Genomic DNA, 56,756 nt, shown 5'->3' on the forward strand with positions numbered 1-56,756 from the left:
ACCAGAGTGTCCTCGGCGGCGATGTAGTCCTCCGCCGCGAGCCAATCCGGGACCGCGGCCAAACCCTCGGTGATCACCGAGACATGCTGCGCAGACACCTCACCCGCAGCCGCAGCCTTACGGGTCAACGAGAGATCCGCGGTCGCCTGCGCGACCCGGGAACGGGCTTCACGCGGGGTCACGTGCAAAGCAGTCGCGAGGAACACTGCCGTCGACGGGTGACCCTCCGGCACGACACCGCGGTCGGTCATCTCCCGGATCAACTCCAGATGCCGGGCGTAGACAATGTTGCGGTCTCGATCAGTGGACACGCAGGAAAGGGTGACGGTCGCCCACGAGAGAGCAGACTTCGCCGTGGATGATCTTGTGCAGGAAGGGGATCGACACACGGGGTGCGCGTCGTGTAGGCGGCGAACTTCAGCTCGGCCATGGGTTCCGCCCCCGCGAACCGGACCCGGCTCAGCCGGATCTCCGATCATCGTTTTCCACACCGAAACCCGCCATCAGGTGAGCGCTAACCCGTCGATCATCGGCAGGACACCGTGGAGCCGAGAAAGCGGGCCAGGTTGCCCCCGTCGATCGCCCGCACCGCGTCCTCCGGATGCCCGGCCGCCAGCAGCGCATCGACGACCAGCGGCAGACCCGACGGGCCCGCCAAGCCCGGCACCAGAACCTCCGCATCGGTACCCTCGAACAACACCGGCCGGTCACAAACCGGGACCTTCTCCGCAAGCAGTTCCGCGATGAAATCCGAGCCGATTCCCACCGCGGCCGGTCCGGCGAGGTCGGCGAAGCGGTCGACATGGGCGACAACGTGCTGCAGTGTCGGGGATTCCGCCGTCAGATACCCGGCGTACAGGTTCACGCACACGATCCCGCCGGTGGTGGCGATGCCGCGGACGTGGGCGTCGGTGAGGTTGCGGTGGTGGTCGAACACGCTGCGGGCGGCGGAATGCGTCGCGATGACCGGGCGGGTCGCCAGTTCCAGGACATGCTCGACGCCGGCCGCGCCGAGGTGCGACACGTCCAGGTGCACGCCGAGTGACTCCAGCAGTCCCACCGCCGCCACCCCGGCTCGCGTCAGGCGGCTGCCTGCGGCGTCCTCCCCCGAGCCGTCGGCCAGTGCGGACCGGCCGAAGTGCGTGAACGACACGATCCGCACGCCGAGCCGGGCGAACGTCCCCAGCAGTTCGAGGTCGGTGTCGATCTGCGGACAACCCTCCAGCGCAAGCACCAAAGCGATCCGCCCGGACGCGACGGCCGCGTCGATTTCCGCGCCGGTGCGGCACAACGCGACCACGTCGGCGTTCCCTTCCGCGATCCGGTGCGCGGCCTCGACCATCCGCAGGCTCTCCCGCAGCGCCCCTTCCGGCCGGAACTCGTGGTCGACGAACACCGGCAGCACCTGCAAGTCGACGCCACCGGCGCGCAGTTGCGGGTACCAGTTCTCGCGGAAGTAGGCCGCCCATCGCTCCGGCGGACGGCGGGCGACGAGCATCAGCAGGTCGTTGTGCGCGTCAGCTCGCACGGTCCAGCACCCGCAACGCCAGGTGGACCCGGCTCGCCCGGCCGTCGGTGACGTCCAGGAAGTTCACCTCGGTCTCCAGCTCGCCGAAATCGGCCCAGAAATCGTCGCCCGCCTGATGGTGCAGGTCGGTTTCCCGGCCGGTGAGCGGATTCGTGACCCGCAACCGGCCGTCCCCGCCGATCCGCACGGCGATCCCGAAGGTGCGGGACGCGTACTCGCCGACGTACCGCGCGGGGTCCTCGGGCCGGACCCCGGACGCGTACGCGGGCTTCCGGAGCCCCAGCGCCCGGTACAGGACGTCCTTCCCGAACGCCCAGCCCTCCGGGAAGTTGGTCAGCACGGCCAGCGCGACGCCGCGGTCGGGCTCGACGTGCACGAACGCGCTGGTCCCGCCCGTGTGCTGGACGGCCCGCTGCCGCACCCCGGCGGGCAGCGCCCAGCCAAGGCCCCAGCCGCGGAAGTGCAGCGGCGACCCGGGCAGCCGGGTCTGCACGCGGAGCATTTCGTCGACGACCCGCTCCGGCAGCAGCTCGTACCCGTCGTGCGTGCGGCCGGTCGCGCAGGCGAGGACCAGCCGCGCGGCGTCCTCCGCGGTGGTGTGCAAAGTGGCCCCGGCCGGGCCGAAAAGCGGGCTCACCGACGGCCAGAACTCCCCCGGTTCGAGGCCGTCGCCGGTGGCGAGGTGGCCGCTCGCCGCACCCGCCGGGGTACCGGAGAAATCGGCCGACGTGATCCCCGCCGGGTCCAGGATTTCCCGCCGCAGAGCCGATTCCCAGCTCGTGCCGGTGATGTTCTCGATGAGCCGGCCCAGCACGACGTACCCGGTATTGCTGTAGGAGAACAACTTTCCCGGCTCGGCCACGCCGCCGGAGAGGAGTTCCGGGAGTGTGTCGGCGCCGCCCCAGGCATCGGCGAGACCGGACGTGTGGGACAGCAGCATGCGGGCGGTGATCGCGGCGCCGCGCGGGCCGAGGTCGTGCAGTTCCGGGACGAGGGCGGCGACGGGCGCGTCGAGGTCCGTGACCAGGCGGCAGACCAGCGTCGCCACCGCGGTCTTCGTGACCGAGCCGAGCGGGTACAGCGTGTCCGGGCCCGCCTTGACCGCGTCGCCGATCCGCTCTACCCCGATCGACGCCAGGCGCGGTGCACCGTAGAGCAAGCACACCGACGCACCGGCCACCGCGCGGCCTGCCGCTGCCTGTTCGAGGATCGCATCCAGGTCGATCATACCGTTTCTCCAATCGGGGCAAGGGAATTCTGCACGCGCGGCAGCCGCGCGGGCAGGGCCGCGCTGAGCAGGACTGCGGCAACGCTGACGATCGCGGCGAGCAGGAACGCCGAGCGGAATCCGGACCACGACGGCAGTTCCGCGCCGGGCGCCGCCGATCCGGCCAGCAGCACCGCACCCAGCTGCGCACCGAGCGCGCCGCCGACGCTCTTGGCCACGAACGCAAGCCCGCTGACGCTCGCCGTCCGGTCCTCCGGCACCGTCGCGACCACGATGTTCATCACGCCGGTCAGCGCGAGACCGACGGTGAGCCCGGTCAGCGCCGTGGAAACCACGATCAGCCACGGCCGTCCGGGAGCGGCGAGCAGCACGGCCGACGCGGCGACCATCACGGTGGTACCGGTCAGCATCACGCCGCGGGCGCCGATCAGCCGCTCGAGCCGACCGGTCAGCGGCGCGACGGCGGTCCCCACAATGCCCAGCGGGACCAGGTAAAGCCCGGTCGCGAGCGCCGAACCACCCAGCCCGTACCCGGTTTCCGGCGGCAGCTGCACCATCATCGGCACCAGCACGAACACCACGAAGGTGCCGAACCCGACCACGAACGAGACCACGCAGGCCAGCAGCACCGTGCGGGTGCCCAGCAACCGCAGGTCGACGAGCGGGTCGGTGGTGCGCAGTTCGACGACGGCGAAAACGGCCAGAATCACTGCCCCGGCAGCGAAAAGCGTCAGAACGAGGGGTGAGCCCCAGCCGTCGCGCGAGGAACGTGAGATCGCAATCAGCAATGCGGCGAGCCCCGCGGCCAGCAGAACCGCACCGGGCAGGTCGACGCGGCCGCGATGGGCGGGCGGGCAGGACGGGACGACCGCCACCGCGACCACGAGCGCCGCGACGATCACCGCAAGCGGAATCCAGTACAGCCATTGGTACGGCAGCACCTCCAGGATCGGGCCCGCGACGACGAGCCCGACCGCGGTGCTGGACGCCGCCGTCCCCACGATCAGGCCGTTGCCCGAGGCCACGCGCTTGGCCGGCTGGGTGTCGCGGATGATGCCGACCGCCAGCGCGACCAGGCTCAGCCCCACCCCCTGCAGCACCTGGCCGACAGTCAGCAGCGCGACGTTCGAGGCGACCGCAGCGAGCAGCGTCCCCACCGTGACCACGGCGAGCACGCCGAGCAGGACGGTCCGCTTGTCCCGGACGTCGGCGAGCCGCCCGACCAGCGGCGTCGACACCGCCCCGGCCAGCAGCAGGCCGGTGAACATCCAGGCGATCGCCGGGGTCGAGGCGCCGACGGCCGCCTGGATCTCGGGCAGGGCGGGCGAAAGCATCGTTTCGAGCGTGGAGTACGCGAACAGCGCCGCGGTGACGACGCACAACGTCAAGGCGGCAATCCGGGGTGGAATCGGGGCGGTGCGGGGCGACGGGGAAGACATCGGGACCTCCGTACGACGACTCTGGGTACGGTGTGTATTTCAAATACAGGTCGTATCTGTGGTACGAAGGGTATATGAACACGCGGAGCCGTCAAGCCCCGGAATCGAGCCGTGACCGCCGGCGCCGCGAAACGCGGGCTGCGTTGCTGGAGTCGGCGTACACCACGTTCTGCGAGGTGGGCTACGCGGCCGCGTCGCTGGAAACCATCGCCGCCGACGCAGGGTTCACCCGGGGCGCGCTGTACGCGAACTTCAGCAGCAAGGAGGACCTTTTCCTCACGCTCGCCGAAGACCGGGCGGAGTCATTGTTCGCCGAGCTGCACACGATCGGCTCGGCCGAGATCGCGGCGGAGAAGGCGGGCTGGGTGATCGGCACGTGGGTGGCCGAATCGTTCGAAGAGCGCCGCGGCTGGCTGCTGGCGAACAACGAGTTCTCCCTCATCGCCGCCCGCGACCCGGCGCTGGCCACCCGCCGCCTGGCGACGATCCGCCACGGCCACGCGGCTCTCGGCGAAACACTGGCCCGCCTGTGCGGCCCGGGCGTGCGGGAACGCGGCATGCTCGCGATGACCCTCGTCGACGGGGTGATCATGCACGCCTCGCTGGACCCGGAAATCGACATGCGCGCCCTGATCGCGACAGGATTGCAGCGCATCCTCGCCGACTGACCAGCGGATGCCCGTACCAACCGGCAAGGTGCTCACGCCATCAGGCGACGCAGCCGGTCGGCCATCTCTTCGGCCTCGAGCGCGTCCGTGAAGTGCTCGACGTAGTCACCGCACGGAAGTGATCGCCGTGTCCGCCGCGCAGAGGTCCGGGTCGTCCTGATTGCGGACGAAGACGGCCCTGGCGCCGTCGATCCGGGCGGTGCGGCCGGTGAACCGCGGGTAGTCCTCGGTCAGGAAGTCGCGCATGACCTCGGCGGTGTCGCCGAGCCGGTCGAGCGCGTCCGACAGCCGGAACTCCGCGCGGACAAGCGAATCAGGCATGCGCGTGCGCTCCCGTCGCGAGCCGGAACGTGCCCTTCGCGCCAGGGTTCGTTGTACAGCCGCCACAATCCGTCCGGCGGGTTGAGCCGGGCGCAGGTGAACTGGACGTTGCCGGTGAACGGGCCCAGCCGCCGGTCCCCCATTTCCGACGCCCACGCCGCCACCCAGCCCGGCTCAGCGACATCCGCTCAATTCTCCGGGGTACCGGCCGGACCGCGATCGTGCCGTCGGGAAGCTCGTCGAGGTGGTCGCGGACCAGCGCCGGGTACTCCGCCGATTCGGAGCCCACCTGGCTGCTCCCCGGAATGCACGGCGGAAGGCAGGGCAGGCTCGCGCGGGTCTCCCGGGAGACCGCGCGCATCGAGGCCACCTCGCTCGGCGCCTTTACCGAGGACGAGGTTCAGCTGCTCGTGACCATCATCGGAGACGGCGAAGACAAAGGGTCGTGCTTCTGACGCCCGTCAGTCCTGTTTCCCCACCCGGTCCCCGATCCACCGGCCGACCTCGATCAGCACGATGCCCACGGCGGCACAGGCCAGCGCGGTGAGCGTGTACTGGGTGTTGCTCGGGTCGAGCTGGAACAGGCGGCGGGTGAGCGGGACGAGGAACATCAGCGCGGACAGCACTGTCATCCCGCCGACCAGGATCGCCTTCCACCACGTGTACGGACGCGCCACGATGCCCAGCACCCACAACGCCAGGATCATCAGCGTGATCAGCGCGGTGGTACTCGCCTGCACCTGCAGGGCCTCGCTCGTCGCGCCGCCGGGGTGGACCAGGATGTAGGACACGAACGACGCCGCGCCGATCACGATCCCGGCCGGGATCGCCGTGCGCAGGACCCGGCCGACGAAGCCGCCGCGGGCGCGGTCGTTGTTGGGGGCCAGGGAAAGCACGAACGCGGGCAGGCCGATGGTGAACCAGCCGACGATCGTCACGTGCCGCGGCAGGAACGGGTACGGCATCGCGGCCAGCCCGATCAGCCCTGGCACGCCGACGATCAGCGCCAGCAGCACCGAGTACACCGTCTTGGTGAGGAAGAGGTTCGCGACCCGCTCGATGTTGCCGATCACCCGCCTGCCCTCGCCGACGACGTGCGGCAGGGTCGCGAAAGCGTTGTCCAGCAACACGATCTGCGCGACCGACCGGGTGGCCGGGCTGCCCGCGCCCATCGCCACGCCGACGTCGGCGTCCTTGAGCGCGAGGACGTCGTTGACGCCGTCGCCGGTCATCGCGACCGTGTGCCCGCGTGACTGCAGCGCAGCGACCATCGCGCGTTTCTGCGCCGGGGTCGCGCGGCCGAACACTGCCGAGCCTTCGAGCTCTTCGGCCAGCTTCGCGGGTTCCTCCGACAGCGTCCGCGCGTCGACCGGCGCTTCGCCGCCGGGCAGGGCCAGCGCCCGGGCCACGCCGCCGACGGACACGGCGTTGTCCCCCGAGATGAGCTTGACCGCAACGCCTTGTGCGGCAAAGTAATCGAGCGTCTCGCGGGCGTCGCCGCGGATCTTCTGCTCCAGCACGACCAACGCCACCGGCGTGATCTCACCGGGCCCACCAGGTGCGTCGACGGCGTTGGCCGCCTTTCCGAGCAGCAGCACCCGCAGCCCCTGCGCGCCGATCCGCTCCGCCTCGGCCCGGTCCTCGGACACGGCGGGCAGAAGCACGTCGGGGGCGCCGAGCACCCAGTCGCCGTGCTCGCCGAAGCCCGCGCCACTCCACTTCCGCGCCGACGAGAACGGCACGACCGACGTCGCCGTCCAGCCCGGCCCGGCCGGAACACCCTCGGCGATGGCGGCCAGGCTGGCGTTGGGCCGCGGGTCGGCCGCAGCGAGGGCGGCCAGCACGGTCTCGGGCTCGACCGCGTCGTGCAGGCGCCGGATTTCGGCCAGCCGCATGGTGTTTTCGGTGAGCGTGCCGGTCTTGTCCGCGCAGACGACGTCCACCCGCGCGAGCCCCTCGATCGCAGGCAGCTCGTTGACCAGGCACTGCCGCCGCCCGAGCCGGACCACGCCGACCGCGAACGCGACGGAGGTGAGCAGGATCAGGCCTTCCGGCACCATCGGGACCAGCGCCGCGACCATCCCGCGCAGGGCGGCGGGCAGCTCCTGCGACCCGGACAGCTGGTTGTAGATCGACAGCGCCCCGGCCGGGATGAGCAGGTACGTGATGACCTTGAGGATCTTGTTGATCCCGTTCCGCAGCTCGGAGTCGACGAGGGTGAAGCGGCCTGCTTCTTCGGCCAGCCGGGCGGCGTACGAATCGCTGCCGACCTTCGTCGCGCGGTACGCGCCGTTGCCGGCCACCACGAAACTGCCGGACATGATCTGCTCACCCGGATGCTTGACGACCGGGTCGGACTCGCCGGTGAGCAGCGATTCGTCGACCTCGAGCGCGTCCGCGGCGAGCACCTCGCCGTCGACCACCACCTGGTCCCCCGCGCCGACCTCGATGACGTCGTCGGCCACGACCTCCTCCGGCGCGAGCTCCCGGCCGACCCCGTCGCGGCGCACCCGGGGCCGCACCTGCCCGACGATCGCGAGCCGGTCCAGCGTCCGCTTTGCCCGCAGCTCCTGCACGATGCCGACGACGCTGTTCGCGACGATCACCCCGGCGAACAACCCGTCCAGCAGGTAGCCGGTGGAGAAGATGATGACGGCGAGCACGGCGAAGATCGCGTTGATCCGCGTGAACACATTGGACCGGACGATCTCCCACGCGCTGCGGCTCGTGCGCGCGGGTACGTCGTTGGTCCGGCCCGCGGCAACCCGCTCCGCCACCTCGGCCGCGGTGAGCCCGCGCGTGCTGTCCTGCGTGAGCAGGCCCTCTTCCCCTGGCATGAAGCCGACCTTACGCAGGTTTCGGGCACCGCTGTGGCCAGGACACCGCGCACCCCCGGCTCGGGCTTGCGTCCCACCCGATCGGGGGACGGGGAATTCTTCAGTCCGGACGGCGCCGGTGGTGGGCGGGCTGGTCCGGGCGCGGACTTCGGAAATGCGGAATCGGCAGTGCATTACTCGCGTGACGGTGGATTTCGGTGCCGCCTGGACCCCCAGCCAGCGTCAGCGGCCCTCCCACCGTGGCGGGCGCTTCTCCGCAAAAGCACGCGCCCCCTCCTGCGCGTCGGCCGAGTCCTCGATGTGCCCGATGACCCCGTCCTGCCGTTCGAAAGCCTCCGCGAGAGGCCAGTCCCCGCTTTCCACGATCACCTGCCTGCTCGCCTGCACGGCCAGCGGCGCGTTGGCGGCGATCGTCCCGGCCAGGTCGAGGGCGGCCGACAGCGCCTCGCCCGGTTCGGTCACCCGGTTGACCAGGCCGTGGTGCGCCGCGGTGGCTGCGTCGAGCAATGCGCCGGTCAGGGCCAGTTCCATCGCCAAGTGGTACGGCAGCCGCCGCGGCAACCGCAGCAAGCCGCCGCTTGCGGCTACCAGGCCGCGGCGGACTTCGGGGATGCCGAACGCCGCCGTGCGGGCCGCAACCACCAGGTCGCAGGCCAGTACCAGTTCGAAACCACCAGCCAGCGCGTAGCCCTCGACGGCGGCGATGACCGGTTTGCGCGGCGGTCGGCGCACCATGCCGCCCAGGCCACGGCCGGGCAGGGTGACGTCCTCGCCGCGGAGGAAGGCCTTCAGGTCCATACCTGCACAGAACGTTCCGCCTGCGCCGGTCAGTACGCCGAGGACGAGGCTGTCGTCGCCGTCCAGTTCATCGAGGGCAGCGGCGAGCGCACGCGTCACTGCAGCGTCGATCGCATTGCGGGCTTGCGGCCGGTTGAGCGTGACGACCTGGATCGCGCCCTGCCGTTCGACCAGCACCGGTTCCGTCATGACTCCGCCTCTCGCAGTTCCTCGAGCAGGATCGGCATCGCCACCTCGACGGTCTGCAGCCCGATCAGGCTCGCGACCTCCAGCACCGCCATCACTTCCGCGGGCGTCGCGCCGTACCCGAGCGCATTCTCGATGTGCACCTTCAATCCCGGTACGTACATATGCGTCGCCGACGCGTCGATCGCGACGTACACGAGTTCCCGCAGCTTCGGGCTCAGCGTGCCGCCCTGCCACGGGATCGCCGAGAACTCCAGGTACGCCGCGAAAAACCCGGGGTCGAGCGCGAGTACCTGCTCCCACACCGGATCCCAGTACCCGCGCCGCGCGATGAACTCCGCCTTGAGCTCCGGCCGGGTCGCCTCCGGCGGGCCGGGCAGCAGCGGTACGCCGGTCGACACCGCGTGGATGCCGACCACGGACACCAGCTGCAGCACCGCGGTGATCTCCGCGCGGCTCGCGCCCTCGGCCAGCGCGCCGCGGATGTGCCTTCGCAGACCGGGTTCGTGCAGATGCGTCGCGGACGCGTTCACCGCGATCGCGATCAGCTCGCGGACCTTCGGCTCCAGCGCGGGCGCCTCGGCGAGCGCAGCGCACGCGGCGAAGAATTCCGGATCGGACTCGGCCACCGCCTGCCACACGGCGTCGGCCGGGTTCATCCGCGCCGCCGGCGCCGGACGAAACCGAAGTACGGCAGGATTTTCGTGAGCAGGTAGTACTCGCCGTGCGGCCGCGGCCACTGGGTCACGTTGCGGCCGCTGGCCGAGTGGTAGTAGTTGGTACAACCCGCTTCCATCACGGGCGTGCTGCGCAGCAGTTCACGGTCGATCCAGCGCACCCACCGCCGCGCCGCGCCCGGTTTCGTGTCCACCACCGAACCGCGCCGCATCCGTGTGACGGCCTTCGCGGCCACTTCAGCCTGACGTTCCAGCTGCGCGACAATCGAAAACCCGCCGTTGGTGTTCGGGCCGTAGAGCATGAAGAAGTTCGGGAATCCGGGCACCGTGATGCCGAGGAACGCGGACGGCTCGCCGTTCCACACCTCGTGCAGGCTCGCGCCGCCGACGCCGCGTACCTCCATCGACGCCAGAAAGCTCGTCGTGCGGAAGCCGGTGGCCATCACGAGCACGTCGATCTCGTGTTCGGTGCCGTCCGCAGAAACGATTCCCTTCGGGGTCATCTCGGTGACCGCGTGCGGGACCAGCTCGACGTTCGGCCGGTTCAGCGCCGGATAGAACCCCGTGGCCTGCACCGGCCGCTTGCATCCCCACGGGTAATCGGGGGTCAGCTGGGCGCGCAGGACCGGATCGGCAATGGTGGTTGCGAGGTACTCCCGGCATTTCTGCAGGTTCGCCTTCTGCTGCTTGCTGGCGAGGTCGTAAGCCTTGAACATCTGCCGGAACTGGTAGAAGAGATGTGCGCGACGGGCTTTCTGCAGGAGCGGGAACCGCCGGAACCGCGCGCGTTCCCGCGGCGTGAAGTCACGCTCGCCCTTCGGCAGGATCCAGGCGGGCTGGCGCTGGAACACGTACAGCCGGTCGACCTGGTCCGCGATGGCGGGCACGACCTGGGTGGCTGTGGAGCCGGTGCCGACCACGGCCACGCGCTTCCCGGTGAGGTCGTGCTCGTGCTCCCACCGCGCGGTGTGGAACTTGACACCGGCGAACTCGTCCATCCCCGGCCATTCCGGATACCGCGGCTCGTTGAGCAGGCCGAGGCAGCTGATCACCGCGTCGAACCACTTCGTCTCGCCCCCGGCCAGCCGGACCTCGTAGCGCGCGACTTCCTCGTGCCAGGTCACCGCCTCCACCGCGACACCGAACCGGCAGTGCCGCCGCAGGTCGAAGCGGTCCAGCACGTGTTCGGTGTACGCCTGCAGTTCAGGCTGGGTGGCGTGCGTGCGCGCCCAGTCGTAGGTGAGGAAGGAGAAGGAGTACGCGTGCGAGGCGATGTCGACCTCGCAGCCGGGATACCGGTTGTCCCACCAGGTGCCGCCGGGTCCGGCAGAGCGCTCGAAGACGGTGAACGTCTCGATCCCGCGTTGCCGCAGCTTGACTGCCGCGGCGATCCCGCCGAGTCCACAGCCGATGATCGCCACCGTGGTCATCGCGACATCAGCCCCGCCAGCACGCGGGCGCCGAACTGCAGCGCGTCGACCGGACAGCGCTCGTCGACGCCGTGGAACATCGCGGGATAGTCGTAGCCGGGTGGCAGGAGCATCGGGGTGAAGCCGAAGGTCTGCATACCCAGCCGCTGGAACCATTTGTTGTCCGTGCCGCCGCTGAACACGTACGGCGCGGCGGTGCTGCCGGGTAGCTCGTGGGCCAATGCTTCGGTCATTCTGGTGAACCACTCACCGTCGTGGTCCGTCCAGGCGGCGGGGCTGCGGCGGAGCAGGGTGGCTTCACCGGCGGTCATGTGCTCGTGCAGGTCGTCCTCGAAACCCGGTACGTAACGGCAGTCGAACCGCGCCCACGCCTCGCCGGGGATCACGTTTTCCTTGTACCCGGCGCCGGTCATCGTCACGTTCACGGTGTTGCGGGCCCCCGCCGCCAGCATGCGCGCGAACGGGCCGGTACGGGTTTCGAGGACGTCCAGGACGTCTTCTGCTGCGGTGACCGGTCGTCCGGCGAGGCTCGTGGCGAGGGCCCGCATCGGTTCGGTGACGGCAAGCGGCTGCTCCCCCGCGATCAACCGGTCGACGGTGGCGGCGAGCTTCGGGATCGGGTTGTCCTCGGCGACCATACTTCCGTGGCCCGCGATTCCCTGCTCGCGGACCTCATACCAGCGTAACCCTTTGTCCGCAACGGAAATCGCGAACACCGACGGGGTCACGTTGAATCCGCCGACCTCCCCGATCGCCGCCTGGCAACCTTCGAACAGCTCCGGGTGATGGCGGACCAGGTATCCGGCGCCGTGCTCGCCGCCGGTTTCTTCGTCGGCGAGAAAGGCCAGGACGACGTCTCGCTCGGGTTGTTGTCCATTTGCGACAGTAGTGTCCACTGCAGACAGTGTCATCGCGACCGCGTTCTTCATGTCGACCGCGCCACGGCCCCACACGTAACCGTCAGCGATCTCGCCGCTGTGCGGGTCGACCGACCAGGCTGCTGCGTCGGCCGGAACAGTGTCCAGATGGCCCTGCACCAGCAAGGCAGGCAATTCCGGATCGCGGCCGGGCCAACGGGCCACTATGTTCGTGCGGCCCGGAATCTGTTCGTACACCGCGGGTTCGAGTCCGAGGTCGGCCAGGAACGCGGCGACGTATTCCGCTGCCGGACGCTCGTTCGAGCCGGGATTGGTGGTGTCGAAACGGATCAGGTCACTGCAGATCTCTTCGACCGGTTTGCGTCCCGTCACCGGCCGCCACCGAGGGTGAGCGCAGCGACCGCGTACGTTTTCACTGCGGTGAGGTAATCGGCGATGAGCACGGATTCGTCGTCCCAATAACAATCCATCGAGCCCGGGCCATAGGTGACGGCCTTGATTCCGGCCTCCCAGAAGATCGGGGTGTCCGGCCAGGCTTTGTGCACGTCGAAACTTGCCGCTTCGCCGGTGGTTTCCCGATGTGCGGCGGCGACGTCGAGCACAATGCGTTCGTCCGGCGACATTTCCAGGGAACTGCGCGGGTTCTTGACGCACGTTGCTTCCAGACTGACATCAACCGGGAACTCGGCGAGCCGGTCCAGCGAACGGCCGACCGCGGCGCGGACATCGCGTAACACATCGTCTTGGGTTTGGGCGGCGGGAAAACGGAAGTCGAAAGTGATGTCGCAACGCTCTGGTACGAGGTTGTGCGCGACTCCACCGGAGACCTGGGCGACGTTGCATACCTTGACGTCCGGCAGTTCCCGTCCATTGTGGTCGGTGATCGGCATTGCCAGTACTTCGCGAATGACCTCCGCGGCGCGTTCCACCGCATTGACCCCGATGTCCAGCGCGGTGGTGTGCGCGGCGCGGCCGCTGACCGTCACGGTCACGTACGCAATTCCGCGTTGCCCGGTCAGCACTCGCATATCGCTCGGTTCGCAGTTGATGGCGTACTCGGCTTCGAGACCGTCGCGAATTGCCTGCCGGGTTCCTTCCCCGCCCTCGAAATGATTCGGCACTGCCAGCACGACGACATCCCGCGGTGGCCGCAGTCCGGCTTTGGCGAGCATTACCGTCGCCATGGTCATGGCCGCGGTTCCGGCCTTCATGTCCGACACGCCGACGCCATAGATCCGGCCGTCCTCGATGTCTCCGCCGAATGGATCCCGTTTCCAAGACTGCGAAGGCGGGTAGACCTCCATGTGTCCATTGAGGACGACCGGACCGGCGTCGCCACCGCGGTACCGCGCGAGGACGTTGGGCATGCCGTCGGTGCCCGAGTACGGCAGGTCCACGTCTACGCCCGCTTCCCGCAGCGGTACCGCGAGGTGTTCCGCGGCGGCGGTGAGCGCCGGGCCGTCGCCCCAGACACTGGGGATACGCAGGAAGTCCCGGAGAAAGGTGACGAGCTGGTCGGTGTGCTGATCGATGACGGCGATCGCCTGTCCGGTTTCGGTCGCTGCGGTCCGCATTGCGCAAGTCCTTTGTGGATGGCGAGGGATGCTTCGAGCGTAGGAGGTCCGGTGGCGTGCCGTCTTGGGCCCGGCGCCCCAAAGAACCTCGGCGGGCGTTATGCCTGCGGCACAGGCAGGAGCCCCCCGGCGCCGAAGGTCGCGTCGTGGAAGCGTTCGGCGATGACGCGGTAGCCCTCCGCGGTGGGGTGGAGGCCGTCGTACAGGTACTCGGCGTCCAGCAGGGTCAGGCCGTCGAGGTAGTTCAGGTGCTCGTCTTTGCGGACGGTGACCATCTCGCGGACGATTTCCCGCATCCGCCGTAAGGTGAAGGCATCTTCCGACGGTTCGCCGGACGCTGCGTAACGACCGTCCGGACCTTGCGGCGTCGGCCCCGCCCGGTTTTCCGCCGAAGGGAAAACGATGGGTGACACCACGAGGATCGGGGTCTCCGGATGTCCTTCGCGGATGGTGTCGAGGAAACCGTGCAGCGCGGGGCCGAATGTGCGGAGGCTCATGGTCGCCATGTTCAGCACGTTCACCGCGACCTTCAGGCTGATGACTGCGGCCGGAGTATCCCGGATGGTGCGTGCGATGAACGGGTCGAGGTGACAGCTTCCGGCGAACGCCAGGCACAGCAGGTCGAGTCCGGTCTGCCGGGCGACGAGCGCGGGCCAGGTCGCGGTCGGGCTGCTTGCCTCGGCGCAGTGGCTGATCGAACTGCCGTAATGGATCCAGCGGGGTGCGGTGATCGGGTCCGGTTCGATTTCGCCGTCCGCATCCAGGGCCTGGAGTTCGACCACCGACGCCTGCGGAAGCCAGATCTCGACGCTTTTCCGGCCTTCGGGGAGCTCCTCGAAGAGAATCGTTTCGGCATTTCCGGCGGTGCGCTCGACGACTGCTCCGGCGTCCACAATGCACAGATCTCCGGCGGTGGCGGGCCGGGATTGGGCCAGGTCGCCGTCGAGGACCAGGTCGAACATCACCGGGGGCAGCGGGAAGTGGATGTTGCGGAACCGGGTCACGCGGACGTCCAGTTTGAGGCTGCGGGCGGTGGTGCGGAACACGAGCCGCACCCCGGCCGGGCGGGGTTCCACCAGGTTGAGGTACGGGTCGGTGGCCTGCACCCGGGTCCACGCGGGCAGCCGGCGCGGGAGGACGCCGCCGGGGCGGGGTTCGAGGTCCAGCGCACCCGCGATGGTGACGCGGTCGTCCGGGAACTCGATGCGCATCAGCTCTCCTGCCTGATCCATTCGCCGATGAGGTCGTTGTGCTCGCCCAGCTCCGGGGCCGGGCGGAAGCTGTCGACGGTGCCGGTCGTGCGGACGCCGGTGTCGAGGGTGCGGAATCCATCCGGTTCCGTGCGCACTAACCCGCGTGCCGCGACGCTCGGTTGCGCCAGCGCTTCGCGCACACTGAGCACCGGTCCACAGGGGACACCTGCCTCGGACAGCACTTCGATCGCTTCGTCACGGGTCATTCCCGCGAGTGCGGATTCCACTTCGGACTGGAGCGCATGCCGATGCCGCGCACGGTCTGCGTCACTGCGGTAGCGGCCGTCGACCAGCCACTGTGGACGGTCCAGCGCATCGGCGAGTTTGGCGAACAACGCGTCGCTGGCAACGGCAATGGCGACGGGCTCGTCCTTGGTCGCGAAGGTGCCGTAGGGTGCGCTGACCGCGTGGTGACTGCCGGTCGGCGCCATGTCCTCGGTGGTATGCAGGGCGCGCATTGCCGTCGATTCGAGTACTGAGATGAGGCTGTCGAACATCGCCACGTCGAGGTGCTGACCGCGACCGGTCCGGTTGCGCTCGTGCAGCGCGGAAAGCGTTGCCACGGCGGCGTAAAGGGCCGGGACGATGTCGCCGATGCTGATCCCGACCCGCACGCCGGGGCCACCGTCGGGCCCGGTCACCGACATGAGGCCGGAGAGCGCTTGCACGATGAGGTCGTACGCGGGTTTGCCCGCCGACGGCCCGGTCTGGCCGAAACCACTGATGCTCACCGCGATCAGCCGCGGGTTGAGCCGGTGCAGCTCGTCGGGCGGGAAGCCGAGCCGGCCGAGGACGCCGGGGCGGAAGTTCTCGACCAGGACATCAGCGCGCCGGATCAGGCCGGCCAGCCGCTCGCGGCCGTCGTCGGTGCGCAGGTCGAGGGTGATGCCGTATTTGTTGCGGTTCAGCAGGCGGTGGAAGGTGCTCACACCCGCTTCGGTGAACGGCCCGAAATGCCGCGCGTCGTCGCCGGTGGGAGCCTCGACTTTGATCACTTCGGCCCCGAGATCGGCGAAAATCCGCGTGCACATCGGGCCGGACAGAATCCGGCTGAGATCGACGACGCGGACGCCTTCGAGTGCGCCAGTCATGCGGACCGCCGCGGGTGGGCGGGGAGTGCGCTCAGCCGAACCATTGCAACCCGCTCTCCCGGACCGCGTCCGCCGCCGCCGGGTAGCCCGCATCCGCATAGCGCATGATGCCGATCCCCGTATCCGCCGTCAGCGCGGCCGAGATCCGGTCGTCCGCGGCGGAGGTCCCGTCCGCGACCAGCGTCACCCCCGCGCTCTGCATGTACCCCGCATAGCCGCCGCCACCGGCGTGAATCGCCACGAGGTCCGCGCCCGAACCTGACGTGAGCAGGGCGTTCAGCAGCGGCCAGTCCGACACCGCGTCCGAGCCGTCCGGCATGTTCTCCGTCTCGCGCAGTGGTTGCGAGACCCCGCCCGCGTCGAGGTGGTCCCGGGTGAACGCGACCGGGCCCTTCAGCTCACCCCGCCGGACCGCGTCGTTCACCAGCAGCGCCATCCGCGTCCGTTCGCCGTGGGCCAGCCAGGAAATGCGCGCGGGCAGCCCGGCTTGCGGGACATGTTCACGCGCGAGCGGGATCCAGCGGGCGACCAGCGGGTTGTCCGGGAAGTTCCGGACCACGAGGTCGTCGATCACGTCGAGGTCGGCCGGATCGCCGGACGCCGCCAGCCAGCGGAACGGGCCGAGGCCCCGGCAGAACAGCGGGCGAATGTAGCGTTCCACGAAAATCGGGATCCGGAAGGCGTCCACGCCGGATTTCGCTGCCTGTGCACGGATGTTGTTGCCGTATTCGAACACGACGGCACCCGCGTCCTGCCACGCCAGCATGCACTCGACATGCGTGGCGATCGACTCCTCGGCCAGCCGGATCAGCTCGTCCGGGTCCTGTTCGCGCAGCGCGGCGACCTCGGCGGCGGTGAGTTTCGCCGGGACGTACCCGTATTTCAGGTCGTGCGCGGACGTCTGGTCGGTCACCACATCCGGCACGACCCCCCGGTCACGCAAGAGAGGCAGGATCGTTGCGGCATTGCCGAGCAGACCGATGGAATCCGCCTTGCGCGCCGCAACGCTCTCCCGCGCCCAGGAGATCGCCTCGTCGACCGACGACGTCGACCGCATCAGGTACCCGCTGTCGAGCCGCCGCTTGATCCGGTCCGGATCGACCTCCACGCACAACGCCACGCCGCCCGCCAGCACGGTGGCCAGGGGCTGCGCACCGCCCATCCCGCCCAGCCCGGCCGTGACGACGAGCCGTCCGGCGAGGTCACCGCCGAAGTGCTCGTCGGCCACCGCGACCAGCGTCTGGTAGGTGCCCTGGAGAATGCCCTGCGACCCGATGTACTGCCAGTCGCCCGCGGTGTAGCCGCCCCACATGATGAGACCGCGCTGCTCCAGCTCGTAGAAGTGCGAGCTGGTGGCCCACCGGCCGATGAGGTTGCTGGTGGCCATCAGCACGAGTGGCGCGGCCGGTCCGGTCGGGAACACGCCGATCGGTTTGCCGGACTGGATCACGAGCGTCTCGTTCTCGTCCAGTTCGGACAGTGCCCGTACGGTGGCGGCCAGCGCGTCGTGGTCGCGGGCGGCTTTGGCCAGTCCCGCGTAGACGATCAGCTCGTCCGGCCGCTCGGCGTGTTCCAGGGTGTTCTCCAGCATGCGCAGCAACGTTTCCTGGCGCCAGCCCCGGCACCGCAACCCGTTCGCCATGCCCTGCCCTTCTCTCGAAATCGGCGGAATGTCAGCTCAGCAGCCGATACCGGCCGGTGGTGGTCTCCATCGGGGCCAGCGCGGTCAGGTCCACTTCGAGCACGAACGGCCCGCTGCTGTCGACCGACCGCGCAAAGGCCTTTTCGAACCCGGCGGCATCGGTGACCCGCTCGCCGGAAATCCCCATTGCCGCAGCCAGTGCGACAAAGTCCGGAGTGGACAGATCGACGTCGTTGCGTGCACCGTCGAAGGTCGCCCGCTGTACGTTCCGCAGCACGCCGTACCCGCGGTCGTTGAACACGCACACCGTCACCGGCAAGCCGAACTGGGCCAATGTGGACAGTTCCCCGATGGACAGCATGATGCCGCCGTCGCCGTGGAGCACGACACAACGCTCCCCCAGCCCCACCGCGGCCCCCAGCGCCAACGGCAAACCGGGACCAATGGCCGCCGACGCCGGGTTCAGCGACGTCCGCGGCTCCACAATGGACAGCAACCGGTCACCCCACGCATAAGCCGGTACCGTCGAATCCCGCACCACTGCACCGGCGCGCGGCAGCAGCCGGCGGATGATCTCGGCCAGCGCCCGGTGATCCGGCCCCAGCCGACCCAGCATGGTCGCGCGCGCTTCGTCCGCCGCTTTCCGGGCGGACGGCAGCCACGACGGATCCACCGAACCAGCCGAAACTGCTGCATCCAGTAGAGACAGCGTCTCCCCCGCATCCCCGGCCAACGTCACCGCAGGTGGATATGACCGGCCGAACACCGCCGGATTCGCGTCGGCGTGAATGAGCCGAGACGGCAGCCGCAACTGCCAGTGATCGGTGCTGTACTGCTGGAACCGGGTCCCGACAGCGAGTACGACATCAGCCTGCTCCACGATCTCCCGCAACGGCGGCACCGCGGGAAATGCCCCGAGGCACAGCGGATCGTCCTCGGCCAGCGCACCCCGCCCCTGCACGGTCGTGACCACCGGAATCCCCAGCCGCCGCACGAAATCCCGTAACTGCGGCCAAGCGCCCGCGCTCAGCACTCCGCCGCCCGACCACACCAGCGGACGCCGGGCCGACGCCAGCAGTTCAGCCGCCGAAACGATTCGCCCCGCGTCCGGCACCGCCCGCACGATCGGCGCGACCTCCGGCACCGGAGCGGTGACCGTCGCGTACTGCAGGTCGATCGGGATCTCCACCGCCGTCGGCCGCGGGTACCCGACGCCGGTCGCGCGGCCCGCGTCGATCACCGACGAGGCGATGTCCTCCGCCCGCCGGACCGACCACGTGTCGCGGGTGACCGTCCGCAGCATCGGCACCTGCTGTTCGGCCTCGTGCAGAAACGCCTTACCCTGCCCGTAAAACCGGGTCTCGACCTGGCCAGTCAGCAGCAACACCCGCGACCCGGCGAAGTTCGCTTCGAACAGACCGCCCATCGCATTGGCCGTGCCCGGGCCGGTGGACGCGAGCGCGACGCCGAGCCGTCCGGTGGTCCGGTAGTACCCGTCGGCGGCATGCACCGCGGACTGCTCGTGCCGCACGTTGACCACCTGGATCCCGCCCCGGCGCCGGATCGCGTCGAGAACGGGCAGGTTGTGCACACTCGCCACGGCGAACAGATGCGAGACGCCGAGCGCGCCCAAGGCCTCGTAGACGGCGTCCCCACCGGTCCGCGCGCTCACATCGGCCGCCGCTGGATCGACTTGACCTCGGTGAACTCCATGATCCCGTGTACCCCCAGCTCCCGGCCGTGGCCCGATTGCTTCATCCCGCCGAACGGTGCCAGCCCGTTGAACGGCGCCCCGTTGACCGCGATGCTGCCCGCGTCGATCCGGTCGGCTACGCGCATCGCGGGCTCGTCGCCGTCCGCCCACACCGCAGCGGTCAGGCCGTACTCCGTGCCGTTGGCGATGGAAACGGCGTGCTCCTCGTCGGTGTACGGAATCACCGACAACACCGGCCCGAACACCTCCTGCTGCGCCACCGCAATCCGCGGGTCGTTGACCGCAAAGGCCGTCGGCGGCACGAAGAAACCATTCTTCGGCAGGGTGTCCGGTGGATACGCCCAGATCACCCGTGCCCCGTCCACCGGCGCGCGTTCAAGGTGCTCGTTGACCCGGTGCCGCTGCGCCGAACTGGCCAGCGGGCCGACGTCGGCGTCCGGGTCACTGGCGGGGCCGACGACGTACGCCGCCATCGTCTCGGCCACCAGCCGTTCGGCCTCGGCCAGATCCTGGAACGGCACCAGCAGCCGGGCCAGCGCGGTACACGCCTGCCCGCTGTTGATCATCACCGTCCGCACCGACCCGGCGACCGCCGCTTCAAGGTCACCGCCGGGCAGCACCACCGACGCCGATTTCCCGCCCAGCTCCAGCGATACCCGCTTCACCGCGGCAGCCGCGACCTCCGACACCCGGCGGCCCGCACGCGTCGACCCGGTCAGCGAAATCATCGTCGTACCCGGATGCCGGACGACATGCTCGCCGACCGTCAACCCGTTGCCCTGCACCAGGTTGAACACTCCCGGCGGCGCACCGGCCTCGTCGACCACCTCGGCCAGCACGTAAGCGTCGAGCGGGGTGATCTCGCTCGGCTTGAGCACCACCGGACACCCGGCCGCCAGCGCCGGGGAAATTTTCGCCGCGGTCTGCAGGAGCGGGAAGTTCCACGGCGTGATCGCCGCGACCACTCCCACCGGCTCCCGGCGTACCACCGAATGTCCGAGAATGCCGCTGAACTCCACGTCCGCGAGCGCACGGGCGCTGTTGCGGAAGGTCCGCACCGCGGTCTGCACCTGGTAGCTCGCACAATGCTTACGGGGCATGCCCATTTCGCGCGAGATCGTGTCCGCGAGCAGCTCTTCGCGCTGCTCCAGCCCGTCGGCAATCCGCTCCAGCAGCGCCGCCCGCTCGGCGACCGGCATCGCGCGCAGCACCGGCCGCGCCCGCTGCGCTGCCGAAACCGCCGCGTCGACGTCGTCGGCGCCGCATTCCCGCACGGTCGCAATGCAGTGCCCGGTACTCGGGTCGAGCACGGCGATGACGTCCTCGCCCGTGCTCTCGACCCACTTCCCGTCGAGATAGGTATCCGCGCGGTGGTCCATGGCGCTCCGCTCAAGCCGTACCGGGGTGATCGGTGGCCAAGCGTAAAGTCGAATCGCCGCCGCCGGTCCCGGCCGGCGGCCCAAAGAATTCCGCCGCGCCTTATGGCCCGCACACAGCAGGGCTCAGGCGAACAGCCGCGCCCGCAGGTCGGTGACGCCGTCGTCCTGGTCCTTGCGCATCTGCACCGCGTCGAGCGCCATCAGTGCCACGCTGAGGTCGCCGATGTCGACGGTGCGGCGCATGTCCCGTCCGGTGAGCATGGCGATCTGCCGCAGCCGGTACGCGACCGTGTTCGGGTGCACCACGAGCTCCTCCGCGGTACGCTGCAACGCCATGTCGCACTGGATGTACACGCGCAGCGTCTCGAGCAGGTGGGGTTTTTCCACCAGCGGCCCGATCCGGGTGTCGATGATCCGCCGCGACACCCACCGGTTGTGCGCCAGCAGCACCTCGAGGATCACCTCGGTGCACTGGGTGACCCGGCCGCGCTGGCCGCGGTAGATGCCGATTTCCAGCGCGGACAGCGCCTGGCGGCAGCTGTGCCCGGCCGCGGCGAGCGAATCACCCGGCTCGCCTGCCGACATGAACAGCGACCGCCCCGGCTCCTCCCCGAGCATCTTGCCGAAGAGCTCGACCAGGCCCGGTCCCTCGCGGTTGATCGGCACGAGCGCGAGCAGCACGCCCGGCCGGTCGCGGATCAGCGCCTCGCGCTGCGGATCGTGCCGCCACAGCACCTCCAGCACCCGCCGCCGCGCCCGCGCCCACTGCTGCAGGCCGACCGGCGGTTCGTGGTACGCGGCGAACGCACGAAAGGGCTGGTGCGGGTTGATGTTGAGCACGCGCGCGTGGTTGTTCACCGTGCTCGCGTCCACCGGCGCACCCGCGACCAGGCAGCCGAGCAGATCGGTGCCCACGCGGGAATGCCAGCTCGACAGCTCCTCGTACGTGCTGCTGAACGACTCCAGCTCGTGCGCGCACAGCTCGTCGAACAGCTCGCCGAGCCGGGCCAGAACCGACCGCGCCTCGGCCATCCCGAGCCCGGCCTCGGCCAGCACGTGGTCGGTGATCACGCGTTCCAGCGAGCGCAGCCATTCGACGGCCTCGGCCACCGGTTTGCCCTGCAGCGCGATCCGGGCGCCGCGCACCGACGGGAAATCCGCCGCGGACTCCTCGCCGCCGAGCGCGTCGACGCACAGCTGCACGATCCGCTGCGCGACCTCGAAGATCTCGACCGGGGCCTGCCGATCGCCCGTGGTCGAGTCCGGTCCGGACACGTGCCGGCGCACGAACTCGTTGGCGATCGGCGTGGACGCGCTGCGCAGATTCGCGGCCACCGCGGGGAAGAGGTCCTGTTTCAGCACGAGATCCTCCAGCCCCCGGGATGTCCGTCGATCCTGCCCATTCCGGACGCGGCCGTCAAGGGTGTTGCGCTTGTCAACATGCCGGAATTCGCCGCGCGGGACGGGGATTTCCGGCCCCCGGCCTGCGGACTGTGCGGCGGACACAGCACCGGCAGAACACCTTTGTGGCAGTACCCCCATGACATCCGGGCGCGGTGATCGTTGACTGTGGCCACAACCGCGGAGCGATCCGCCAGCCCAACGGAGGGACGGTGAGTCCTGGTGACGTCTGCAGTGTCGCCGACGGTGCCGACGGCCCGCACGCGGTGGCGGCCGTCGTTCACGACTGTCGCGCTGGGACTGCCGGTGCTCTTCATGCTCCTGGTGTACACCTACCCGGTGGGCTCGATGCTGGTCCGCGCGTTCACCGAACCGGAGGCGGGGTTCGGCAACTTCTCCCGGGCCGCCGCCGATCCGGCGATCTGGCACGCACTGTGGGTGACCGTGCGGATGTCGGTCGAGGTCGCCGTGCTGACCGTGGTGCTGGGCTTCCCGGTGGCGTACTTCCTCTCCGGCGCGACCCCGCGGCTGACCCGGATCCTGTTGCTGCTCGTCGTGATCCCGTTCTGGACCAGCGTACTCGTCCGGTCGTTCGCGTGGATGGTGCTGCTGGGTGACAACGGCGTGGTGACCAGGTTGCTCGCGCCGTTCACCGGCAGCAGCCAAGGCCTGCTGTACAGCGAAAGCGCGGTGGTTATCGCGCTGACGCACATCCTCCTGCCGTTCCCGATCCTGATCATCAAGGCCACGCTCGACCAGATCGACGGCTCGCTCGTGCGGGCCGCGCGCAGTCTCGGCGCGGGGCCGGTGCGCGCGTTCACCAAGGTGTACCTGCCGCTCGCGGTTCCGGCCGCGGTCAGCAGCGGGATGCTCGTGTTCGTGATCGGCCTCGGCTTCTACGTCACGCCCGCGCTGGTCGGCGGCCCCAAAGAAAGCACGATCGCGGTGGTGATCGCGCAGAACGTGCAGGTCACCTTCGATTGGGGAATGGCGGCCGCGCTCGCCGCGCTGCTGCTGGTCGTCGCCGTGGTGCTCACGCTCGTGGTCCAGCGGCTGACGAAGGTGAAGGGACTGGTGACCCTGTGAGCACCACGATGACCACCGAGCCGGAAACCGCCACCACTCCGCCGAAAACCGCCGCGCCGCCGCGCCGGAACCGAATGCCCGCAACGCCGCTGGAACGGGTCCTGCGCTGGGGCTTGCGCATTGTCGTGGCGCTGGTGCTCGGATTTCTGATCGTGCCGATCCTCATCGTGGTGGTGGAATCCTTCAACAGCGTCGATTACCTGTCTTTCCCGCTGGAAGGCTGGTCGCTGCGGCATTACGAGCAATTCTTCTCGAACGTCGACTGGGTGTCCGCGACCACGCAAAGCGCGAAGATCGCCGGTCTCGCCGCACTCATCGCGACGGTCACCGGCACGCTCGCCGCATGGGGGCTGGGCCGGAGCCGGGCGCGCGGCAAGGCACTGGCGTTCGCGTTGCTGTACTCGCCGATCGTCGTGCCGATCATCGTGCTGGCGATGAGCTACTACTTCGTGTTCGCCAAGCTCCATGTGATCGGCGAATGGGTGCTCATTTCCGTGGCGTATTCGGTGATGGGTGTGCCATATGTGCTCGTGGCAGTGTCGAATGCATTGCAGCAGTTCGATCCGGAACTGGAAAACGCGGCCCGGACCCTCGGCGCGAGTATGACGCGGACATTGCGCTGGATCACCTTGCCGCAGCTGACGTCCGCGATTTCCGCGGGTGCGCTGTTCGCCTTCGTGGTGGCTTTCGACGAAGCGGTGATCATTCTTTTCGTCTCCGGCAGCGGGTCGATCACGCTCGCCCGGAAGCTGTGGGACAGCGTCCGCTACGACATCAGCCCGACCGTCGCGGTGGCCGGGACCGTGCTGATCGTCGTGTGCACCGGGCTTTTCCTGGTGGCAGAACTGATCAAGGCCCTGAAGGAGCGACGGGAGCGCCGGGCATGACCGATTTGGTGGTCTTCGACGACATCCACAAGTCCTACGGGGACTTCTCCGCGGTCCGCGACCTGGACCTCGGGATCGCCGAGGGCGAGTTCGTGACCCTGCTCGGCCCGAGCGGGTCGGGCAAGACGACGACGCTGCGGATGCTGGCCGGGCTGGAAGCGGCCACCGCCGGTGAGATCCGGCTGGCCGGGCGCGTCGTCACGCACGAGGTACCGGAGAAACGCAACATCGGCCTGGTGTTCCAGAATTACGCGCTGTTCCCGCACATGACAGTGGCACAGAACGTCGCCTTCCCGCTCAAGATGCGCAAGCGGCGCCGCGACGACATCGCGCAGCAGGTGGATCGCGTACTGACCATGACGCAGCTTTCGCAGTACCGCGACCGGTTTCCGCGGCAGCTGTCCGGCGGGCAGCAGCAGCGGGTCGCGCTGGCGAGAGCATTCGTGTTCGACCCCAGTGTGCTGCTGATGGACGAACCGCTCGGCGCGCTGGACCGCAACCTGCGTGACCACATGCGACTCGAGCTGAAGTCGTTGCAGCAGCGGATCGGCGCCACCGTCATGTACGTGACGCACGACCAGGACGAGGCACTTGCGCTGTCCGACCGGATTGCCGTGATGCACCAAGGCGTTCTGCAGCAGACTGCGTCCCCAGGCGAGATCTACGAACGACCGGCCAACTCGTTCGTCGCGAAGTTCCTCGGCCAGTCGGTGTGCCTGCCTGCCAAGCGGACCGGTACTGGGCGGCAGACCGTGCTGGAGGTCGAGGGCGTCACCGGTCCGGTGCTGGTGGCGAAGGAGAACGACAGCTGCACCGAGCCCGACGGCGAGTTCATGATCCGCCCGGAGCGGTTCCGGCTCGCCGACGCCCAGCCGGAGGCGGCCGACGTGAACGCGGTCGGCTGCACGGTGGAGACGACGGTGTACCTCGGCTCCCAAGTGGAGGTTCACCTGCGGGCCGAGGCCGGTGCCCAGTTCCAGGTTTCGGTACCCGCGGCGGCCGCGCACGGGCTCGGTCCGGGCAGCTCGCAATGGCTCACCTGGACGCCGGAAGACGGCCGGTTCCTGCTCAAGGTCCTCTGATCGGAGACAGTGTTCATGGAGATTTCCGGGCTGGACAGCCTGACCTGGCGGATGGACGGCGCGGTCGGCGTGCTCACGCTGAACAAGCCGGACCGGCTCAACGCCATCGCCAGCCGCGACATCGACGAGCTCGACCGCGTCGTGATGCTGGCCGGTCGCGACCCGGCGGTCCGCGCGATCGTGCTCACCGGCGCCGGACGCGGGTTCTGCGCGGGCGCCGACGTCAAGGAGTGGGCCAGCGGCTCGGACGCGGACCAGGAATCGTGGCCGGCCAAAATGCACCGCACCATCGCCCGGCTGTACTGGCTGCCGAAACCGGTGATCGCGGCGGTGAACGGCGTCGCGGTGGGCGCCGGGATGGACCTCACACTCACCGCCGACCTGCGGTTCGCCTCCACTGCCGCCCGGTTCGGCGAGGTGTACACCCAGCGCGGCATCTGCCCGGATGCCGGTGGGTCATACCTGCTCCCCCGGCTCGTCGGCGAGGCGCGGGCCGCGGAACTGATCTACACCGGACGGATCTTCGACGCGGCTGAAGCGCTGCGCATCGGTCTGGTCAGCGAGGTCACCGAGCCGGAAGCACTACTGGACCGGGCAATGGAACAGGCGCGGATTTTCGCGGCCGGGCCGACTGTCGCGATTGGACAGGCGAAGCAGAACATCCGCCGCGGGTACACGGTCGGGATCGAAGAGGCCTTGCGCAACGAGCAGCGAGGTGCGCTGTTCTGCGTGCCGACCGAGGACAAGGCCGAGGGCCTCAAGGCCGCGCTGGAGCACCGTGCGCCGGTTTTCGTGGGGCGATGATGACCGGACACCCTCTCGACCGGCTGTTCCGGCCGGCCAGCATCGCCGTGGTCGGCGCCTCCCCCAAGGGCGGCTACGGTCTGCGGACGCTGCGCAATACGCGAAGTCTCGGCTTCGCGGGGCGGTTGTACGCCGTCCATCCGCGACACTCCGAAGTGGACGGAGTGGCGGCGTACCCGGCATTGCGCGACCTGCCGGAAGTGCCGGACGCCGTTGCCCTGGCAGTCCCGGCACCGTCCATTCCGGACCTTGTCGACGAGGCCACGGAACTCGGTGTGGGCGCGATGGTGGCGTACGCCGCCGGGTTCGCCGAGCGCGACGCGGCGGGCCGGGCGTTGCAGGAACGGCTCAAGACCGGGATACCAGTGGTGGGGCCTAACTGCCTCGGGGTCGCAAGCTATCGGGGGCGGGCGGCGTTGTGGGGCATTGAAATGCCTTATGGCCACGCCGAAACCGAAGGCGTGGTAGCTCTCGCGGCGCAGAGCGGGAACATGGCGCTGACCACGATGCTGTCCGGGCGGCTGCCGTCGGTCGCTTATGGAGTGTCGGCGGGGAACCAGGCAGTGGTCGATGTCGCGGATTGCCTGGAGTACTACCTGACCGACCCGGCGGTCCGCGTGGTCGCGCTCGTCATCGAAGGGTTACGCGATCTGCCGCGGTTCCGGGAACTGGCGTTGCGGGCGGCTGAGCAGGACGTGGCGATCGTCGTGCTCAAGGTCGGCCGTTCGGCGCGCGGTGAAGCGGCGACGCTCGCGCACACCGGAACCCTCGCCGGTCGCGATAGTGCGTACACGGCACTGTTCAGGCAGACCGGGGTGTACCGAGTGGACGATCTCGACGAGATGATTGCGTTGTGCCGCTTGCTGGCTGCACCGCGTCGTCCGCGGGGCCGGTCGCTGGGGCTGTTCGCCAGCTCGGGTGGGGAATGCGGGCTGCTGTCCGACCTGGCCGAGGACATCGGGGTCCCGCTGGCGGAATTGGACGAGCCGACGGCGCAGGCGATGGCCGAAGTGGTCCCGGATCATGCTGCAGTCGCCAATCCGCTCGACCTCACCGCAGGTGCCTGGGGTCAGCTCGACGTGTACGCCAAGGCCACCCGTGCGTTCGGGGAATCACCCGACGTGGACGTGGTCGCGTTCGTCGGCGACGCTCCGACGTACTCGGAACCCTTGGCCGGTAACGGATGGCCGGAAATGGTCGGCGGCGCGGGCAAAGCCGCGGCCCAGCTCGACGTCCCGGTCGCGCTCATCACCACGACCACCGACATCGTCCGTGACCTCGATGAACTGGCCGAGGAGCACGGGGTGGTGCTGCTGGCCGGAGTACGTCCGGCGTTGCGGGCCATTGCGCTGGCCGGAACCCCTCGTCCGCGATCCAGCGCTCCCGCGGCGGAATCCGGGTTACGCGAACAAGCGCTGGGTCTGCTCAAAGAGCCGGTGCTGACCGAGACCAACGGCAAAGATCTCCTTGCCCTATACGGACTTCCGACCCCTTCCGGCCGATCGGTCGGCGACCTCGAAGCGGCGGTGACGGCAGCCGAGGAGATCGGCTACCCTGTCGTCGCGAAACTGGAAGCGCCTGGTCTTACGCACAAGTCCGACATCGGCGGCGTCATCACCGGCCTGGCCGATCAAGCCGCCGTCCGCACGGCCTTCGCCGCCCTGATCGACCGAGGTCAGGCGCTCGGTACCCCGCTGCGCGTGCGGATCGAGCAGATGGCGAGTCCGGGAGTCGAGCTGATCGTCGGCGGCCGGAACGACCCGGCGGGCTCGCTGGTCGTCATCGGCGCCGGTGGAGTGCTCACCGAATTGCTGGCCGATGCCACGGAACTGTTGTGGCCCTTTGGTTCCGACGAGGTCATCGCCGCGTTGGACACGCTCCGGATCAACCGGCTCCTGCGCGGGTACCGCGGCGCTCCCCCGGCCGACGTCGCCGCGATTGCCGACGCGGTCGTCCGGATCGGACAGCTGCTGCACGAACTGCCCGAGGTGACCGAACTCGACGTCAATCCGCTGCTTTGCACCGAAAACGGCTGCCTCGCGTTGGACGCACTGGTCGCCGTGGACCCGGCCGGGAAAGGACAGCACGACTGATGGATTTCACCATTCCCGAGGAACTGCGCGATTTCCGCGCGGCGGTCCGGCTGTTCGTCGACAAAGAGCTCATTCCGCACGAGGACTACGTGGAAGAGCACGACGGGCTGCCCGAGGACGTCGAACGCGAGATCCGCCGCAAAGCCGTGGCGCTCGGGCTGAACGGGCTCGGCATGCCCGAGGACGTCGGCGGCGCCGGGCTCGACGTGCTCGGCCAGGTGCTGGTCACCGAGGAGCTGTTCCGTGCGCTCGGCGGCGTCGCGGAGGCGGTCCCGGCCACCCCGCGGATCCTCCTCGAATGCGTCGGTGACCAGCGCGAAAGGTACCTGCTGCCGTCCGTGCGCGGCGATCGGCAGTGGTGTTTCGCCCTCACCGAACCGGACACCGGCTCCGATGCGGCGGGGATCAAGACCCGCGCGGTGCAGCGCGCCGGGCAGTGGGTGATCACCGGCCGCAAGCGGTTCATCAGCCACGGCGACTCCGCCGATTTCGCCATCGTGTTCGCGGTGACCCACCCGGACCGGGAACACGACCGGATCACCGCATTCCTCGTCGACAAGGGCACCCCCGGATTCGGCGTCGGGCAGATCCACAAAACCATGGGCCACCGCGGGTACCGGCAAGCGGAATTGCTTTTCGACGAATGTGCGGTCCCGGCCGAGAATGTGCTCGGCGAACCCGGGCGCGGCTTTTCCCTCGCGCACGGCGGGCTCAGCGCCGGCCGCGTGATGACCGCGGCGCGGTGCCTCGGCCCGATGGCCCGGCTCATCGACGAGGGCGTCGAATGGGCCAAGCAACGGGTGCAGTTCGGTCGCCCGATCGCGGACTACCAGGCAATCCAGTTCATGCTCGCGGACTGCGCGACCGACCTGCACGGCGCGCGGCTGATGACCTACCACGCGGCGTGGGCGGCCGACCAGGGCGAACCGGCGAAGATCGTGAGCGCGAAAGCGTCCGCGGCCAAGCTGTTCGCGAGCGAGGCACTCGGCCGGGTGGCCGACCGCGTACTGCAGATCTTCGGGGGAACCGGGTACATGAACGAAACCTATGTGGAACGTGCCTACCGCAACGCGCGGATCGAGCGGATCTGGGAGGGGACCTCGGAGATCCAGCGCGTGATCATCGCGAGCAACCTGCTCAAGCGTGGAATGTTCTCGTAGGGGACGGACCCCTGCGAGAGCCGGACAAGAAGGACGGTTCATCATGAGCACAGACGGATTCCCCTCCGGTCCGCTGTCCCGGCGCAGCGTGCTCAAGCGCGGCGCGCTGCTGGCCGGCGGGATCGCCGCGCTCGGCGGCAGCGGCCTGCTGGCCGCGTGCGGCAGCGGGAGCAGCGGCGGGTCCGGCGGCGGCAGCAAACGCGTCGTCGTCGCGGACTGGGGCGGTGCGCTGCAGGACGCCGAGAAGAAGTACATCTACGACCCGTTCAGCAAGGAGACCGGGATCGAGGTCGTCCTTTCCGGACCGCCGACCACCGCGAAGATCAAAGCCATGGTGGACACCGGAAACGTCGAATGGGACCTGATCGCCGGCGGACCGTCCACCGTGCTCCCGGTGGGCCGCGACTACTTCGAGGACCTGCCTGACAAACTCCGCACGATCCCCGGCATCGATCCGGCCTATGTGGACCCGAAGTGGCTCACCTACTACCTGTTCTCGGTGGTGCTCGGCTGGAACTCGAAGGCGATCGGCGGCGCGAAGCTGACCGGCTGGCAGGACATGTGGGACGTCGCGAAGTTCCCCGGCAAGCGCACGATGCGCGGTGCCGACCAGGGCGTGCCGCCGGACCTCGAGTTCGCGCTTCTCAGTGCCGGGGTGCCGAAGGACAAGCTGTACCCGATCGACCTCGACAAGGCGTTCTCGCAGCTGCAATTGCTCAAGCCGAACGTGCCGCAGTGGTGGACGACCGGGTCGCAGCCGGGTCAGATGCTGGTGAGCGGCCAGGCCGCGGCGGCGAGCATCTTCTCCGGCCGGGTCGACGCGCTGCGCAAGCAGGGTGCGCCGCTGGACTTCACCTGGAACGGCGGCATGCTGCAGCTGGCGTCGTGGTCGGTGCCACGGGGAGCGCCGAACAAGGAGAACGCGTTCAAGCTGGCGGAGTTCTCCGTGCGGCCGGACATCCAGGCCGCGGTGTGGAGCAACTACAACAACGGCCCGGCCAACACCAAGGCGCTCGACCTGATGGACAAGGAACTCGCGAAGTCCATGCCGTCGTACCCGGCGAATGCCGAGGTGCAGTTCCTGAACGGCGCCTCCTGGTGGGGCCAGAACCGCGAGGCCGTACTGAAGCGGTTCCAGCAGTTCGCCGCGACCTGAGCCGAGGAGACTTCATGGAATCACTGCAGGGCCGCGCTTATCTCGTGACCGGCGGCGGGACCGGGATCGGCGCGGCCACCGCGCTGCGGCTGGCGGAGCAAGGCGCGTCGGTCGCCGTGCTGGGCCGCCGCCCGGAACCGCTGGCGAAAGTCGTGGCGGCCATCGAGGAGCTCGGTGGCACGGCGCTGGCGTGCCCGGCCGACGTACGGGACCCGGTCGCGGTCGAGTCGTGCGTCGACGCCGTGGTCGAGCGCTTCGGCCGGATCGACGGGCTGGTCAGCAACGCGGCCGGGAACTTCGTCACCCCGGCGGAACGGTTGTCCCCCAACGGCTGGCGGGCGGTCGTCGACATCGTCCTCAATGGATCGTGGAACTGTACGTCGGCGGTCGCGCGGCGGCTGATCGAGGCGGAACGTCCGGGCGCGATCGTGAGTGTGGTGGCGACGTACGCGTGGACGGGTCATCCGGGCACTGTCCACAGTGCAGCGGCGAAGGCCGGGGTGGTCGCGATGTCGAAAACCCTGGCTGCGGAATGGGCTCGGTACGGTATCCGGCTGAACTGCATTGCCCCCGGGCCCACGTCCACCGACGGCGCGGGCGCGGCGTTGTGGGCGTCCGACTCGGACAAGGCGCGGGTGCTGGCTTCGGTGCCGTCCGGCCGGTTCGCCACGCCGGACGAGGTCGGCGACCTGGCTGCGTTCCTGCTCAGCGACCGCGCGGCCTACGTGACCGGCACTGTCCTCACTGCCGATGGCGGGCAGTCTCTCGGACAGCAGATCTACGGGCCGCCGATCACCGCGTGAACGCCCGGGTGCCGCGACGGAGTACAGAGTGGACAGTCGCGACACCCGGGCGGTACGCCAGGTACACCGGCGACGGGGCGTCGAGTACGACGGCATCGGCGTAGGCGCCGGGTGACAGGCGGCCGATGTCGTCGCGGCGCAGGGCCTGCGCGCCGCCTTGGGTAGCTGACCACAACGCTTCCTCGGGCGTCATTCCCATTTCCCGCACGGCCAGCGCAATGCAGAACGGCATGCTGGTCGTGTACGCCGAGCCCGGGTTGCAGTCGGTGGCCAGTGCGACGGTTACGCCTGCGCCGAGCATCCTCCGGGCGTCCGGATACGGCGAGCGGGTGCTGAACTCGGCCGCAGGGAGCAGGGTTGCCACGGTTCGGCTTCCGGCGAGCGCGTCGAGGTCGCGATCGGTCAGGTACGTGCAGTGGTCGGCGCTTGCGGCGTCGAACTCGACGGCCAGCGCTACGCCTTCGTCGTGATGGAATTGGTTGGCGTGGACTCGTAAGCCCAAACCGGCCGAGCGGGCGGCTTCGAGGACTGCCTGGGTTCGGTCGGCGTCGAATCCGCTTGCCTCGCACGATACGTCGGCCCACTTGGCGTGCGGTGCGCAGGCTTCCAGCATGGGACCGGTCACGAGCGCGACGTACTCGTCCGGCCGGTCCTGGTATTCGGGCGGGATCACGTGTGCGCCGAGGAAAGTGACCTCGTCGGTCACGCTCCCGGCGGCTTTCAGCGACCGGACCTCGTCCGCGACGGTCAGGCCGTAGCCGCTCTTGACTTCCAGCGTGGTGGTGCCGGACGCCAAGGCTTCTTGAGACAGCCTCGCCGCGGTGGTCAGGAGCGCGTCGTCGGCAGCGGCGCGGGTGGTGCGGATGGTCGTCGCGATTCCGCCGGTGGTGTAGCGAGCGCCGCTCATCCGGGCGGCGAATTCCTCCGCCCGGTCGCCCGCGAACACGACGTGGCTGTGACTGTCCACAAAGCCCGGAACCACACAGCGACCGTCCACATCGGACTGCAGATCGGCGTCCGGCGCGGCCGACTGCGGGCCCACCCACGCAACCCGATCGTCCTCGACGACCATGGCCGCGGCCGGGATTGCGCCGTACGCCGGATCCTGGGTGACCAGCAGTCCGATCCCGGTGATGAGCGTCGCGGTCACGGGAATCCGGGCTTGCCGGGGTCGATCTCCACGCCGATCGAGTTGAGCGTGACGCTGACCGTCCAATAACGACCGACCACCGCCAGCAGGTCGAGGATCTGGTCGTCCGCATAGGTTTCGGCCAGCTGCGCCCAGGTCGACGGGCTGATCCGGGCCGACTCGTGCAGTTCGTCCACGGCCCGCAGCAGGGTTGCTTCGAAGTCTGTCCATCCGGGAGCGTCCGGGCCTTCGGTGACCCGTGCGACGTCCTCTTCGGACAGTCCGGCGTCCTGGCCGTAGACGGTGTGCATGCCGAACTCGTAGGCCGACTGGCACCGCCAGCCGATCCGCAAGATCGCCAGCTCGCGATGCCGCGCAGGCAGCGTCGAACCGTGGAAGATGTAGTCCTGCAACGCTCGCTGGGCCTTCATCAAGCCCGGATTACGCGCCCAGGTACGGGAAATGTTCGCGGTCCCCCGCCGAGCCCGGTCGCCGAACAATTCGTCTTCGAGGCGGTGGTACTCGCCGACCGGCACCGGCTCGATCCGCGGCCCCATCAGGACGCCGACCGGTCGAGGACGACCGCGTGGAAGCCTCCGCCTGCGGCAAGCTGTACCTGGACCCGCGTGGGAATCGGGAAATGCGGCGCGAGCACCACGGCGTCCCGCTCGGCGGCCAGCTGGGCAATGTACTCGCGGCTGGCCACGGACTGCTCGGGCGCGTAATCGATCACCGGCAGCCAATGATGGTGGTCCAGATGCACCGGATGGTGGGCGAGATCCCCGGCCAGGAGCACGGTCTGCCCGCCCGCCGAAACCATCACGCACACGTGCCCGGGGGTGTGGCCGGGGGTCGGCAGAATCGTCACTGCATCGGACAGCTTGACCTCGCCGTCGAACGTACTCAGCCGGCCCCGCACCGCCTCGACGCGCGGCCGCACCGCGGCGAGCATCTTCCGGTTGGCCTCGATCTTCTCGACCTCGTCGCCGGTCCAGTAGGCCAGCTCGGCTTCGTGCAGGTACACCGTGGCGTTGGGAAAGGTCGGTGTGTACGCGTCGTCCTTCACCAGCCAGCCGCAATGGTCGGCGTGCAGGTGGGTCTGCACGATCCGGTCGACGTCTTCGGGCGCGATGCCGAGCCCGGCCAGCCGGTCGAGCATCTCCCCGGCGCCGTCGAGCCCCGCGACGTCGTGCGCGCGGTGCCCCCAGCCGGTGTCGACCAGGGTGACGTGCCCGTCGCCGGTGATCACGAACCCGCCGAAGTTCACCGGGAACGGCGTGTCCGGGTCGGCCACCCCCACCACGGGTACCCATTCGGCGGGGTCCGCGCCGGTGAACCAGCTCCGCCGCGGACCGGACAGGGCCCCGTCGCTGAGGTGCGACACGTGCACGTCACCGGCTCGGATGGTGTCGACTGGGATCACTGTCACTCCTCGGAAAGGGGCTGGTATTTCACGCGCCACCGCACGTCGCGCTTGTCCCATGCGGGTGGTCCGGGCGTGAGCGGCGCGGGCGGATCGGTCCGTGCGCCGGTTCCTTCGTACACCGCGCAAAACCGCGGGCAACCCGGGTCGGGATGGCGGAATTCGTGCCACAGCTCGAGCCGGGTGCCACGGTCGTAGCCGAACCCGGAGACGATCTCGGGCAGGTGCGTTTCGCTGTAGTAGGTGTCGAACGCCGTGAGCGCGGCCGCATCTGCGTCCGGCGGCGGGCTCATCCCGATCAGGGACAAGCGGGTCGGCGGCGCGGTGAGCTGCCCGGACACCGCTGTGGTACGCCAGAGCATCCGCCACACCGGTTCCGCGCGCTTCCACGCGGGCGGCCCGGGCGAGTACGTGGGCCGCTCCCGCGCCACGAAATCCCGTGCGGCCTGCTCGTTTTCGACGCCGTACGCCGCCAGCCATCGCGGTACCTGCAGGTCGGGCTCGGTCACCTCGAACCGCGCCGCGGGCCCGAAGCCGCTGTTGAACCGCAGGACCTCGGCGAGATGGACATCGGTGTAATACCGGTCGAAGGCGGCCATCTCTTGAGAGTTCTCGTCCGGGCGGGTGGTCACGCCGACCACGAACACGAACGGAGAACCGAAAACGTCGGTCACGAAGCGAATCAAACACACGCGCCGCGGCACCGTCAATGACGCCGGAAAACACTGTCCACGCGGCACAATGGGCGCCGGAAATCTTTGGGTGCCAGAGCTGTTCAGGTGAGTACGCAGTCCCCGCACTTGGGGCCGTCGCGGTCCGGTGCCGCCCGGTAGAACAGGCAGCAGCTGCGCCGCCGGAACCGGCCGTGCTCGCGCGTCGCCGTACCCGCCAGCTCGGGGAGATCTTCCAGCGCGGCAACGATCCCGGTGAGCCGGTCCGTCCACTCCGGACGCTCGGCGCGGAGCACGGTGACCGCCCCGTTCAGCGCGGACGCGACATTGCCCCACCGGATCGTTCCGGACAGCGAAAACCCGGCCAGCGCGGTGTCGAGCCGGGCCAGCGGGCCGCGGACGACGTGTTCGGCGAAGGTGGCGGCCAGATCGGGTCCGGCGACATGGTTTTCCGTCAGGGACAGCGGAAACGCGCCGCCGAGGGTCGGCTGCCACCAGGCGGTCGAATAGTCCGGCACCACCCCGGCGCCGACCGCCAGCCCCAGCGCGGGCGAGAGCAGCCGCGCGGCAAGGCCGAGGTGCGCAATGGACGCCGCGACCCGCAGTTCGACGAAGTCACCGCCCAGCACAGCCCGGTTCTGCGCAATCCGTTCGCGCAGCACCGGGCCGTCGTCGAGGACTTCCGGCAGCGGACGCCACGGCGCGGGTGGCTCCCCGGCCGCATGGGTGTCGACGGTGAAGAACGGGCCGAGCCCGGCGAGCACGTTCACCCCGCGGCGGCGACCTTCCGGCCACGCTCCAGCACCCGCTCGGCGAGCGGGGCGAACACGAGCGCGATCGTCGTCCACAGGACCGCCTGGGCCAGTACCGAATAGAGCCGGAACTCATACAGCGTATCCGCGGGGAACCCGGGGAACACGACGCGGCCGTCCGGGCCGGTCAGCGGCCCAGGGATCTCCGTGGCGAACGACGGCAGCAGCGCCATCAGGAGCGCGGCCAGCACCACGAACCCGGCCCCGGCGGCGAGCGTCGCGTTCCAGTTGCCCAGCCGCGGCGCGAGCCGCTTGCCTGCCACGACCGCCGCCACGAGGAGGAGCACCGACGCGATGATCATGACCAGGTACGTCCCGGTGCGTGCGCCGATGGTGTCCTCGGCCCCGACCGCGGGCGGGTTGGCCGGGTACTTCAGGAACGGCACGAGGTACACCGACAGGAATCCGCCACCGGCCACCAGCACGGCCAGCACCCGGGCGCGGAGGCGGCCGACACGGCCGAGCAGCACCGTGTAGACGACGGCGAAGAGCAGGCCCATGGCGACCCCGAAGAGCACCATGCCGATCCCGATGCCCAGGTTGCCCTGTACCGCGCGGCTGAAGAGCTCGTGCTCGTGGGATTCGACCGTGATGCCCGCGGCCCGGTCGAGTGCTTCCTGGGCTTCGTGGCGGCCGGACTCGTAGTCGATGGCCGACTGGATCAGGGGTTCGGCGAGGATCCGCGCGAAGGCGAACGCCAGCAGCCCGCCCAGCGCTCCGGCGAGGAGGCCGCGCAGGAGGAGCTTGTTCTGCATGGTCGCGGCTTCAGTGGCAGGGGAAGCCGAGGAAGTGCCGCGCGTCGTGGAGGAACTCGTGCACGTGCGAGTCACTGCCGAAGAGCGAGACCGCGCCCTGGTCGATGCCGACGAAGTAGTACAGCAGCAGCGCGGCGGCGACGGTGAGGCCGAGCAGCAGCGCGGCTTTCGACACGGGAAGAACGACCGGGGTGGACCGGTCGGCCGGGATGGTGGCCATGGCTGGCTCTCCTTCGGGATGACGCGTCCCTTGCGGGTGGACCTGGCGACGGCTCCTCGACCTGACTCGCCCCTCCGGCGGGAAGGACTCACAGTGGCGCGACCGTGCCGGATTCACACCGGCTTCGGGAAGCCGTCGCGCGTGCAGCACGCTACGGCGGCCCCTGCCGGGCGTCAATCACCCGAGGTGGACTTTTGTCCGGTTCATCCTGGTTCTACCCGCCGGTGCGCGCGGGGTCACACCGAACGGAGCAACGTTGCCATTCTCCTGGGCAGACGATACCGTTCTTGAACTAGAACAGGTTACAGTTTTGGCGCGAGCGGACCGAGGAGCGGACATGGCGCGCAGGGCCAGCGAAGCCGACTACGTGGTCGTCGGGTCGGGCAGCTCGGGAGCCGCGATCGCGGCACGGCTCGCGGAGTCCGGGGCCAGCGTGATCGTGCTCGAGGCGGGTAAGAGTGACGATCGGCTGCTGCTTCGCAAACCGGGGATGGTCGCGCCGTTGCACGCGGTGCCCCAGCTGAAGAAGACGGTCGACTGGGGCTACTCCTCCGTGCCGCAGAAACACGTTCTCGATCGGCGGATACCGGTGCCGCGCGGCAAGGTGCTCGGCGGGTCGAGCTCGGTGAACGGGATGGTGTACGTCCGCGGCAACCGCGCGAACTTCGACTCCTGGGCGGCCGAGGGCAATATCGGCTGGGATGCCGACGGCGTGAACGCTGCGTACAAGCGGATGGAAGACTTCGAGGACGGCGAGACCGCGTTCCGCGGCGCGGGCGGCCCGATCCGGGTCACCCGGGCCAAGGTTCCGCAGGCAGGGACGCTGCAGTTCCTCGACGCGACCGCGGACGCGATGGGGTGCAAGATCCTCGACGACTACAACGCGGAGTCGCAGGAAGGCGTCAGCCGGATGCAGCAGAACGCTGCCGACGGCCTGCGTTACAGCGCCTCCCGCGGGTACCTCCGTGACCTCGCTCCCCCGGCCCTCGAGGTGCAATCCCGGGTACGGGTGCGGAAAGTCGTGGTCTCGAACGGCCGCGCGACCGGGGTCGAGGTGACGGACGCGGACGGCACGCGGCGGATCGTCCGGGCGGGCAAGGAGGTCATTCTCTCCGCCGGGTTCGTCGGGTCGCCGCAGCTGCTGATGCTGTCCGGGATCGGACCGGCCGGACACCTCCGCGAGCACGGCATCGAGGTGCTCGCGGATCTGCCGGTCGGCGACAACCTGCACGACCACATGTTCCACGCGCTCACGTTCCACGTGTCGTCGTGCACGAACCGGGGCACCGCGCCGTACTTCGCGCGCGGACTGGCCCGCGAACTGCTCCGGCCCGGGTCGACGTTCCTGGCGAACTCGGTGTTCGAAGCGGTCGCGTTCCTCCGGACGTCGCAGGCCGGCGCGGTCCCGGACCTGCAGCTGCACCTGCTGCCGTGGGCGTACGTGTCGCCGAACCAGGACGCGCCGATCCGGCATGCGGTCGACAAACGGCCTGCGCTCACCGTGCTCACCACGTTGATCTACCCGCGGAGCCGAGGCACGCTCCGGCTCGCGTCGGCCGACCCGGGTACCGCGCCGCTCATCGACTTCCAGTACCTCGCCGACCCCGCTGACCTCGAAGTACTCGGCGAAGGGTCGGAAATGGTGCGCGAGATCTTCGCCGCCCGGGCGTTCCGGGGCGCGGTGAAGGAGGAAATCCATCCCGGCGCGGGGCTGCGTGGCCAGGAGCTGCGGGACGCGATTCTCAACCGGGCGACTTCGGTGTACCACGGGGTCGGGACCTGCCGGATGGGCGTGGACGAGCGGGCGGTGGTCGGGCCGGACCTTCGGGTGCGCGGGATCGACGGGCTGCGGGTGTGCGACGCCTCGATCATGCCGTCGATCACCGGCGGCAACACCAATGCGCCCTGCATGATGATCGGTGAGAAGGGCGCGCAGCTGGTCCTTTCGGGAGTTTCGTCATGACCCTCAGCCCGGCGCGGCCGGTCCGTCCGGCTTCGGTGACCGACACGTTTCTGCAGCAGCTCGTCGCGCGGGTACCGGGTTCGCGTGGGTCGTGGCCGCTCACCGAGGTCTACACCGGTGACGTGCTGGTCGGCCTGCCGCAGTCGAGTCCCGCCGACATCTCTGCAGCATTCGAGGCCGCGCGGGCAGCGCAGGTTTCGTGGGCGGCGTTGCCGGTGCGGCAGCGGCTCGCCGTGTTCAAGCGGGCGCACGCGCTCTTCGTCGGCCGGGCGCGGACCGTCGCCGACCTGATCCAGGTCGAGAGCGGCAAGAACCGGCGGATGGCGATCGAGGAGACCTGCGACCCGCCGATGGTGATGAGCCACTACCTGCGGCGGGCGCCCCGGCTGCTGGCCCCGCGGCGACGGGGTGGACCGGTGCCGGTGGTGTCGTCGTCGACGGAAATCCGGGTCCCGAAAGGCGTCGTCGGGATCATTGCGCCGTGGAATTTCCCGTTCGCCACCGGTATTTCCGACGCCATTCCGGCATTGATGGCGGGTAATGCGGTGGTGCTGAAGCCGGACAACAAAACCGCGCTTTCGCCGCTTTACGGCGTGCAGTTGCTCGAAGAAGCCGGGTTGCCGCGCGGTCTTTTCCAGGTGGTGTGCGGCGAGGGTCCGGACGTCGGACCTGCGCTGATCGACGCGTCCGATTACGTCATGTTCACCGGGTCCACCGCCACCGGCAAGGTGATCGGCGAACGGGCGGGCCGCAATCTCATCGGCTGCTGTCTCGAACTGGGCGGGAAGAACCCGATGATCGTGTTGCCGGATGCCGATCTCACCGCGGCCGTTTCCGGGGCGATTTTCGGCGCTTTCGGCAATACCGGGCAGATCTGCATGCACATCGAGCGGATTTACCTGCCGGAATCGCGGTACGACGCCTTCAAGGACGCTTTCGTGGCCAAGGCGGCGGCGTTGGACGTCCGGGCCAGCTACGATTTCGGCCCGGAAATGGGGTCGCTCGTTTCGGTGGACCACCTGCGCCGGGTCCAGTCCCATGTGGACGATGCGGTCGCGCGGGGCGCCACTGTCCTTTGTGGTGGCCAGGCTCGGCCGGACCTCGGTCCGGCATTCTTCGAGCCGACCATTCTGGAAGGTGTCACGAAGGACATGCTGTGCGGGGTCACCGAAACCTTCGGTCCGGTGGTGGCTTTGCACCGGTACCGGACGGTGGACGAGGCCGTCGCGTTGGCGAATGACACTGACTACGGGCTGAATGCCTCGGTGTGGGGCCGCGACCTCCGTGCTGCTTCGGCGGTGGCGGCGCGGCTTGAGACGGGCAATGTCAACGTGAACGACAGTCTCGCCACCACGTACGCCGCGAAAGGTACCCCGTCCGGCGGCGTGAAGGCGTCCGGTGTCGGGGCGCGCCACGGTGACCAAGGGTTGCTCAAGTACACCGACGTGCAGAACCTGGCCGTGCTGAAGAAGCAGGTGATGAGTCCGCGGCTGGGGCAGGAGTACGGGAAGTACGTGGAAGGCATGCTGACCGGGCTGCGGCTGATGCGGCGGTTCCGGATTCGCTGACCTGCCCCCAATGTGGCATTGGGTGCATCCCACGCAACCAATGCCACATTCGGTGCATCCCACGCAACCAATGCCACATTCGGTGCATCCCACGCAACCAATGCCGCATTGGGGCGCTTGGGGAGTCGTCAGATGAACCGCCAGAGATGGTCCGGGGTGCCGTTGTCGTCCCACTGCGTGACTTGCGCACCGTCCGCAGTGGACTGCTGATCCACCGCCATCACCTTTCCACTATGGACATTGACCAGCTTCCACCAGCCACCACCGGCGTCCACGATGCGCCAGAGATGGTCGGGCGTGCCGTTGTCCTGGAACTGCTGGACATGCGCACCGTTGTCGACGCTCTGGTTGTGCACCGCAAGGACTTTGCCGCTGTGCCGGTTCATGATCCGGACAGCGCCGTCGCCGTTGTCCACGACTGTCCACACGTGATCGTCGGTGCCGTTGTCCTGCCATTGCGTGACGTCCGCGGTGTCGGACAACGACATCCCGTTCACCGCGAGGACTTTCCCGGATCTCTGGTTCTGAATCCGCCGCCACGACGTGGTCGACTGTGCCGGACGGGTGAGCAAGGCCAGATACCCACCGGCGACCGGACGGGCCATGAACCGCTGTTCCAGAGTGGCGTTGGAAACGTAGTACAGATCGGAGAACGCCACTCGCGCGTCGGTGACGTTGGCGAAACTGTAGACGCCTTCCACGAGCGTGTTCCGGATGTCGGCGTGGTCGGTGAGCCAGGCAGCGGTCCACAATTCCCAGTCGGCTTTGGTGTAATCGTGGCGGAGGTCCAGCGGAACGCCGTGCGCGCCTTTCCGGGCTTGGTACCAGGCGGCTTCGCGTTCCGCCGTGCCGACCGGTACGAGATCGAGCCCCAGTAGCCGGTCGGCGTACCCGTTGTACTTCAGGCTCCAGGTGCCGGGCTGGTCGTAAGCCATCCGCAGGTGTGAACCGTCGTCGGCGAGGGTGGTCCACTGGCTGATGTAGGAACGGGAAATCGAACGGTACCGCTGGGCGTCGCCGGAATTGCCGGTCGCGTCGGCGAGCACTGCCATGGCGCCGACGCCGATGATGCCTTTCAGCGCGAGGTTGGCACTGTGCGCGATCCAGCCGGTGAAATCGTCGGTCTGGTTCTGGTTGCCCGGGTCGAGGGTATTGCCGACCAGGTATTCGGCCCATTGCCGCAGAATCCGGTAGTGGGTGTTCGCGAAAGCGCGCCCGGCCGCGGGATCGAGCCGCTGCACCACAGCGGCGGACATGATCAGCATGTTCGCCGATTCCTCCACCGGCATGCTTTCCTCGTTGCCGTCGTTGTGCCCGTTGGCATTCGGGTACGACGCGCCGATGTCGTGCTCGGAGAACGTCATCGGCCAGCCGCCGTGTTCGGCGTAATCGAGCGCCGGTTCCAGCAGCAACCGCACGAATTCCGGGGAGAAATGCAGGTATCCGGGCAAAGCCGGGTAAATGACGTCCACTGTGGACACGTTGCCGCTGGACGAGATCTCCTTGAGGAACGCCCACGGCGACCCATTGCGGTCGACGAGCTCGGTGCCGCCGAACGCCTGCCGGAGCGCAAGTGCGCAAATGGCGGCGTAATGGTCGCCGCCCGCGGCTTTCGCCTCACTGTCGATCCGCTGGTCCAGCGCGATTCCCGCGGCGAGCGCGGCCCGGTAATCGGCGTGGAACCAGGCGACCATGTCCTGCCACGACGGCCAATAGTGCTTCCACCACGGTGGCAATTGCGCGCCGAGGTAACTGACCGCGGGCGTCCGGACGTGCCCGATCGCCACTACCCACTGCACCGTGGACGACCCGGCCGCAACCGTGCCGAAGTTCTTGGCGAACGCCAGCACCGGCCAGCGGTCCCCGATGGCGCGCGGCTGGTCCGGATCGCTGGTGCCCGTCAGCGGTGAACCGTTCGCCGAAGCCGCGCGGACGACCGTGTCCTGGCCGATCTGCCACGTGACACCCGCACTCGGCGTCGCGACCACGAGCGACCCCCAGCGCGGCTGGTCCTGCCCGTCCTCGGCCAGCGCAGCGGGCGAGGCAGTCTGGACACTGAGCGACGTGATCCCCGCGGATTCCTGCCGCTGCCAGCGGACCGGGGTGTTGCTGTCCCACTGCAACCATTCCGCGGAGGTGTCGAAATGCACGGACACGGCGTGCGCGCGCCCGTCCGTGGCGGCAGCCTCGATGGCGACGTACCCGAACGGCACGGACTGGCGTTGCAGATTCCCCGGGTCGACGGGCGAGAAGAACGTGACAGTGAGCCGGACGCCGCCGCCGGAAAGCCGGTAGATCGACCGGGTTGCGGTGACCTCCAGCGAGTCCTGGTTCATCGAGGCCAGCCCCAGCGACGGCGATCCGGCGAACACGTAGGAGGTGCCGTCCACCCGTGCGATCCCGCAGAGTGCGGTGATGTGCCCGTTCCAGAAGGTGGACCAGGTGCCCGGCAACGCGTCCGCCGCCTGCCAGGTCGAGAGATAGGGCGACCGTACGACGAGCGGGGTCGCGGGCGGGCGCAGCGGGCTGAGCACGCCCGCGGCAGACGGCCCGGCACCCGCGCTGCCCTGGGCTGCCGCCGCAGTGGACTGGACCAGTTCGGGGACGACCAGGGCCGCCGCCACCGCGGCAGCCCCCGTCCCGGCCCAGCGCAGGGCATCCCGGCGGCTGAACGGGCTGACGCGGCGAGGTTCCGTGAATGACATCGGCAGCTTCTTTCGGCAGGCGACCGGACACGGGGAAAGACAAACGGGAGCGGACCCAGTGTGGCACCGCGATACAACGTTGTAAATCCACGGAAACGTGTCCGCTGAAGACAAAAATGTCCCGGGCCGATGACAGGGGTTGTCCGGTTTCGGACAGCCGCGCGACATCACGCGCCGCGCCCGCGGGATGGATCACCTGCCCTCGAGTGCACCCTTCCCGGCCGGTGGAATTCGCTCACCCCACCAGGCTCGCCGCCAACCAAAGCGCGCATGCGTGCGGCCTGCGGGATGAGCCAGCGCCGGTCCGCGCCGCCATCCCCTCACCCCCGCGCGCCGCTCCACCGCGGGTAAAAGTCCGTGAAGGGAACCATCACGGAATCAGATTCCCTCATGGTTCCCTTCACGGACTTACATTCCCTCAAGGTTCCCTTCACGGACTTGGAGTCCGTGAAGGTGGCCTTCACGGACTCCGGCCCAGCGGCAGCGGCACCGGCACCGGCAGCGGCACCGGCACCGGCACCGGCATCGGCAGCGGCAGCGGCAGCGGCACCGGCACCGGCACCGGTAAAGATCACCTTCCCGCGGCGTACCCCTGCATTCCGCGCGGATTGGCCGCGGCCGAAAGAATCCCGGTCTCCGGGTCCTTCGCCACCGCGCACAGCCGTCCTTCCGACCACGGGTCGGCCACCGTCACGACGTGGCCGCGGCTTTCCAGTGCCGCAATGACATCCGCACCGATCCGCGATTCCACCGTGACACTGCCGGGCATCATCGCGCGCGGGAAGAACGAGCCGGGGAAACTGTCCGTGTGCCAGTTCGGTGCGTCGATCGCGCCCTGCAGATCGAGTCCGCCACGGACCTTTTCCCGCAATGCCGTCGCCAGGAAGAAATGCACATTCCACTGATCCTGCTGATCGCCGCCAGGAGTGCCGAATGCCATGACCGGCACGCCATTCTGCAATGCGAGAGATGGCGTGAGCGTCGTTCGCGGGCGCTTCCCCGGAGCGAGCGAATTGGGCAGCCCCGGGTCGAGCCACATCATCTGCAACCGGGTGCCGAGCGGGAAACCCAGCTCCGGCACGATCGGGTTCGACTGCAGCCAGCCGCCGCTCGGGGTCGCCGCGATCATGTTGCCCCAGCGGTCGACCACGTCGAGGTGGCACGTGTCGCCGCGAGTCGCGCCGTCCTTGGCGACAGTCGGCTCCCCCGCGCCGGCCGCGGTGGCCGTGACCCCGCCGTCGGCGACGTACTGCGCGTGACGGCTCAGCTTCGGCTCCCGGCCTTCGGGGCTACCCGGCCGCAGCTCGGCCGACGCCCGATCGCCGATCAGCTTGCGGCGGATTTCGTTGTAGTCCGGGGAAAGCAGCGCTTCGACGGACATGTCGGTGCTGTCGCCGTACCACGCTTCGCGGTCGGCCATCGCGAGTTTCGTGCCCTCGATGAGGGTGTGGTAGTAGTCCGGCGTGGCGTAGTCGAGCCGGTCCGGCAGGAGCGCCAGCTGCTGCAGGAACACCGGACCTTGGCTCCACAGCCCGGGTTTCGCGACGGTCCAGCCGTTCCAGGTGAACGTGACCGGGTCCTCGTAGGTCGCGCGGAACGAAGCGAGGTCGTCGCCGGTCAAGGTGCCGGCATGCCGTTCGCCGGACGTGTCCATGGTCGGCTTCGCGGCGAACGCGGCGATTGCCTCGGCGACGAATCCCTCGCGCCACGCCCTCCGCGCGGCTTCGATCTGCGCCTCGCGGCTGCTTCCGGCCGCTTCAGCCTCGGCGATGAGGCGACGCCAGGTGTCGGCGAGCGCGGGGTTTTTCAGCAGCCCACCCGGAGTCGGCGCGGGCAGGTACACCTCGGCCGACGTGGTCCATTCGGTCTCGAACAGCTCCCGCACGGTCTCCACCGCAGCGCCGACGCGTTCCACCACCGGATGCCCGTCGGCGGCGTAGTGGATGGCGTACTTGAGGACGTCACGCAGGGATTTCGTGCCGTGGTCGTGCAGCAGGAGCAGCCACGCGTCGACCGCGCCGGGCACTGCGGCGGCGAGCGGGCCGGTACCGGGCACGAGGTCGAGGCCGAGTGAGGTGTAGTGCTCGATGGTGGCCCCGGCCGGCGCGGGCCCCTGCCCGCACAGCACCTTCGGCGCACCGCCCGCCGGGGCGATGATCATCGGCACTTCTCCGGCGGGACCGTTGAGGTGCGGCTCGACGACGTGCAGCACGAAAGCGGCGGCAACCGCGGCGTCGTAGGCGTTGCCGTCGTCCTCGAGAACCGCCATGGCGGCCGCCGAAGCGAGCCAGTGGGTGGACGACACCATGCCGAAGGTGCCCTGCAACGTCGGGCGCGTCTGAACCATACGTGCATCGTCGCTCCTGAAGCGGGTGTACGTCCAAGACATCTATAGCACCGGTCAGATAGCGTATGGCTATGGAACGTCGTCAGCTCGAGTACTTCGTCGCGATCGCGGAGCACGGCGGCTTCACCCACGCGGCGCGGGCGCTGCGGGTCGCGCAGCCGTCGTTGTCGAGGTCGATTGCGAAACTGGAGCACGAGCTGGGGGTCGAGCTCTTCCACCGGGTCGGGCGGAACGCGGTGCTGTCGAACGCGGGCGAATTGCTGGCCGAACGCGCCCGGCTGGTCCTGCGCGACCTCGACGCCCTGCGCGCGGCGGCCCGGATGGCAGGCGTCGGACCGGCCGGGCGGATCGACGTGGCGGCGACGTCGTCGTCCGCGCTGGAGCCGGTGATCAGCATCATCGCGGAAATGCGGACGCGCTATCCCGGGGTGCTGGTGAGTACGTCGTCGGCGCTGTCGGCGGCCGAGGTGGTCGCGATGGTGCTGCAGGGCCGCTGCGAGGCCGGGGTGTGCGGGAGCGCGGACCGGCCGGTCGGCCCGGGCCTGGTGGCGCACCACCTGCGGGACGAGGAGCTGCTGCTGGTAGCGCCCCCGGGCACCGCGGTCGGCCACGACGGGGTGGTTTCCCGCGCGGACCTGCGCGGGATGGAATTCGTGGTCACCACTCCGGCGACGGCAGTCCGCGGCCTGTTCGACCGCTTCGCGGCAACCGTGCCGGACCTGACGATCGCCGCCGAGGTCGGCGACCGCAGCGTGGTCCTGCCGATGGTCCTTCGCGGCATCGGAGCGAGCCTGATGCCGGACGGCTGGGCGGACCTGGCCCGCCGAGCCGGGGCGGAGGTACTGCGGTTTTCGCCGCCGGAGAGGTTGCCGCAGTGGCTGGTCCACCGGACGGGTGCGGTGACGGCGGCTACGCAGGCATTTGTGGACATCACCTTGGCGACCCGGTGATCCGTCAAGGCGTGGCGGGCCGGTCTGTTGCGGGGTGAGAGTGCGGCGGGGCCACCACGTCGTTGACCAGCGCGCCGATCCCCTCGATCGTCGTGGTGAGCCGCTGCCCGGCCCGCAGGTAGACCTGGGGTGACCGGCCCATCCCGACGCCGTCCGGGGTGCCGGTCGCGATCAGGTCGCCGGGCCGCAGGGTCACGAATGCCGACAGGTACGCCAGGATCGCCGGGATGTCGAAGATGAAGTCTCCGAGCACGTCGCGCTGCACCTCGACGCCGTCCACCTCGCAGCTGATCCGCAGCCCGCGGCAGGCCTCCGGCAGCTCGCCGGGCGTGACGAGCAGCGGGCCGACCGGCGTCGACGCCTCGAAAGTCTTGCCCTGCAACCATTGTGTGGTCCGCCGCTGCCAGTCGCGCATCGAGATGTCGTTGAGCACGGTGTACCCGGCGATGTGGTCCAGCGCGTCCGCAGGATCGATTCTCCGCGCGGTCCTCCCGACCACGATCGCGAGCTCGGCCTCCCAGTCGACCGCGTCGGACTCGGGAGGCAGCACGATCGGGTCGCGGGGACCGATCAGCGCGTCGGCGTACTTGCCGAAAACCGTGGGGTACTGCGGAAATTCGCGTCCCGTCTCGCGGACGTGCCGGGCGTAGTTGAGCCCGATGCAGAGGATCTTGCGCGGCGCAGGCACCACGGGCGCGAGGTCGGCGTCGGCGGCCGGAACCGTGTCACCGGTCGGTTCGCCGGAAGCCCCGCGCAGCAAGGCCCCCACGTCGGGCGCCTCCAGCAGAACCCATTCGGCACCGTGCAACCGCGCCGCGCGAGTGCCTTCCGCAACGCGGACGGTGGCGTATCTCATCGGTCATCCCTCCGGGGGCCGGGGGACGCCGAACGTCCCTTCGAGAGTGCGGGCGACGGCGAGTACGACGTCGTCCCGGTACGGCTGGGCCACCACGTGCACGCCCACCGACAGCCCGTCCGGGCCTGCGCCCGCCGGAACGCTCAGCGCGGGGCACCACGGGACCCAGTTGAACAGCGACGTGAGGTCCAGCCCGTGTTTGCGGCCGTCGGGCGTGCGGCCGTGGTACCGCGCGTCGTCCTCGGACACCGGTACCGCGGTGCGGCTCATCGTCGGCGACAGCAGGACGTCGGCCGACGTCCAGAATTCCGCCATGCGCTGCCATTGCCGGGTCCGCAGCCGCTCGTCCGCCTTGAGGTCGACAGCGGAGTACCGCCGGGCTTTCGCGACGATCGCCCGCAGCCGGGGATCGACGCCGTCGCCCGCCCGGTCCAGCTCCGGGCCGTACAACCCGGCCAGGTGGACGTGCCAATGCCGGACCCAGGCGCCGGCCATTTCCCGGGTCCACTGCGGTTCGCCCCGGGTCACCACCGCGCCTGCCGCCGCGAGCACCGCCGCGGCGGCCTCCAGCCGCTCGGCGACGTACGGTTCGACGGCGAAGAAACCCAGGTCGGGCGAGACGGCAATGCGCAGTCCCGCAACGGATTCCGGTTCCAGCGAGGCCTCCGGGACGCCGAGCGACAGCGGGTCCAGCGGGTCCGGCCCGCTCACCACCGCAAGACCACGGGCCAGGTCCGAAGTGGACCGCGCGAGCAGACCGTGGTGCGCGATGTCGTCCACGACCGACGGCTGGTCGTCGTTCGGGATCCGCCCGGACGACGGTTTCAGGCCGAGAATCCCGGTGAATGCGGCGGGAATCCGGACCGAACCGCCCATGTCGGTGCCCTCGGCCAGCGTCACGCAGCCGGTCGCCACGGCCACCGCGGACCCGCCGGACGACCCGCCGGGCGTGCGCGCGGGGTCCCACGGGTTGCGTGTGATGCCGGTGAGCGGGCTGTCGCAGAAGCTGGAGTACGCGATCTCCGACAGCGTGGTCTTGCCGACGATCACCGCGCCCGCCCGGCGAAGCCGCCGGACCACCACCGCATCGCGATCGGCCACCACATCGGCATACGCGCGGCTCCCGGACCGCATTCCCAGGCCCGCGACGGGGGTGGAGTCCTTGATCGCGACGGGAACCCCGGCCAGCGGACCCGGATCCGCACGCCGGTCGACCTCGGCCGCGGCTTCGAGCGCGTAAGCCTCGGCGATCTCGGCGAAGCAGTTCAGCCGCGCCTGGACATCCCGGGCGCGGGCGAGGGCTTGCGTCGCGATCGAGACCGCCGTCCGCCTTCCGGATCGGACGGCGGCGGCCAGATCCGCGGCTGACTCCCAGAGCGCTGTCATCTGCATAATCGTTTCTGCTATGGCGTCGACAGTCAAGACCCGGGTCCCGTAGGCTCGGGTCGTGACTCGAGTTACCCGTCCCGGCATCAAAGATGTCGCCGCTGCCGCCGGCGTATCGCCGACCACCGTGTCCGACGCGCTCAGCGGCAAAGGCCGGCTGCCGGAGGAAACGCGGATCCGCATCCGCGAGATCGCCGACCGGCTGGGCTACCGGCCGAACTCGCTCGCGCGAAGCCTGCGCAGCCGGCGGGTGGGCCTCCTCGGGTTCGTCCTGGTGCCCGCCGCGGCGGCGAGTGTGTCCACGGTGCCGTACTGGGTGCAGCTCATGACGAAGGCCGCGGAGTTCGCGCTGGACCGGGATTACGCGTTGGTGATGCTCCCGCCCGACCCGGAAGCCCTGTCCCCGCTGCGGTTCCCGGTCGACGGCGTGATCGTGGTCGACCCGCTGCGCGACGACCAGGTGCTCGCCACCCTGCGCAGGCAGCGGATCCCGCTGCTCACCGTGGGCCGCGACCTCGCGGGCGGCCCGGAGCCGTGGATCGACGACGACCAGGCGAACGGCACGCTCGAGCTGCTGCAGACAGTAGCCGCGCCGAAGGACAAGGTCGCGCTGGTGGTGATCCCGGCGCAAAAATCGTATCTGCAGGACATGATGTCGGGGGTCAGCTCGTGGGACGGCCATGCCCCGGGACACCCGATCATCCACACCGTCGCGTCGGTGGAGGGCGAGGAGATCGACCCGGTGGTGGAACGCCTCATGCGGCACGACCCGCCGGACCTGATCCTGGGCGCGAACGAGCGCATCACCCTGTCGCTGCACCGCGCGCTGAAGACGGCGGGGTACCGCCTGCCCGAGGACATCCGGCTGGCGAGCCTGGTCGAATCGCCCGAGCTGGAACGGGTGAACCCGCCGGTCACCGCGGTGGTGCAGCATCCGGCGGCTTCGGCGGAAATGGCGGTGGCCGCGCTGATCGACCTGATCGCCGGGCGTACCCCACAGTCCTCCACGCTGATCCCGATGAACCTGGCGATCCGCGCGTCGGCGCCGGAAGTGGCCGGCTGACCGGGCCCATCAGGACCACGGCCTCGACGGCGCCGGCGACGTCAGCACCTCGAGCCGGTCCTCGCGTACCACCACCACGTGTTCGAAGCCCGCCCCCTCGCCCGGTTCCCCGCCGAGGAAACATTCCACCGCCAGCACCATCCCCGGCGCGATCGGCATGTGTTCCAGCCGCGTCATGAACGGCGCTTCGCACTCCAGCCCGAGGCTGTGCCCCACGAACGGGACCATCGCGGCGAAGTTCGAACCCCCGCCACCGTCCCGGCGGGCGAGCCACGACGACGCCCGGTCCTGCAGAGCCGACATGCGCACCCCGGGCTCCACGATCTCCGTGACGTGCTCCACGAGGTCGACGGCATCCCCGAGGGTCCGAGCCTGCGACGCCGTCGGCGTGGCACCGACGACTGTCGAGCGCGTGAGGTCGCAGAAGTAGCCGTGCGCGATGGGTCCCCACACGTCGGCGTGGAACAGGTCGCCCGGCTCCAGCCTGCGTTGCGCGTCCCACGTCGGCAAGGCCTGGCGGTTGCGGTAGCGGTGCGAGTCCGGGCCGGACGACACCGCCACGTCGTACGCCCAGCCGCCGACACTCGACAGGTACCGCAGCCCCTCCCCCACAGCCTCGCCCTCGGTCGCGCCGGGGACCGCGGCGGCGAGCGTCCGCATCACCCATTCGCAGCCGATCCGGCTCGCCTCGCGCAACAGGGCGATTTCGTGCTCGGACTTCACCAGCCGCAGGCCGACCAGGATCTCGTCCGCCGGGACCAGCTCGGTCGCGCCGAGCCCGTCGGCAAGCCGCCGGTAATGGGTGTGCAGCAGGCCGCTCATGCCGATCAGCGCGATCCGCTTGCCGGTCAAGCCCGCATCCCGCGCCACCGTCGCGAGATCCCGGTCGACGGACGTCGAAAGCAGCACTTCGTCCGCCGCGAGGGCGGCCGGGTCGGCGTCGTAGGAATCGGTGACCAGCGTCGTCGGCCGGTCGAGCGGGACGACCAGACCGGCGTGCCCGCGCGCGGAATGCGCCTCGCTGTCCAGGATGTGGCTCACCGCGCTGAGGTGCCCGGTGAGATACAGCAGGTCGGCACACCCGTCGACGTTGGTCGAGCCGCGGCCCCACACCAGCGCCCCGTCGTACCCTTCGCGGGCGAGCACCGCACGCAGCCGCTCCTGCCGGTCGACGTACTCCTCCCGGGCAATAGGTGCTGCTTCGGTGTCCACTGTGGTCACTGCTCGCCCCGATCTCTGCCGGTGGAATAAGGAAGTTCCTGGATTTCCCGCCAGACATCGGCGGGCAGACGGACGTAGTCCCCAGCCGCGGCGCGGTTACGGGATTCGGGATCGCCGGGCGCGAGGACGGTGTCGAATCCGTCCGCCGGAGGGACGGCGTGTACCGCCTCGCGTAGCTCGGATGCCCTGGTACGAACCGTTTCTGCACTGCCGAACGCGGCCGCCGACACCACGAAGAGGAACAGCCCGGCGCCACGGAAGCTGGGTCCGCCGGGGCCGTCGTCGCGGTGGTCGCCGGCTCCGGTCAGGATGCCGCCGAGCAACTCGGCCATCGTGGCGAGCGCAAACCCTTTGTGGGCGCCGAAAGTCCGCAGTGCACCGCCTCGCTCGAGCGCCGCGGGGTCGTCGGTCGGACGTCCGTCGGGCTCGACCAGTCCGGGCACCGCAAGCCGGGTACCCGCATTCTTCGCGACCATCACCTTGCCCAGCGGCACTTCGGTGGTCGCGAAATCCATGACGACCGGCGGCCCGGTGGTCGGGAACGCGGCGGCAATCGGGCTTGGGCCGAGCAACGGCCTGCTGCCCCCGAACGGAACCGCCACCCCCGGCCCGCGCATCCCACCGATCGTCGCGATCGCGACACACCCGGATGCGGCCGCAAGTTCGACGTACGCCCCGAGCCGCCCGACGTGCGTACACCGGATCACCGACGCCGCACTCGTCCCGCGGTCCAATGCCCGCTCGACCGCCAATTCCGTGGCCAGATACGCCGCCGCGTGACTGAATCCCCAGTCCGCGGAGACGGTGACCACGTCGCCCTCGGAAACGCGCCGCGGGACTGCCGACGGACACACGACGCCGTCCCGCACATACCGCGAGTACCACGGCAACCGCGCCAGCCCGTGCGACGCGTGCCCGACCTGGTCCGCCTCGACCAGATGTGCGGCGACCTTCTCCGCCACCGCGTGCGGAGCGCCGAGCGCCACGAGAATTCCGGTCGCGCGCTGCTGTGCTTCCCCAGCGCCGACCTCGATCAGTTCTGTCATCAGCCTTCCTTGCCCAGCAAGAGGAGTGCCCGCCGCCGCTGCACGGCGAGGGCCACGACGACCCCGGCGACCACGAGGGTGATCTCGACGGCCGCAATGGCCGCGACGCTCGGGTCGACCCGGTCGGTCATGCTCCGGAAGATTTCCACCGGCAGCGTGCGCAGCTGCGCACTCGACAGGTACAGCCCGACCACGACCTCGTCGAACGCCGACAGGAACGCGATCGCCGCCCCGCCCAGCACCGCCGGGCGGATGAGCGGGAGCGTGACGTGCCGGAACGTCGTGAACGGGCCCGCACCCAGGCTCGCGGACGCCTTCTCCAGGTTCCGGTCGAACGTTTCGAGCGCGGCCGTCACCGGGATCACCACGAACGGCAGCGCGAGCCCGGTGTACGCCAGGATGAACCCCAGATACGTGCCCACGAGATGCCAGCGCAGGAACAACAGGTACACGCCGAGCGCCACGATCACCACCGGGATGATCTGCGGCGCGAGCACCAGCACCCGCAGCGAACGCAGGATCCGCGACCGCGAACGGACGAGCGCGAACGACGCCGCGGTGCCCAGCACTGCCGCCAGCACGGCCGTCGACGCGCCGATCACCAGCGAATTCCCTGCTGCGGCAAGCCATTTCGGGTCGGCCAGCGCGCGGTACCAGTCGAGCGACCACGACCGCGGCGGGAACACGAACGACTGCTGCCCGGTGAAGCTCAGCCCCACCACCACCGCGAGCGGGACCACGAGCCACGCCGCGATCACGATGACCAGCACGGTGCGCAAGACCTTCGAACGCGCCGTGGTGCCGTCTGCGAGAACTGTGCTCATGACGTCTCGTACCCCCTGCTCCGGCTCGTGGCCACGCGGACGATCCCGACCACGAGCAGCGTGATGACAAGCAGGATCACCGCGATCGCACCCGCCCGGCCGAACGCGGCGACGCGGTCGAACTGCAGGATCATCAGCTGCGACACCATGGCCTGCTGCGGCGAGCCCAGCAGCGCCGGGGTGATGAAGAAACCGAGGCCCAGCACGAAAACCAGCACCGATCCGGCGAAGACGCCCGGTACCGACAGCGGCACGTAGACCTGCCAGAACGCCTTGAACGGGGACGCGCCGAGGCTTTCCGCCGCCAGCACCAGCCGCCGGTCGATGCCGCGGAGCACCGTGTACAGCGGCAGCACCATGTACGGGAACAGCACGTGCGTCATGCCGATCACCACCGCCGTGGTACTGCCGAGGAACGACTGCCGCGGGAGCCCGAGGAACCCGAGCACCTCGTTGATCAGCCCGTTCTTCTGCAGCAGGACGATCCAGGCGAAGTTGCGCAGCAGGATTCCGGCGAACATCGAGATCAGCACGGCCGCGGTCAGCAGCGTGCGGACGGTCGGCGACACCAGCGTCATCGTGTACGCGAAGGGGAACGCCAGCAGCAGCGCCACCGCCGTGCAGAGGAGCGCGGTGGTCAGCGTGCGGACGAGGATCGTGACGTTCGCGTCGGTCTCGAAGAACCAGATGAAGTTGTCCAGGCCACCGAGCTGCGGCGGCCGGAACTGGGTGAACGACCGGAGCAGCATCGTCACCGTCGGGTAGACGAAGAAGACGAGCAGCAGCGCGAGCAGCGGGACCATCAGCGGCCAGAACCGCCGCCGTCCGCGCAGCCGTCCCGCTTTGCGTGGCCCGGGCGGCGCGTTCACCGGGTCCGCCGTGCCCGGTTCATCGTGGATCACAGTGGTCACGTCGCATCATCCCGAAACGAAGCCGGTCCACGCCGTGGTCACGGCGTCCTGGTTTTGTGCCCACCACTTCTGGTCCTGGTACCGCAGCGAGCCGGAATGCGCCGGATTGTCCGGGAAGAACGGCTCGACCTCGGCGGCCAGCTTCGGCGGGGTACCCGAGGTGAGCACGCCGTACGGGAGCACTTTGGACAGTGCCGCCTGCGTGTCCGGCTTGGCGAGGTAGCCGAGGAAAGTCTTGCCCAGCGCGGCGTTCGGCGCTCCCTTGACCAGGAGTGCGTTGTCGTACAACGTGATTGCGTCGGTCCAGGCGACCTTCACCGCCGGGTTGAGCTTGGCGGCGTCGTAAGCACGGCCGTTCGGCAGCAGGGCCAGGTCCAGGTTGCCGGACACGAGACCGTCCTGCAGTTCGGCGTACGAGCTCTTGAAGACCAGGTCTCCCTTGATGCTGCCGAGCTTCGCGATGGCCTTCCGGTAGTCGAGGGGGTACAGCGCATCCGGTGCGACCCCGTCGCCGAGCAGAGCTGCCTCGAGGACGCCGTCGACCGGCTTGTCGCTCACGCCGCGTTTGCCCGGGAAATCCTTGGCGTTGACCAGATCCCCGACCGACACCGGCGGTTTCGGGTACTTGTTCGAGTTGTACGCGAGCACGAACGAGAACTTGACGACCGGCACGCCGCATTCGTTGGTGACGAACTTCGGCTCGATCGCGCTGCGGTCGACGTCGGGGATCTTCTCGTACAGGGTCCCGCATCCGGAATCGGCCTGGAACTGCGCGTCCTCCACCACGTCCCACTGCACACTGCCGCTCTGGACCTGCGTCTGGAGCGCGGCGACCCCGCTGTTCGCGGTCTGGTTCACGGTGACGCCGTGCGCGGCGCCGAACGGGGTGAACCATGCTTTCGCCTGGCTGTCCTGCAGGGCGCCACCGAATCCGGCGAAGGTGAACGACTTACCACCGGAGTCCGCGGCACCGCCGGACCCGCCGCACGCGGAGGTCACCAGCATGACCGTCGTGGCAGCGGCCGCCACGCCCATCCACCGTGGGTTCATGTCTACTCCTCAGTCTGCAGAATCGTTTTTTCAAGCGGCGAAAGCACGGGCCACGCCGAGGTGGCTGTGCGGCGGTACGACGAGGGCGTCCTGTTCGTCGAAGGTGAGGTCCACGGTGGATCCGGCGGCGGGCACGTCCGCCGTCCCGGCGGCGAGGGCCACGCTCCAGGTGACACCGGCGTCCAGGTCGACCACCAGCTTGCTGCTCGCCCCCAGGTACACGACGTCCCGGACGCGGCCGCTCAGCACGTTCGCGCCACGCGGACGTCCGGCGGGGACGAGACGGGTGCGCTCCGGCCGCACGACGAGGGTCGCCGCGGAGCCGTCGGATACGTCCGACGTCCGTCCGCAGAGGACGGCCGCGCTAGTCGAGACCGTGGTACCGCCGCCCTGGTGCCGGGCGGTGCCGTCGGCGAGGTTGGACTGCCCGAGGAAGCTCGCGACGAACCTCGACGACGGGCGTTCGTACAGGTCCGTCGCGCTGCCGAGCTGCTCGATCCGGCCCCCGTGGAACACCGCGATGCGGTCGGACATGACCAGGGCTTCCTCCTGGTCATGGGTGACGTACAGCATCGTGATGCCCAGGTCGCGGTGCAGTTGCTTGAAACCGAGCTGGAGGGTTTCGCGGAGCTTCTTGTCGAGCGCGCCCAGCGGTTCGTCCATCAGCAGCAGCCGCGGCCGGAACACCGTGGCCCTGGCCACCGCAACGCGTTGCTGCTGACCACCGGACAGCTCGCGCGGCAGCCGGGTGGCGTACTGCGTGAGCTCTACCCGCTCCAGCGCCTCGCCGACCTCGCGGGCGACGTCGGCCTTCGGCATCTTCCGGCGGCGCAGCGGGTACGCGATGTTGTCGGCCACCGACAGGTGCGGAAACAGTGCGTAGTGCTGGAAAACCATGCCGATCCCGCGCCGGTGCGGCGGGAGCCGGGTGATCGGCGCGCCGTCCAGCCGGATCTCGCCGACGGTCGGCTCGGCGAACCCGGCGACCATGTTGAGGGTGGTGGTCTTGCCCGACCCGCTCGGGCCGAGCAGCGTGAGAAACTCGCCGGGCTGCACATGCAGGTCGAGTGCATCCACCGCGGGTGGCGCGGTGCCGAATCGTTTCGTCACACCGGCGAGCTCGACGCTCGCGCCTGAGGTTGTCATCGAGGGTCCCTTTCGGACAGTGGTCAGGACGCCTTCCGCACCACGGCAACCGCTTCGTTCAACGCAGCCACCGCGTGGTCGACGACCTCCTCGGTCATCGGGATGGAGAGCGCCGCGACGCCGTGCTTGGCGATGAGCACCCCGCGTTCGTAGGCGGCCCACCAGAGCCGCCGCTGGGATTCGACGACCGCGCCCGGGCCGGCGAGACCGAGCGGGAAGAGCCGGGTGAGCGATCCTTGTCCGCGCGGTTCCCAGCCGTGTTTCGCGAAAGTGCTGGTCAGGCCGCCGCGGAAGCGCTCGCCAAGCCTGCCGAGACGGGTGATTTCGCGTTCGTCGAGCAGATCCAGTACCGCGCTGCCGGCCGCCATGGTGACCGGGTTGGCGGAGAACGTGCCGCCGCCTTCGAGCCCTGACGGGCTGAAGACGTCGAGCGCCGACATCCAGCGCGCGGCCCCGACGACCGCGCCGACCGGCAGCCCGCCGCCGATCATCTTGCCCAGCGCGACCATTGCCGCAGGCACCCGGCGGGCAGCGGTCAGGCCACCGAGGCCGAGCCGGAAGCTGATCACCTCGTCGACGATCAGCGCCGCGTCGCCTTCCCAGGCGAGGCTGGCCGCCACCTGCACGAACTCGTCCGACGGCGGCGTCATCCCGACCCGGTTGGGCAGCAGGTCGAGCACGATCGCGGCGACCCCTTGCCGGGCGGCCTCGCGCAACGCTCCGACGTCGTCGAACGGGACGACCAGGGTGTCCGCCAGCGTGGCTTTCGGGACCCCGCGCTCGGCCCGCGGCCCGCCGGTGGGAAGCACCGCGTCGTTCCACCCGTGGTAGGACCCGCGGACGACCACGATCCGGTCCCGCCCGGTGACCGCCCGCGCGACGCGCACCGCGAGCATGGTGGCCTCGGTGCCCGAGTTGACGTACCGGACCTGGTCGAGACCGGGAAAGCGGGCGAGAAGCCGCTCGGCGTGGCCGATCTCGTACCGGTTGGACATCCCGAAGGAAAGCCCGCCGGCCGCGGCCTCGGTGACCGCGCTGAGCACGGCGGGATGCGCGTTGCCGGCGATGTTGGACGTGAAATTGCCATTGAGGTCGAGCACGCTGCGCCCGTCCTCGTCGACGATCCGGCACCCCTCGCCACGGGCGGCCATCGGCGCCCATGGCGCCACCGCCATCAGCCCGCGCCCGTACCCACCGGGCAGGAGGGAATACCCGGTGGGCCCGAGGAACTGCTCGGTGAGCGGCGGGTGCGCGGCCGGATCGATGCTCTCGCGGACAGTCATGGACCAACTCCAGATGCAGTGAAGAATCGTTACTGCAGATTAGGTGACGGCGGCCACTGGGGCAAGGGTGGAGCCGGAGAGGCCGGGGTCAGGCGGCGGAGCGGACACGAGGGCGGCGCGCGGGAGCGAGGCGGCGCGCAGGAGCGGGGCAGCGCGCGAGCGCGGGGCGAGGGCGGAGTGGGCGGGGGCGGTGCGAGGAGGGGCGATGCAGGGAGGGGAGGGGCACGGATGGCGACTGGATTGCGTGCGAGCGCGGAGCGGCTGCGGGGCTGTCTCTTATACACATCTGACGCTGCCGACGAGCGAACTAGT

The 56,756-nt window shown here is 69.4% G+C and carries 49 protein-coding genes and 1 riboswitch; of the genes, 14 read left to right on the forward strand and 35 right to left on the reverse strand.

Annotated elements, in window-relative coordinates; genetic code table 11:
- From OO71_RS51085 to OO71_RS41675, 4 genes are all read right to left on the reverse strand, one after another.
- Positions 1–311 (reverse strand): DUF222 domain-containing protein (locus tag OO71_RS51085; protein WP_162186173.1); only part of this gene is annotated, 311 nt, incomplete at its 3' end.
- A 215-nt stretch (positions 312–526) separates the two neighbouring features.
- Positions 527–1,528, reverse strand: coding sequence for a dipeptidase (locus tag OO71_RS41665; protein WP_033295600.1), 1,002 nt, complete (start codon positions 1,526–1,528; stop codon positions 527–529).
- Positions 1,518–2,756, reverse strand: coding sequence for a serine hydrolase domain-containing protein (locus OO71_RS48015; protein ID WP_051792970.1), 1,239 nt, complete (start codon positions 2,754–2,756; stop codon positions 1,518–1,520). Before OO71_RS48015 ends, OO71_RS41665 begins: the two co-directional genes overlap by 11 nt.
- On the reverse strand, positions 2,753–4,195 hold the full coding sequence (locus OO71_RS41675) for an MFS transporter (protein ID WP_033295601.1): 1,443 nt from the start codon (positions 4,193–4,195) through the stop codon (positions 2,753–2,755). The genes OO71_RS48015 and OO71_RS41675 overlap by 4 nt, the downstream gene beginning before the upstream one ends.
- 74 nt (positions 4,196–4,269) lie before the next feature.
- On the opposite strand from OO71_RS41675, the gene OO71_RS48020 reads away from it, so the two are divergent.
- Entirely contained in the window at positions 4,270–4,863 is a 594-nt protein-coding gene (locus OO71_RS48020; RefSeq protein ID WP_156096820.1) for a TetR/AcrR family transcriptional regulator, read from the forward strand.
- Positions 4,864–4,968: 105 nt separating this feature from the next.
- Here OO71_RS48020 and OO71_RS41685 read toward each other — a convergent pair whose 3' ends face one another.
- The gene (locus OO71_RS41685; protein WP_033295602.1) at positions 4,969–5,184 is read right to left on the reverse strand and encodes a hypothetical protein; all 216 of its coding nucleotides are present in this window, start codon (positions 5,182–5,184) and stop codon (positions 4,969–4,971) included.
- Between the two features lie 221 nt (positions 5,185–5,405).
- On the opposite strand from OO71_RS41685, the gene OO71_RS41690 reads away from it, so the two are divergent.
- Entirely contained in the window at positions 5,406–5,639 is a 234-nt protein-coding gene (locus OO71_RS41690; RefSeq protein ID WP_033295603.1) for a hypothetical protein, read from the forward strand.
- 6 nt (positions 5,640–5,645) lie between these two features.
- On the opposite strand, the gene OO71_RS41695 is transcribed toward OO71_RS41690, so the two are convergent.
- The 12 genes from OO71_RS41695 to OO71_RS41750 form a co-directional block, all read right to left on the reverse strand.
- Positions 5,646–8,021, reverse strand: coding sequence for an HAD-IC family P-type ATPase (locus OO71_RS41695; protein WP_033295604.1), 2,376 nt, complete (start codon positions 8,019–8,021; stop codon positions 5,646–5,648).
- Positions 8,022–8,243: 222 nt separating this feature from the next.
- Positions 8,244–9,008, reverse strand: coding sequence for a crotonase/enoyl-CoA hydratase family protein (locus OO71_RS41700; protein ID WP_033295605.1), 765 nt, complete (start codon positions 9,006–9,008; stop codon positions 8,244–8,246).
- Positions 9,005–9,664 (reverse strand): carboxymuconolactone decarboxylase family protein, encoded by a 660-nt coding sequence (locus OO71_RS52730; RefSeq protein WP_051792973.1) that lies wholly within the window; start codon positions 9,662–9,664, stop codon positions 9,005–9,007. The genes OO71_RS41700 and OO71_RS52730 overlap by 4 nt, the downstream gene beginning before the upstream one ends.
- Entirely contained in the window at positions 9,661–11,112 is a 1,452-nt protein-coding gene (locus tag OO71_RS46815; protein WP_051792975.1) for a flavin-containing monooxygenase, read from the reverse strand. Before OO71_RS46815 ends, OO71_RS52730 begins: the two co-directional genes overlap by 4 nt.
- On the reverse strand, positions 11,109–12,362 hold the full coding sequence (locus OO71_RS41715) for a M20/M25/M40 family metallo-hydrolase (protein WP_033295606.1): 1,254 nt from the start codon (positions 12,360–12,362) through the stop codon (positions 11,109–11,111). Before OO71_RS41715 ends, OO71_RS46815 begins: the two co-directional genes overlap by 4 nt.
- Entirely contained in the window at positions 12,359–13,564 is a 1,206-nt protein-coding gene (locus OO71_RS41720; protein ID WP_033295607.1) for a M20 family metallopeptidase, read from the reverse strand. The genes OO71_RS41715 and OO71_RS41720 overlap by 4 nt, the downstream gene beginning before the upstream one ends.
- Before the next feature lie 98 nt (positions 13,565–13,662).
- The gene (locus tag OO71_RS41725; protein ID WP_033295608.1) at positions 13,663–14,775 is read right to left on the reverse strand and encodes an SGNH/GDSL hydrolase family protein; all 1,113 of its coding nucleotides are present in this window, start codon (positions 14,773–14,775) and stop codon (positions 13,663–13,665) included.
- Positions 14,775–15,908 carry a CaiB/BaiF CoA transferase family protein gene (locus OO71_RS41730; RefSeq protein ID WP_033295609.1) on the reverse strand — a complete coding sequence of 378 codons (1,134 nt, stop codon included), beginning with the start codon at positions 15,906–15,908 and terminating at the stop codon, positions 14,775–14,777. The genes OO71_RS41725 and OO71_RS41730 overlap by 1 nt, the downstream gene beginning before the upstream one ends.
- Before the next feature lie 31 nt (positions 15,909–15,939).
- Positions 15,940–17,550 carry a urocanate hydratase gene (locus OO71_RS41735; RefSeq protein WP_156096821.1) on the reverse strand — a complete coding sequence of 537 codons (1,611 nt, stop codon included), beginning with the start codon at positions 17,548–17,550 and terminating at the stop codon, positions 15,940–15,942.
- A 31-nt stretch (positions 17,551–17,581) separates the two neighbouring features.
- Positions 17,582–19,222, reverse strand: a complete 1,641-nt coding sequence (locus OO71_RS41740; RefSeq protein ID WP_033295611.1) for a thiamine pyrophosphate-binding protein — start codon at positions 19,220–19,222, stop codon at positions 17,582–17,584.
- Positions 19,219–20,643 (reverse strand): aldehyde dehydrogenase family protein, encoded by a 1,425-nt coding sequence (locus tag OO71_RS41745; RefSeq protein WP_033295612.1) that lies wholly within the window; start codon positions 20,641–20,643, stop codon positions 19,219–19,221. The genes OO71_RS41740 and OO71_RS41745 overlap by 4 nt, the downstream gene beginning before the upstream one ends.
- 123 nt (positions 20,644–20,766) lie before the next feature.
- The gene (locus OO71_RS41750; protein ID WP_033295613.1) at positions 20,767–22,005 is read right to left on the reverse strand and encodes a PucR family transcriptional regulator; all 1,239 of its coding nucleotides are present in this window, start codon (positions 22,003–22,005) and stop codon (positions 20,767–20,769) included.
- 261 nt (positions 22,006–22,266) lie between these two features.
- On the opposite strand from OO71_RS41750, the gene OO71_RS41755 reads away from it, so the two are divergent.
- The 8 genes from OO71_RS41755 to OO71_RS41790 are packed head-to-tail and all read left to right on the forward strand — an operon-like array spanning position 22,267 to position 31,115.
- On the forward strand, positions 22,267–23,130 hold the full coding sequence (locus OO71_RS41755) for an ABC transporter permease (RefSeq protein WP_156096822.1): 864 nt from the start codon (positions 22,267–22,269) through the stop codon (positions 23,128–23,130).
- Complete coding sequence (locus OO71_RS41760) at positions 23,127–24,017, forward strand: ABC transporter permease (protein WP_051792979.1); 891 nt, start codon at positions 23,127–23,129, stop codon at positions 24,015–24,017. The genes OO71_RS41755 and OO71_RS41760 overlap by 4 nt, the downstream gene beginning before the upstream one ends.
- Entirely contained in the window at positions 24,014–25,099 is a 1,086-nt protein-coding gene (locus OO71_RS41765; RefSeq protein ID WP_033295615.1) for an ABC transporter ATP-binding protein, read from the forward strand. The genes OO71_RS41760 and OO71_RS41765 overlap by 4 nt, the downstream gene beginning before the upstream one ends.
- 15 nt (positions 25,100–25,114) lie before the next feature.
- Entirely contained in the window at positions 25,115–25,903 is a 789-nt protein-coding gene (locus tag OO71_RS41770) for an enoyl-CoA hydratase/isomerase family protein (protein ID WP_033295634.1), read from the forward strand.
- Positions 25,903–27,996, forward strand: a complete 2,094-nt coding sequence (locus OO71_RS48025; RefSeq protein ID WP_051792982.1) for an acetate--CoA ligase family protein — start codon at positions 25,903–25,905, stop codon at positions 27,994–27,996. Before OO71_RS41770 ends, OO71_RS48025 begins: the two co-directional genes overlap by 1 nt.
- Complete coding sequence (locus OO71_RS41780) at positions 27,996–29,156, forward strand: acyl-CoA dehydrogenase family protein (protein ID WP_033295616.1); 1,161 nt, start codon at positions 27,996–27,998, stop codon at positions 29,154–29,156. Before OO71_RS48025 ends, OO71_RS41780 begins: the two co-directional genes overlap by 1 nt.
- Positions 29,157–29,199: 43 nt before the next feature.
- Complete coding sequence (locus tag OO71_RS41785) at positions 29,200–30,312, forward strand: ABC transporter substrate-binding protein (protein ID WP_033295617.1); 1,113 nt, start codon at positions 29,200–29,202, stop codon at positions 30,310–30,312.
- Positions 30,313–30,326: 14 nt separating this feature from the next.
- Positions 30,327–31,115: an SDR family oxidoreductase gene (locus tag OO71_RS41790; RefSeq protein ID WP_051792984.1), complete on the forward strand. Its 789-nt coding sequence runs from the start codon at positions 30,327–30,329 to the stop codon at positions 31,113–31,115.
- Here OO71_RS41790 and hutI read toward each other — a convergent pair.
- The 7 genes from hutI to OO71_RS41825 form a co-directional block, all read right to left on the reverse strand.
- Positions 31,105–32,265, reverse strand: coding sequence for an imidazolonepropionase (gene hutI / locus OO71_RS41795; protein ID WP_033295618.1), 1,161 nt, complete (start codon positions 32,263–32,265; stop codon positions 31,105–31,107). The genes OO71_RS41790 and hutI overlap by 11 nt on opposite strands.
- Positions 32,262–32,801, reverse strand: a complete 540-nt coding sequence (locus tag OO71_RS51830) for a carboxymuconolactone decarboxylase family protein (RefSeq protein WP_033295619.1) — start codon at positions 32,799–32,801, stop codon at positions 32,262–32,264. The genes hutI and OO71_RS51830 overlap by 4 nt, the downstream gene beginning before the upstream one ends.
- Positions 32,801–33,667: an MBL fold metallo-hydrolase gene (locus OO71_RS51090; RefSeq protein WP_051792986.1), complete on the reverse strand. Its 867-nt coding sequence runs from the start codon at positions 33,665–33,667 to the stop codon at positions 32,801–32,803. Before OO71_RS51090 ends, OO71_RS51830 begins: the two co-directional genes overlap by 1 nt.
- 2 nt (positions 33,668–33,669) lie before the next feature.
- The gene (locus tag OO71_RS51095; RefSeq protein ID WP_162186174.1) at positions 33,670–34,341 is read right to left on the reverse strand and encodes a hypothetical protein; all 672 of its coding nucleotides are present in this window, start codon (positions 34,339–34,341) and stop codon (positions 33,670–33,672) included.
- A 101-nt stretch (positions 34,342–34,442) separates the two neighbouring features.
- Positions 34,443–35,108, reverse strand: coding sequence for a (2Fe-2S)-binding protein (locus OO71_RS41815; protein WP_033295621.1), 666 nt, complete (start codon positions 35,106–35,108; stop codon positions 34,443–34,445).
- Complete coding sequence (locus OO71_RS41820) at positions 35,105–35,905, reverse strand: CbtA family protein (protein WP_033295622.1); 801 nt, start codon at positions 35,903–35,905, stop codon at positions 35,105–35,107. Before OO71_RS41820 ends, OO71_RS41815 begins: the two co-directional genes overlap by 4 nt.
- Before the next feature lie 10 nt (positions 35,906–35,915).
- Positions 35,916–36,125, reverse strand: coding sequence for a CbtB domain-containing protein (locus OO71_RS41825; protein WP_033295623.1), 210 nt, complete (start codon positions 36,123–36,125; stop codon positions 35,916–35,918).
- 45 nt (positions 36,126–36,170) lie between these two features.
- Positions 36,171–36,264, reverse strand: a riboswitch (adenosylcobalamin (AdoCbl) riboswitch).
- A 198-nt stretch (positions 36,265–36,462) separates the two neighbouring features.
- On the opposite strand from OO71_RS41825, the gene OO71_RS41830 reads away from it, so the two are divergent.
- Both OO71_RS41830 and OO71_RS41835 read left to right on the forward strand, forming a co-directional pair.
- The gene (locus OO71_RS41830) at positions 36,463–38,088 is read left to right on the forward strand and encodes a GMC family oxidoreductase (protein WP_033295624.1); all 1,626 of its coding nucleotides are present in this window, start codon (positions 36,463–36,465) and stop codon (positions 38,086–38,088) included.
- Positions 38,085–39,656, forward strand: a complete 1,572-nt coding sequence (locus OO71_RS41835) for a succinic semialdehyde dehydrogenase (protein ID WP_033295625.1) — start codon at positions 38,085–38,087, stop codon at positions 39,654–39,656. The genes OO71_RS41830 and OO71_RS41835 overlap by 4 nt, the downstream gene beginning before the upstream one ends.
- 128 nt (positions 39,657–39,784) lie before the next feature.
- On the opposite strand, the gene OO71_RS41840 is transcribed toward OO71_RS41835, so the two are convergent.
- Positions 39,785–42,361 (reverse strand): glutaminase domain-containing protein, encoded by a 2,577-nt coding sequence (locus OO71_RS41840; protein ID WP_051792990.1) that lies wholly within the window; start codon positions 42,359–42,361, stop codon positions 39,785–39,787.
- Positions 42,362–42,932: 571 nt separating this feature from the next.
- A complete protein-coding gene (locus OO71_RS41845; protein ID WP_033295626.1) occupies positions 42,933–44,708 on the reverse strand; it encodes a gamma-glutamyltransferase family protein in 1,776 nt (591 codons plus the stop codon).
- A gap of 71 nt (positions 44,709–44,779) precedes the next feature.
- Here OO71_RS41845 and OO71_RS41850 point away from each other — a divergent pair, with 71 nt between their 5' ends.
- On the forward strand, positions 44,780–45,658 hold the full coding sequence (locus OO71_RS41850; RefSeq protein WP_033295627.1) for a LysR family transcriptional regulator: 879 nt from the start codon (positions 44,780–44,782) through the stop codon (positions 45,656–45,658).
- A gap of 4 nt (positions 45,659–45,662) precedes the next feature.
- Here OO71_RS41850 and OO71_RS41855 read toward each other — a convergent pair whose 3' ends face one another.
- A complete protein-coding gene (locus OO71_RS41855; protein ID WP_051792992.1) occupies positions 45,663–46,514 on the reverse strand; it encodes a fumarylacetoacetate hydrolase family protein in 852 nt (283 codons plus the stop codon).
- Between the two features lie 3 nt (positions 46,515–46,517).
- Complete coding sequence (locus OO71_RS41860; protein ID WP_051792994.1) at positions 46,518–47,900, reverse strand: amidase; 1,383 nt, start codon at positions 47,898–47,900, stop codon at positions 46,518–46,520.
- Between the two features lie 61 nt (positions 47,901–47,961).
- On the opposite strand from OO71_RS41860, the gene OO71_RS48030 reads away from it, so the two are divergent.
- Entirely contained in the window at positions 47,962–48,963 is a 1,002-nt protein-coding gene (locus OO71_RS48030) for a LacI family DNA-binding transcriptional regulator (RefSeq protein ID WP_084145645.1), read from the forward strand.
- A 9-nt stretch (positions 48,964–48,972) separates the two neighbouring features.
- Here OO71_RS48030 and OO71_RS41870 read toward each other — a convergent pair whose 3' ends face one another.
- Genes OO71_RS41870 through OO71_RS41900 form a run of 7 tightly spaced genes read right to left on the reverse strand, consistent with a single transcriptional unit; the run spans position 48,973 to position 56,444 of the window.
- Entirely contained in the window at positions 48,973–50,175 is a 1,203-nt protein-coding gene (locus OO71_RS41870) for a M24 family metallopeptidase (RefSeq protein WP_156096823.1), read from the reverse strand.
- Between the two features lie 5 nt (positions 50,176–50,180).
- Positions 50,181–51,230, reverse strand: a complete 1,050-nt coding sequence (locus OO71_RS41875; protein ID WP_033295629.1) for an Ldh family oxidoreductase — start codon at positions 51,228–51,230, stop codon at positions 50,181–50,183.
- Positions 51,230–52,054: an ABC transporter permease gene (locus OO71_RS41880; RefSeq protein ID WP_051792997.1), complete on the reverse strand. Its 825-nt coding sequence runs from the start codon at positions 52,052–52,054 to the stop codon at positions 51,230–51,232. Before OO71_RS41880 ends, OO71_RS41875 begins: the two co-directional genes overlap by 1 nt.
- Positions 52,051–52,965, reverse strand: coding sequence for an ABC transporter permease (locus OO71_RS41885; RefSeq protein WP_051792999.1), 915 nt, complete (start codon positions 52,963–52,965; stop codon positions 52,051–52,053). The genes OO71_RS41880 and OO71_RS41885 overlap by 4 nt, the downstream gene beginning before the upstream one ends.
- Before the next feature lie 6 nt (positions 52,966–52,971).
- Positions 52,972–54,015 carry an extracellular solute-binding protein gene (locus OO71_RS41890; RefSeq protein WP_051793001.1) on the reverse strand — a complete coding sequence of 348 codons (1,044 nt, stop codon included), beginning with the start codon at positions 54,013–54,015 and terminating at the stop codon, positions 52,972–52,974.
- A gap of 30 nt (positions 54,016–54,045) precedes the next feature.
- Positions 54,046–55,161 carry an ABC transporter ATP-binding protein gene (locus OO71_RS41895; RefSeq protein ID WP_051793003.1) on the reverse strand — a complete coding sequence of 372 codons (1,116 nt, stop codon included), beginning with the start codon at positions 55,159–55,161 and terminating at the stop codon, positions 54,046–54,048.
- Between the two features lie 23 nt (positions 55,162–55,184).
- On the reverse strand, positions 55,185–56,444 hold the full coding sequence (locus OO71_RS41900; protein WP_051793004.1) for an aspartate aminotransferase family protein: 1,260 nt from the start codon (positions 56,442–56,444) through the stop codon (positions 55,185–55,187).
- Positions 56,445–56,756: the final 312 nt, after the last annotated feature.

The organism is Amycolatopsis jejuensis (assembly GCF_000717335.1).
Lineage (GTDB): Bacteria > Actinomycetota > Actinomycetes > Mycobacteriales > Pseudonocardiaceae > Amycolatopsis > Amycolatopsis jejuensis.

Excerpts from the sequence above, each read along its gene's own strand:
- OO71_RS48015 (WP_051792970.1), bottom strand. The coding sequence starts at position 2,756 with ATGATCGACCTGGATGCGATCCTCGAACAGGCAGCGGCAGGCCGCGCG.
- OO71_RS41675 (WP_033295601.1), bottom strand. The coding sequence starts at position 4,195 with ATGTCTTCCCCGTCGCCCCGCACCGCCCCGATTCCACCCCGGATTGCC.
- OO71_RS48020 (WP_156096820.1), top strand. The coding sequence starts at position 4,270 with ATGAACACGCGGAGCCGTCAAGCCCCGGAATCGAGCCGTGACCGCCGG.
- OO71_RS41685 (WP_033295602.1), bottom strand. The coding sequence starts at position 5,184 with ATGCCTGATTCGCTTGTCCGCGCGGAGTTCCGGCTGTCGGACGCGCTC.
- OO71_RS41695 (WP_033295604.1), bottom strand. The coding sequence starts at position 8,021 with ATGCCAGGGGAAGAGGGCCTGCTCACGCAGGACAGCACGCGCGGGCTC.
- OO71_RS41700 (WP_033295605.1), bottom strand. The coding sequence starts at position 9,008 with ATGACGGAACCGGTGCTGGTCGAACGGCAGGGCGCGATCCAGGTCGTC.
- OO71_RS52730 (WP_051792973.1), bottom strand. The coding sequence starts at position 9,664 with ATGAACCCGGCCGACGCCGTGTGGCAGGCGGTGGCCGAGTCCGATCCG.
- OO71_RS46815 (WP_051792975.1), bottom strand. The coding sequence starts at position 11,112 with ATGACCACGGTGGCGATCATCGGCTGTGGACTCGGCGGGATCGCCGCG.
- OO71_RS41720 (WP_033295607.1), bottom strand. The coding sequence starts at position 13,564 with ATGCGGACCGCAGCGACCGAAACCGGACAGGCGATCGCCGTCATCGAT.
- OO71_RS41725 (WP_033295608.1), bottom strand. The coding sequence starts at position 14,775 with ATGCGCATCGAGTTCCCGGACGACCGCGTCACCATCGCGGGTGCGCTG.
- OO71_RS41730 (WP_033295609.1), bottom strand. The coding sequence starts at position 15,908 with ATGACTGGCGCACTCGAAGGCGTCCGCGTCGTCGATCTCAGCCGGATT.
- OO71_RS41735 (WP_156096821.1), bottom strand. The coding sequence starts at position 17,550 with ATGGCGAACGGGTTGCGGTGCCGGGGCTGGCGCCAGGAAACGTTGCTG.
- OO71_RS41745 (WP_033295612.1), bottom strand. The coding sequence starts at position 20,643 with ATGGACCACCGCGCGGATACCTATCTCGACGGGAAGTGGGTCGAGAGC.
- OO71_RS41765 (WP_033295615.1), top strand. The coding sequence starts at position 24,014 with ATGACCGATTTGGTGGTCTTCGACGACATCCACAAGTCCTACGGGGAC.
- OO71_RS41770 (WP_033295634.1), top strand. The coding sequence starts at position 25,115 with ATGGAGATTTCCGGGCTGGACAGCCTGACCTGGCGGATGGACGGCGCG.
- OO71_RS48025 (WP_051792982.1), top strand. The coding sequence starts at position 25,903 with ATGACCGGACACCCTCTCGACCGGCTGTTCCGGCCGGCCAGCATCGCC.
- OO71_RS41780 (WP_033295616.1), top strand. The coding sequence starts at position 27,996 with ATGGATTTCACCATTCCCGAGGAACTGCGCGATTTCCGCGCGGCGGTC.
- OO71_RS41785 (WP_033295617.1), top strand. The coding sequence starts at position 29,200 with ATGAGCACAGACGGATTCCCCTCCGGTCCGCTGTCCCGGCGCAGCGTG.
- OO71_RS41790 (WP_051792984.1), top strand. The coding sequence starts at position 30,327 with ATGGAATCACTGCAGGGCCGCGCTTATCTCGTGACCGGCGGCGGGACC.
- OO71_RS51830 (WP_033295619.1), bottom strand. The coding sequence starts at position 32,801 with ATGGGGCCGCGGATCGAGCCGGTGCCGGTCGGCGAGTACCACCGCCTC.
- OO71_RS41820 (WP_033295622.1), bottom strand. The coding sequence starts at position 35,905 with ATGCAGAACAAGCTCCTCCTGCGCGGCCTCCTCGCCGGAGCGCTGGGC.
- OO71_RS41825 (WP_033295623.1), bottom strand. The coding sequence starts at position 36,125 with ATGGCCACCATCCCGGCCGACCGGTCCACCCCGGTCGTTCTTCCCGTG.
- OO71_RS41830 (WP_033295624.1), top strand. The coding sequence starts at position 36,463 with ATGGCGCGCAGGGCCAGCGAAGCCGACTACGTGGTCGTCGGGTCGGGC.
- OO71_RS41835 (WP_033295625.1), top strand. The coding sequence starts at position 38,085 with ATGACCCTCAGCCCGGCGCGGCCGGTCCGTCCGGCTTCGGTGACCGAC.
- OO71_RS41840 (WP_051792990.1), bottom strand. The coding sequence starts at position 42,361 with ATGTCATTCACGGAACCTCGCCGCGTCAGCCCGTTCAGCCGCCGGGAT.
- OO71_RS41845 (WP_033295626.1), bottom strand. The coding sequence starts at position 44,708 with ATGGTTCAGACGCGCCCGACGTTGCAGGGCACCTTCGGCATGGTGTCG.
- OO71_RS41850 (WP_033295627.1), top strand. The coding sequence starts at position 44,780 with ATGGAACGTCGTCAGCTCGAGTACTTCGTCGCGATCGCGGAGCACGGC.
- OO71_RS41855 (WP_051792992.1), bottom strand. The coding sequence starts at position 46,514 with ATGAGATACGCCACCGTCCGCGTTGCGGAAGGCACTCGCGCGGCGCGG.
- OO71_RS41860 (WP_051792994.1), bottom strand. The coding sequence starts at position 47,900 with ATGACAGCGCTCTGGGAGTCAGCCGCGGATCTGGCCGCCGCCGTCCGA.
- OO71_RS41875 (WP_033295629.1), bottom strand. The coding sequence starts at position 51,230 with ATGACAGAACTGATCGAGGTCGGCGCTGGGGAAGCACAGCAGCGCGCG.
- OO71_RS41880 (WP_051792997.1), bottom strand. The coding sequence starts at position 52,054 with ATGAGCACAGTTCTCGCAGACGGCACCACGGCGCGTTCGAAGGTCTTG.
- OO71_RS41890 (WP_051793001.1), bottom strand. The coding sequence starts at position 54,015 with ATGAACCCACGGTGGATGGGCGTGGCGGCCGCTGCCACGACGGTCATG.
- OO71_RS41895 (WP_051793003.1), bottom strand. The coding sequence starts at position 55,161 with ATGACAACCTCAGGCGCGAGCGTCGAGCTCGCCGGTGTGACGAAACGA.
- OO71_RS41900 (WP_051793004.1), bottom strand. The coding sequence starts at position 56,444 with ATGACTGTCCGCGAGAGCATCGATCCGGCCGCGCACCCGCCGCTCACC.